Annotated in this window: 59 protein-coding genes, 1 pseudogene and 1 riboswitch (1 of these 61 only partly in view); of the genes and pseudogenes, 24 read left to right on the plus strand and 36 right to left on the minus strand. The window is 74.6% G+C overall.

Translation table 11 applies throughout. The features are described 5' to 3' along the window. Positions 1–54: 54 nt before the first annotated feature. Positions 55–1,509, minus strand: coding sequence for a non-homologous end-joining DNA ligase (gene ligD, locus WCD74_RS26185; RefSeq protein ID WP_337697844.1), 1,455 nt, complete (start codon positions 1,507–1,509; stop codon positions 55–57). A gap of 90 nt (positions 1,510–1,599) precedes the next feature. Between ligD and WCD74_RS26190 the strand changes: the two genes are divergently transcribed. Together WCD74_RS26190 and WCD74_RS26195 are read left to right on the plus strand one after the other, a co-directional pair. Then, complete coding sequence (locus tag WCD74_RS26190; protein WP_337697845.1) at positions 1,600–2,988, plus strand: FAD-binding oxidoreductase; 1,389 nt, start codon at positions 1,600–1,602, stop codon at positions 2,986–2,988. A gap of 8 nt (positions 2,989–2,996) precedes the next feature. Then, positions 2,997–4,247 carry a class I SAM-dependent methyltransferase gene (locus tag WCD74_RS26195; RefSeq protein WP_337697846.1) on the plus strand — a complete coding sequence of 417 codons (1,251 nt, stop codon included), beginning with the start codon at positions 2,997–2,999 and terminating at the stop codon, positions 4,245–4,247. A 350-nt stretch (positions 4,248–4,597) separates the two neighbouring features. On the opposite strand, the pseudogene WCD74_RS26200 reads toward WCD74_RS26195, so the two are convergent. Together WCD74_RS26200 and WCD74_RS26205 are read right to left on the minus strand one after the other, a co-directional pair. Next, a pseudogene (locus WCD74_RS26200) lies at positions 4,598–5,176 on the minus strand (sigma-70 family RNA polymerase sigma factor); the annotation flags it as partial. Further along, positions 5,173–5,748, minus strand: coding sequence for a hypothetical protein (locus WCD74_RS26205; protein ID WP_337697847.1), 576 nt, complete (start codon positions 5,746–5,748; stop codon positions 5,173–5,175). The gene WCD74_RS26205 and the pseudogene WCD74_RS26200, both read right to left, overlap by 4 nt. 526 nt (positions 5,749–6,274) lie before the next feature. Between WCD74_RS26205 and WCD74_RS26210 the strand changes: the two genes are divergently transcribed. Both WCD74_RS26210 and WCD74_RS26215 read left to right on the plus strand, forming a co-directional pair. Further along, positions 6,275–6,715: a hypothetical protein gene (locus WCD74_RS26210; RefSeq protein ID WP_337697848.1), complete on the plus strand. Its 441-nt coding sequence runs from the start codon at positions 6,275–6,277 to the stop codon at positions 6,713–6,715. Then, positions 6,712–7,194 (plus strand): hypothetical protein, encoded by a 483-nt coding sequence (locus WCD74_RS26215; RefSeq protein ID WP_337697849.1) that lies wholly within the window; start codon positions 6,712–6,714, stop codon positions 7,192–7,194. The genes WCD74_RS26210 and WCD74_RS26215 overlap by 4 nt, the downstream gene beginning before the upstream one ends. A gap of 4 nt (positions 7,195–7,198) precedes the next feature. Here the strand turns inward: WCD74_RS26215 and WCD74_RS26220 are convergent, their stop codons facing one another. From WCD74_RS26220 to WCD74_RS26235, 4 genes are all read right to left on the minus strand, one after another. Next, positions 7,199–8,224 carry an aldo/keto reductase gene (locus WCD74_RS26220; RefSeq protein WP_337697850.1) on the minus strand — a complete coding sequence of 342 codons (1,026 nt, stop codon included), beginning with the start codon at positions 8,222–8,224 and terminating at the stop codon, positions 7,199–7,201. A 123-nt stretch (positions 8,225–8,347) separates the two neighbouring features. Continuing rightward, entirely contained in the window at positions 8,348–9,169 is an 822-nt protein-coding gene (locus tag WCD74_RS26225) for a GAF and ANTAR domain-containing protein (RefSeq protein ID WP_337697851.1), read from the minus strand. A 195-nt stretch (positions 9,170–9,364) separates the two neighbouring features. Continuing rightward, complete coding sequence (locus WCD74_RS26230; protein WP_337697852.1) at positions 9,365–10,069, minus strand: GAF and ANTAR domain-containing protein; 705 nt, start codon at positions 10,067–10,069, stop codon at positions 9,365–9,367. Between the two features lie 119 nt (positions 10,070–10,188). After that, positions 10,189–11,061 (minus strand): DUF72 domain-containing protein, encoded by an 873-nt coding sequence (locus WCD74_RS26235; protein ID WP_337697853.1) that lies wholly within the window; start codon positions 11,059–11,061, stop codon positions 10,189–10,191. 43 nt (positions 11,062–11,104) lie between these two features. Between WCD74_RS26235 and WCD74_RS26240 the strand changes: the two genes are divergently transcribed. Then, a complete protein-coding gene (locus WCD74_RS26240) occupies positions 11,105–11,740 on the plus strand; it encodes an MOSC domain-containing protein (RefSeq protein ID WP_337697854.1) in 636 nt (211 codons plus the stop codon). A gap of 5 nt (positions 11,741–11,745) precedes the next feature. On the opposite strand, the gene WCD74_RS26245 is transcribed toward WCD74_RS26240, so the two are convergent. The 7 genes from WCD74_RS26245 to WCD74_RS26275 all read right to left on the minus strand — a co-directional run bounded on the left by WCD74_RS26245 (position 11,746) and on the right by WCD74_RS26275 (position 17,225). Beyond that, a complete protein-coding gene (locus WCD74_RS26245) occupies positions 11,746–12,306 on the minus strand; it encodes a Uma2 family endonuclease (RefSeq protein WP_337697855.1) in 561 nt (186 codons plus the stop codon). A gap of 80 nt (positions 12,307–12,386) precedes the next feature. Beyond that, positions 12,387–13,139 carry an efflux RND transporter periplasmic adaptor subunit gene (locus tag WCD74_RS26250; protein ID WP_337697856.1) on the minus strand — a complete coding sequence of 251 codons (753 nt, stop codon included), beginning with the start codon at positions 13,137–13,139 and terminating at the stop codon, positions 12,387–12,389. After that, entirely contained in the window at positions 13,136–14,632 is a 1,497-nt protein-coding gene (locus WCD74_RS26255) for an efflux RND transporter periplasmic adaptor subunit (protein WP_337697857.1), read from the minus strand. Before WCD74_RS26255 ends, WCD74_RS26250 begins: the two co-directional genes overlap by 4 nt. Positions 14,633–14,710: 78 nt before the next feature. Continuing rightward, complete coding sequence (locus WCD74_RS26260; RefSeq protein WP_337697858.1) at positions 14,711–15,184, minus strand: SRPBCC family protein; 474 nt, start codon at positions 15,182–15,184, stop codon at positions 14,711–14,713. After that, on the minus strand, positions 15,181–16,050 hold the full coding sequence (locus tag WCD74_RS26265) for an acyl-CoA thioesterase (RefSeq protein WP_337697859.1): 870 nt from the start codon (positions 16,048–16,050) through the stop codon (positions 15,181–15,183). Before WCD74_RS26265 ends, WCD74_RS26260 begins: the two co-directional genes overlap by 4 nt. Before the next feature lie 74 nt (positions 16,051–16,124). Further along, the gene (locus tag WCD74_RS26270; RefSeq protein ID WP_337697860.1) at positions 16,125–16,775 is read right to left on the minus strand and encodes a DUF899 family protein; all 651 of its coding nucleotides are present in this window, start codon (positions 16,773–16,775) and stop codon (positions 16,125–16,127) included. A 33-nt stretch (positions 16,776–16,808) separates the two neighbouring features. After that, a complete protein-coding gene (locus WCD74_RS26275; RefSeq protein ID WP_337697861.1) occupies positions 16,809–17,225 on the minus strand; it encodes a hypothetical protein in 417 nt (138 codons plus the stop codon). A 77-nt stretch (positions 17,226–17,302) separates the two neighbouring features. Between WCD74_RS26275 and WCD74_RS26280 the strand changes: the two genes are divergently transcribed. Beyond that, positions 17,303–18,031, plus strand: coding sequence for a VIT1/CCC1 transporter family protein (locus tag WCD74_RS26280; RefSeq protein ID WP_373696138.1), 729 nt, complete (start codon positions 17,303–17,305; stop codon positions 18,029–18,031). Here the strand turns inward: WCD74_RS26280 and WCD74_RS26285 are convergent. After that, a complete protein-coding gene (locus tag WCD74_RS26285; RefSeq protein WP_337697862.1) occupies positions 17,992–18,792 on the minus strand; it encodes a helix-turn-helix domain-containing protein in 801 nt (266 codons plus the stop codon). The two genes, WCD74_RS26280 and WCD74_RS26285, sit on opposite strands and share 40 nt — an antisense overlap. Positions 18,793–18,866: 74 nt before the next feature. Then, entirely contained in the window at positions 18,867–19,157 is a 291-nt protein-coding gene (locus WCD74_RS26290) for a hypothetical protein (protein WP_337697863.1), read from the minus strand. A gap of 184 nt (positions 19,158–19,341) precedes the next feature. Here WCD74_RS26290 and WCD74_RS26295 point away from each other — a divergent pair, with 184 nt between their 5' ends. Then, positions 19,342–19,749: a hypothetical protein gene (locus tag WCD74_RS26295; protein WP_337697864.1), complete on the plus strand. Its 408-nt coding sequence runs from the start codon at positions 19,342–19,344 to the stop codon at positions 19,747–19,749. Between the two features lie 33 nt (positions 19,750–19,782). Further along, positions 19,783–20,499, plus strand: a complete 717-nt coding sequence (locus WCD74_RS26300; protein ID WP_337697865.1) for a hypothetical protein — start codon at positions 19,783–19,785, stop codon at positions 20,497–20,499. A gap of 16 nt (positions 20,500–20,515) precedes the next feature. On the opposite strand, the gene WCD74_RS26305 is transcribed toward WCD74_RS26300, so the two are convergent. Beyond that, positions 20,516–21,277: a YqjF family protein gene (locus WCD74_RS26305; RefSeq protein WP_337697866.1), complete on the minus strand. Its 762-nt coding sequence runs from the start codon at positions 21,275–21,277 to the stop codon at positions 20,516–20,518. Positions 21,278–21,287: 10 nt separating this feature from the next. Between WCD74_RS26305 and WCD74_RS26310 the strand changes: the two genes are divergently transcribed. After that, positions 21,288–21,950 (plus strand): class I SAM-dependent methyltransferase, encoded by a 663-nt coding sequence (locus tag WCD74_RS26310; RefSeq protein WP_337697867.1) that lies wholly within the window; start codon positions 21,288–21,290, stop codon positions 21,948–21,950. 51 nt (positions 21,951–22,001) lie between these two features. Next, a complete protein-coding gene (locus WCD74_RS26315; RefSeq protein WP_337697868.1) occupies positions 22,002–22,850 on the plus strand; it encodes a DUF427 domain-containing protein in 849 nt (282 codons plus the stop codon). On the opposite strand, the gene WCD74_RS26320 is transcribed toward WCD74_RS26315, so the two are convergent. From WCD74_RS26320 to WCD74_RS26335, 4 genes are all read right to left on the minus strand, one after another. After that, complete coding sequence (locus WCD74_RS26320; RefSeq protein WP_337697869.1) at positions 22,765–23,334, minus strand: mycothiol transferase; 570 nt, start codon at positions 23,332–23,334, stop codon at positions 22,765–22,767. The two genes, WCD74_RS26315 and WCD74_RS26320, sit on opposite strands and share 86 nt — an antisense overlap. 147 nt (positions 23,335–23,481) lie before the next feature. Further along, complete coding sequence (locus tag WCD74_RS26325) at positions 23,482–23,967, minus strand: MarR family winged helix-turn-helix transcriptional regulator (RefSeq protein WP_337697870.1); 486 nt, start codon at positions 23,965–23,967, stop codon at positions 23,482–23,484. 106 nt (positions 23,968–24,073) lie between these two features. Next, a complete protein-coding gene (gene coaA, locus WCD74_RS26330) occupies positions 24,074–25,009 on the minus strand; it encodes a type I pantothenate kinase (RefSeq protein WP_337697871.1) in 936 nt (311 codons plus the stop codon). 67 nt (positions 25,010–25,076) lie between these two features. Further along, positions 25,077–25,856, minus strand: coding sequence for an SDR family oxidoreductase (locus tag WCD74_RS26335; protein ID WP_337697872.1), 780 nt, complete (start codon positions 25,854–25,856; stop codon positions 25,077–25,079). A gap of 60 nt (positions 25,857–25,916) precedes the next feature. On the opposite strand from WCD74_RS26335, the gene WCD74_RS26340 reads away from it, so the two are divergent. From WCD74_RS26340 to WCD74_RS26375, 8 genes are all read left to right on the plus strand, one after another. Then, positions 25,917–26,393 carry a PPOX class F420-dependent oxidoreductase gene (locus tag WCD74_RS26340; protein ID WP_337697873.1) on the plus strand — a complete coding sequence of 159 codons (477 nt, stop codon included), beginning with the start codon at positions 25,917–25,919 and terminating at the stop codon, positions 26,391–26,393. Between the two features lie 10 nt (positions 26,394–26,403). Beyond that, positions 26,404–27,762: a hemolysin family protein gene (locus tag WCD74_RS26345; protein ID WP_337697874.1), complete on the plus strand. Its 1,359-nt coding sequence runs from the start codon at positions 26,404–26,406 to the stop codon at positions 27,760–27,762. Positions 27,763–27,790: 28 nt separating this feature from the next. Further along, the gene (locus WCD74_RS26350; protein WP_337697875.1) at positions 27,791–28,936 is read left to right on the plus strand and encodes a hemolysin family protein; all 1,146 of its coding nucleotides are present in this window, start codon (positions 27,791–27,793) and stop codon (positions 28,934–28,936) included. A gap of 48 nt (positions 28,937–28,984) precedes the next feature. Next, complete coding sequence (locus tag WCD74_RS26355) at positions 28,985–29,965, plus strand: NAD(P)/FAD-dependent oxidoreductase (RefSeq protein WP_337697876.1); 981 nt, start codon at positions 28,985–28,987, stop codon at positions 29,963–29,965. Positions 29,966–30,239: 274 nt separating this feature from the next. After that, positions 30,240–31,130, plus strand: a complete 891-nt coding sequence (locus WCD74_RS26360; protein ID WP_337697877.1) for a VldE C-terminal domain-containing protein — start codon at positions 30,240–30,242, stop codon at positions 31,128–31,130. Between the two features lie 52 nt (positions 31,131–31,182). After that, positions 31,183–32,697, plus strand: coding sequence for an APC family permease (locus tag WCD74_RS26365; RefSeq protein WP_337697878.1), 1,515 nt, complete (start codon positions 31,183–31,185; stop codon positions 32,695–32,697). Then, the gene (locus tag WCD74_RS26370; RefSeq protein ID WP_337697879.1) at positions 32,694–33,515 is read left to right on the plus strand and encodes a universal stress protein; all 822 of its coding nucleotides are present in this window, start codon (positions 32,694–32,696) and stop codon (positions 33,513–33,515) included. The genes WCD74_RS26365 and WCD74_RS26370 overlap by 4 nt, the downstream gene beginning before the upstream one ends. A gap of 32 nt (positions 33,516–33,547) precedes the next feature. After that, entirely contained in the window at positions 33,548–34,900 is a 1,353-nt protein-coding gene (locus WCD74_RS26375; RefSeq protein WP_337697880.1) for an MFS transporter, read from the plus strand. A gap of 126 nt (positions 34,901–35,026) precedes the next feature. Here WCD74_RS26375 and gcvP read toward each other — a convergent pair whose 3' ends face one another. The 8 genes from gcvP to WCD74_RS26415 all read right to left on the minus strand — a co-directional run bounded on the left by gcvP (position 35,027) and on the right by WCD74_RS26415 (position 43,115). Continuing rightward, the gene (gene gcvP / locus WCD74_RS26380) at positions 35,027–37,948 is read right to left on the minus strand and encodes an aminomethyl-transferring glycine dehydrogenase (RefSeq protein WP_337697881.1); all 2,922 of its coding nucleotides are present in this window, start codon (positions 37,946–37,948) and stop codon (positions 35,027–35,029) included. Positions 37,949–38,160: 212 nt separating this feature from the next. After that, positions 38,161–38,265: riboswitch (glycine riboswitch) on the minus strand. A 41-nt stretch (positions 38,266–38,306) separates the two neighbouring features. Further along, on the minus strand, positions 38,307–38,924 hold the full coding sequence (locus WCD74_RS26385; RefSeq protein ID WP_373696139.1) for a MerR family transcriptional regulator: 618 nt from the start codon (positions 38,922–38,924) through the stop codon (positions 38,307–38,309). A 157-nt stretch (positions 38,925–39,081) separates the two neighbouring features. Further along, positions 39,082–39,549, minus strand: a complete 468-nt coding sequence (locus WCD74_RS26390; RefSeq protein WP_026204493.1) for a bifunctional nuclease family protein — start codon at positions 39,547–39,549, stop codon at positions 39,082–39,084. A gap of 168 nt (positions 39,550–39,717) precedes the next feature. Next, entirely contained in the window at positions 39,718–40,611 is an 894-nt protein-coding gene (locus WCD74_RS26395) for a MerR family transcriptional regulator (RefSeq protein ID WP_337697882.1), read from the minus strand. 28 nt (positions 40,612–40,639) lie between these two features. After that, entirely contained in the window at positions 40,640–41,101 is a 462-nt protein-coding gene (garA, locus tag WCD74_RS26400; RefSeq protein WP_337697883.1) for a glycogen accumulation regulator GarA, read from the minus strand. A gap of 236 nt (positions 41,102–41,337) precedes the next feature. Continuing rightward, positions 41,338–41,724 (minus strand): glycine cleavage system protein GcvH, encoded by a 387-nt coding sequence (gcvH, locus tag WCD74_RS26405; RefSeq protein WP_337697884.1) that lies wholly within the window; start codon positions 41,722–41,724, stop codon positions 41,338–41,340. 46 nt (positions 41,725–41,770) lie between these two features. Beyond that, a complete protein-coding gene (gene clsA / locus WCD74_RS26410) occupies positions 41,771–42,343 on the minus strand; it encodes a cardiolipin synthase ClsA (RefSeq protein ID WP_337697885.1) in 573 nt (190 codons plus the stop codon). A gap of 13 nt (positions 42,344–42,356) precedes the next feature. Beyond that, complete coding sequence (locus WCD74_RS26415; RefSeq protein WP_337697886.1) at positions 42,357–43,115, minus strand: SDR family oxidoreductase; 759 nt, start codon at positions 43,113–43,115, stop codon at positions 42,357–42,359. Between the two features lie 122 nt (positions 43,116–43,237). On the opposite strand from WCD74_RS26415, the gene WCD74_RS26420 reads away from it, so the two are divergent. After that, a complete protein-coding gene (locus WCD74_RS26420; protein WP_337697887.1) occupies positions 43,238–44,365 on the plus strand; it encodes a glycosyltransferase family 9 protein in 1,128 nt (375 codons plus the stop codon). A gap of 1 nt (position 44,366) precedes the next feature. Here WCD74_RS26420 and selD read toward each other — a convergent pair whose 3' ends face one another. The 3 genes from selD to WCD74_RS26435 form a co-directional block, all read right to left on the minus strand. Further along, a complete protein-coding gene (gene selD / locus WCD74_RS26425; protein WP_337697888.1) occupies positions 44,367–45,371 on the minus strand; it encodes a selenide, water dikinase SelD in 1,005 nt (334 codons plus the stop codon). Between the two features lie 49 nt (positions 45,372–45,420). Further along, positions 45,421–46,146, minus strand: a complete 726-nt coding sequence (locus tag WCD74_RS26430; RefSeq protein WP_337697889.1) for a DUF742 domain-containing protein — start codon at positions 46,144–46,146, stop codon at positions 45,421–45,423. Positions 46,147–46,566: 420 nt separating this feature from the next. Beyond that, positions 46,567–46,767 (minus strand): RNA-binding S4 domain-containing protein, encoded by a 201-nt coding sequence (locus WCD74_RS26435; protein WP_337697890.1) that lies wholly within the window; start codon positions 46,765–46,767, stop codon positions 46,567–46,569. Between the two features lie 88 nt (positions 46,768–46,855). Here WCD74_RS26435 and WCD74_RS26440 point away from each other — a divergent pair, with 88 nt between their 5' ends. Further along, positions 46,856–47,605: a sulfite exporter TauE/SafE family protein gene (locus tag WCD74_RS26440; protein ID WP_337697891.1), complete on the plus strand. Its 750-nt coding sequence runs from the start codon at positions 46,856–46,858 to the stop codon at positions 47,603–47,605. Here WCD74_RS26440 and WCD74_RS26445 read toward each other — a convergent pair. Beyond that, a complete protein-coding gene (locus WCD74_RS26445; protein WP_337697892.1) occupies positions 47,598–48,161 on the minus strand; it encodes a TetR/AcrR family transcriptional regulator in 564 nt (187 codons plus the stop codon). The two genes, WCD74_RS26440 and WCD74_RS26445, sit on opposite strands and share 8 nt — an antisense overlap. 75 nt (positions 48,162–48,236) lie before the next feature. On the opposite strand from WCD74_RS26445, the gene WCD74_RS26450 reads away from it, so the two are divergent. Together WCD74_RS26450 and WCD74_RS26455 are read left to right on the plus strand one after the other, a co-directional pair. Then, positions 48,237–49,397: an FAD-dependent monooxygenase gene (locus WCD74_RS26450; protein ID WP_337697893.1), complete on the plus strand. Its 1,161-nt coding sequence runs from the start codon at positions 48,237–48,239 to the stop codon at positions 49,395–49,397. Continuing rightward, positions 49,397–50,350: an NAD-dependent epimerase/dehydratase family protein gene (locus tag WCD74_RS26455; protein WP_337697894.1), complete on the plus strand. Its 954-nt coding sequence runs from the start codon at positions 49,397–49,399 to the stop codon at positions 50,348–50,350. Before WCD74_RS26450 ends, WCD74_RS26455 begins: the two co-directional genes overlap by 1 nt. Before the next feature lies 1 nt (position 50,351). Here the strand turns inward: WCD74_RS26455 and WCD74_RS26460 are convergent, their stop codons facing one another. Together WCD74_RS26460 and WCD74_RS26465 are read right to left on the minus strand one after the other, a co-directional pair. Further along, the gene (locus WCD74_RS26460; RefSeq protein WP_337697895.1) at positions 50,352–50,978 is read right to left on the minus strand and encodes a response regulator; all 627 of its coding nucleotides are present in this window, start codon (positions 50,976–50,978) and stop codon (positions 50,352–50,354) included. Beyond that, entirely contained in the window at positions 50,975–52,171 is a 1,197-nt protein-coding gene (locus WCD74_RS26465; protein WP_337697896.1) for a sensor histidine kinase, read from the minus strand. The genes WCD74_RS26460 and WCD74_RS26465 overlap by 4 nt, the downstream gene beginning before the upstream one ends. A gap of 109 nt (positions 52,172–52,280) precedes the next feature. Between WCD74_RS26465 and WCD74_RS26470 the strand changes: the two genes are divergently transcribed. Further along, complete coding sequence (locus WCD74_RS26470) at positions 52,281–52,856, plus strand: hypothetical protein (protein ID WP_337697897.1); 576 nt, start codon at positions 52,281–52,283, stop codon at positions 52,854–52,856. On the opposite strand, the gene WCD74_RS26475 is transcribed toward WCD74_RS26470, so the two are convergent. After that, on the minus strand, positions 52,841–53,290 hold the full coding sequence (locus WCD74_RS26475) for a GatB/YqeY domain-containing protein (RefSeq protein WP_337697898.1): 450 nt from the start codon (positions 53,288–53,290) through the stop codon (positions 52,841–52,843). The genes WCD74_RS26470 and WCD74_RS26475 overlap by 16 nt on opposite strands. Positions 53,291–53,383: 93 nt before the next feature. Here WCD74_RS26475 and WCD74_RS26480 point away from each other — a divergent pair, with 93 nt between their 5' ends. Then, positions 53,384–53,628: the start of a helix-turn-helix transcriptional regulator gene (locus WCD74_RS26480; protein WP_337697899.1), read on the plus strand. 598 nt of this gene lie beyond the right edge of the window; only the first 245 of its 843 coding nucleotides appear in the window; its start codon is at positions 53,384–53,386; its stop codon lies beyond the right edge, outside the window.

Below are 53,628 nucleotides of genomic sequence, written 5' to 3' on the forward strand. Positions count from 1 at the left end.
ATCACCACGACAAGGCAGCGGGGGAGCGCCGGTCACCCGCGACAGGGCACTCCGTCAGGGCAGCTCCACGCCCTCCGCGAGGGCCCCAGCGTAGAGATCGCCGTGCTCGGCGATGCGCGCGAGGACGTCCGCGGGGGAGAACACGAGAGTCTCCGGGTCCTCGCACGCCGCCACCTCGGCCCAGGTCAGCGGGGTGGACACGGTCGGTGCGCCGTGAGCGGCCCGCGCCCGCAGCGAGTAGGGCGCCACGGTCGTCTTCGCGATGTTGTTCTGCGACCAGTCGATGAACACCTTGCCCGGCCGGCGGTCCTTCGCCATCACGGCGGTGACCTCGTCCGGGGTCTCGCGGGCCAGCTCCTGGGCGATCGCCCGGGCGTACTCCGAGGTGCGGCCCGGGTCGTCCACCGCCACGGGGGCCGTCATCTGCATGCCCTTGGACCCGCTGGTCTTGACCACCGGCTCCAGCCCGTCGTCGTGCAGGCGGTCCCGTACCCGGAGCGCCACCGCGCAGCACTCGAGCAGACCGGTGCGGGGGCCGGGATCGAGGTCGAACACCAGTTCGTCGGGCGGGAGCCGCACGTCCTCGTCGTCCCCGCCACGGCTCCCGTCGGGAACCCGCCACTGCGGCACGTGCAGCTCGAGCACGGCCAGGTTCGCGAGGTAGACCAGCGTCGCGAGCTCCTCGACGACGACGAACTCCGCGGTCGAGGACCCCTTCGACGACCCGGGGGTCGGGACGACGACCGTCCGCAGCCACGACGGGGCGTTGCGGCCGGCGTTCTTCTCGTAGAACGACTCGGCGTCGATACCGTCCGGGAAGCGGCGCAGGGTCAGCGGCCGGCCCGCGAGGTGGGGGAGGACCGTGTCGGCGACGCGGGCGTAGTAGTCGATCACCGCGTTTTTCGGGGTGCCCGGGTACAGCTCCTTGTCCAGGTTGGACAGCTTCAGCGCCCGCCCGCCGACCGACACCCGCGGCGACTGCACGTCCTTGCGTTCCGACGCCTTCGCCGTGCTCGCAGCCTTCCCGTCGCTGCGCTCGCCCCGGTCGTCGGTCTTCTTCGTGACGAGCCAGTCCTTCGGATCCTCGTTGCGCTTCGGCCGGAAGAACACGAACCGCCCGTCGGCCTTCTCCCCGCGCAGGGTGACCGCGACCTCGTCGTCCTGCCACTTCTCGGTCTCGTAGGTCCCGGAGTCCCAGATCGTCATGCTGCCGCCGCCGTACTCGCCGGCGGGGATCTCGCCGTGGAAGTCGAGGTACTCCACCGGGTGGTCCTCGGTGTGCACCGCGAGCCGCGGAGTCCCGGGGGAGTCCGGGAGCCCCTTGGGCACGGCCCAGCACACCAGGACCCCGCCGCGCTCGAGGCGCACGTCGTAGTGCAGCCGGCGGGCATGGTGCTCCTGGATCACGAACCGCCCGCCCGCGTCGGTGTCGGTCCCGCCGACCTCCCCGAACGGCTCGGGCGTCCGGCCGGGGTCCCGTTTGTCCCGGTACGTCCTCAGCTCGCCCACGGCACCCATCCTGCCTGTGTCCCCGCGGTGAAGGATCCCACTGTCGAGTCCCGTGCCCCGCGCCCGTGACCAGGCATAGTCTCCGGTGCCGTGGCCGAGGCGAGCACTGCGACGGAGATCGGGTCCGCGTCGGCGCACGAGCGGGCGGTGGCCGCGGCCCGGGCGCGACTCGCGGCGCTGCCGGCGGACGCGCCGGTCCGGCTGCACAAGAAGACGTCCAACCTCTTCCGCTTCCGGGACGGCGCCGGCGGGCTCGAGGTCGACGGACTGGACCGGGTCCTGCACGTCGACGCCGAGGCCCGCACGGCCGACGTCGGCGGGATGACGACCTACGAGGACCTGGTCGCGGCGACCCTCCCGCACGGGCTGATGCCGCTGGTGGTCCCGCAGCTGAAGACCATCACCCTCGGCGGCGCCGTCGTCGGGCTCGGCATCGAGGCGACGTCGTTCCGCGACGGGCTGCCCCACGAGTCCGTGCTGGCCGCGGACGTGCTCACCGGGGCCGGGGAGATCGTCCACGCCACCGCGGACAACGAGCACGCCGACCTGCACGCCGGCCTCGCGAACTCCTACGGCACCCTCGGCTACGCCGTGGCGCTGACCATCGAGCTCGCGCCGGTCCGGCCCTTCGTCGCGCTGCGCCACCTCCGCTTCGACGACGCCGCCTCGTTGGCCGAGGCGACCGCCCGCATCACCCGCGAGCGGACCCACGACGGCGAGGCGGTGGACTTCCTCGACGGCACCGTCTTCTCCGCCGGCGAGCAGTACCTGACCCTGGGCCGGTTCGTCGACGAGGCGCCGTACCTGTCGGACTACACCGGGCAAGGCATCTACTACCGCTCGATCCAGCAGCGGAGCACCGACTTCCTCCCGATCGCCGACTACCTCTGGCGCTGGGACACCGACTGGTTCTGGTGCTCGCGCGCGCTCGGGGTGCAGCACCCGTGGGTGCGGCGCGTGTGGCCCTCCCGGTACCGCCGCAGCGACGTCTACCGCCGCCTCGTCGCGCTCGACCGCCGCTACCGCTTCTCGGAGCGGATCCAGACCAGGACGACCGGCGCGACCGGCGTCGAGCCGATCATCCAGGACATCGAGGTGCCGGGGGAGCACCTCGCGGAGTTCCTCGACTTCTTCCACCGCGAGATCGGCATCGCGCCGGTCTGGGTCTGCCCGCTGCAGCTGCGCGGGGACCGCACCTGGCCCCTCTACCCGCTCGAGCCGCACCGGACCTACGTCAACGTCGGCTTCTGGTCCGACGCCCTGCTGCGGCCCGGGATGGCCCGGGACCACCACAACCGGCTCATCGAGCGGAAGCTCATGGAGCTCGACGGCCACAAGTCGCTGTACTCGACGGCGAGCTACACCCGCGAGGAGTTCGACGCGCTCTACGGCGGCGAGGGATACCGCCGCCTCAAGGAGCGCTACGACCCCGCCCACCGTCTGCCGGATCTCTACACCAAATGCGTCGTGAACTCATAGGAGGAGCCATGAAGGGCGCAGCAGTCGCGGACCTCTTCCGTCCGGTGCTCGGGGCCGACGCCCCGATCACGGTCCGCGCCTACGACGGCAGCGTCTCGACCCCGGCCCGCGGCGGTTCCGTCGCGACGGTGGACGTCCGGAGCGAGACCGCCCTCGCCTACCTCGCGCAGTCGCCGAACACCCTCGGCCTCGCCCGGTCCTTCGTGTCGGGCCACCTGGACGTCGACGGCGATCTCTACACCGCCCTCACCGCGATGAGCGAGCTGACCATCTCCGACGTGCCGCCGCGCACCCTCGCCGAGATGGCGCTGCGCCTCGCCCCGGTGCGGCTGCGCCACCGTCACCTCGCGCCGCCGGCCGAGGAGCACCGCCAGACCGGGTTCATGCACTCGAAGTCGCGCGACGCCGACGCGATCGCGCACCACTACGACGTCTCGAACCGCTTCTACGAGCTGGTGCTCGGCCCGTCGATGGCCTACACCTGCGCCGCCTACCCGGAGGAGACCTCCTCGCTCGAGGAGGCCCAGTACACCAAGCACGCCCTGGTCGCGGACAAGCTCGCATTGAAGCCCGGCATGCGCCTGCTCGACGTCGGGTGCGGCTGGGGACAGATGTCGATGCACGCCGCGGAGCACCACGGGGTCCAGGCGCTCGGCGTCACGCTCTCGCGCGACCAGGCCCTGTGGGCCCAGAAGGAGGTCGCCCGGCGCGGGCTGTCCGACCTCGTCGAGATCCGGCACGGCGACTACCGCGACGTCGCCGAGACCGAGTTCGACGCCGTGGCCTCGATCGGCCTGACCGAGCACATCGGACGGGCGCAGCTGCGGAGCTACTTCTCGTTCCTGTACTCGAAGCTGCGCACGGGCGGACGCCTGCTCAACCACTGCATCACCCGGCCCGACGCCCACCACCGCGCGCACGCCGACCCGTTCATCGACCGGTACGTCTTCCCCGACGGCGAGCTCCTCCCGATCGGGCACCTCGTCACGCGGATGAACGGGGCCGGGTTCGAGATCCGGCACGAGGAGAACCTGCGCGAGCACTACTCGAAGACCCTCAAGGCCTGGAGCGCCAACCTCGACGCGCACTGGGACGAGTGCGTCGCCGAGGCGGGGGAGGGCCGGGCCCGGGTGTGGAAGCTCTACATGCCCGCGTGCGCGGTCGGGTTCGACCTGAACAACATCCAGCTCCACCAGGTCCTGGGCGTCAAGCTCGACGACATGGGTCGCTCCGGCTTCCCGCTGCGTCCCGCCTACTGACCCCGGAACCGGCGGGCCGCCTCGGCCATCCGGGCGTCCTCGGCGTCGAGCACGCCCTGCCGGGCCCCGGGGTCGGCGACCCGCATCGGCCCCCCGCCCGCGTCGCCGCCCCGCGCCTCGGACGTCGCCCAGAGCACGTGCGCGTCCGCGGCGTCCAGGAGCCGGTCGAGCACCACGTCGCCGGTGCGCGGTGCGGCGTGCCAGTCGATCCCGTCGGCCGGCGCGCTCGGCCGGGGGACCGGGGGCACCGCCGGCTCGGGCGTCCCGTGTCGACCGGCCGCGCGACGGGGGCCCCGCGACCCGCCCCGGCGCCGCGGCCGGTCGTCCGGCTCCTCGACGGCCGGCGGCCCGTCGCGCTCGACGATCAGCTGGCGCAGCCGCGTCAGCGCCCGGTGCTGGGCGACGCGCACCGCCCCCGCCGTCGAGCCGACCGCCTCGGCCGTCTCCTCCGCGGAGAGCCCGACGACGACGCGCAGCCGCAGCACCTCGCGCTGCTTCTCCGGCAGTTCCGCGAGCAGGGCGGCCATCTCCACGGAGTCGGACAGGTTGACGGCGTGCTGCTCCGGCCCGTCGTGGACGTCCTGTTCCTCGGGCAGCTCGTCGACGGGATCCGAGCGGTCGCGTCCGGCCGACCGGTGCGCGTCGACGACCTTGTGCTGCGCGATGCCGTAGACGAACGCCAGGAAGGGGCGGCCCTGGTCCTGGTAGCTGGGCAGGGCGCGCAGCACCGCCAGGCAGACCTCCTGGGCGACGTCGTCCGGGGACGCGTTCACGCGGTCGTACCCGCCGAGCCGGCTGCGGCAGTAGCGCACCACCAGGGGCCGCAGGATGCGCAGCAGGGTGTCCATGGCCCCGCGCTCGCCGGTCAGGGCCGAGGCGACCAGGCGGTCCAGCTCACGGGGGTCGTCGCCGACCCGGTCGCCGCTCACCGGGCGTCCGCGGCCGCGGTGACCGCCGCCCACTGCCGCACCGCCGCGTCCAGGCACCGGGTGAACTCCTGCGGGGGCAGACCCAGCTCCGGCGCCGCGTCGACGGCGGGGACGTCGAGCCAGCGCAGCACCGCGAGGTCGCGGGCGAGCGGGTCCAGGTGCGCCAGCGCGCGCAGGGGACGCGCCGCGGGGACCGCCAGGAGCCGCCACGGGTCGGGGTGGCGCCACGTCGGGTCGAGGCCGCGCGCGGCGAGCACGGCGCGCGGCGGGGGAGGAGCGGCCGGCCGGGGCCGGTGCGTGCCCGGCGTCGCGTGGCCGCCGACGCTGCGCGCGGTGCGCACGAGCAGGAGGGTGAGCTCCAGCGCGCGCACGTCCTCACCGGCCGTCGCCAGGTGCGGCCACCGGTCGTGCAGGGCCGCCCGGGTCAGGAGGAAGACGTCGTGCGCGCCGGCTCCGTAGGCGTGCCCGAGGATCGCCGCCCGCGGCTGGAGGAGCGCGTCGTGCCGGTCGAGGAAGGGGGCGAGCTCGCGGGCGTCGCGGCCGTGCCCGCGGGACGCGGGTCCGGGCGTCACGGGGTGCTCCAGCGCGCGCCCGGCGCCGCCGCCCCCGCGTCCCGCTGTTCCACTCGCGTGCCCACCCGTGCCCCGAACCCCCCTCGATGATCATCCGGACGACCGGCCGCTGCTGGACCGGCGCCCCCGTCGATCACCCCACGTCGCGAGACGGGCCCCGATCGGTGACCCCGGACCGGTCTCGCCTCCACGCCGTCGTGTGATGACACCGTGACCGATGGCGACGCGCCGACGGAAGGTCCCGTCGGCCGACGGCGCCTCGCGTCGCCTCAGTGGCAGGCCCGGCGACCCGCCGGGGCCCGTGGCGCACCACCACCGGTCGCCCTGCGGCGACGAACGGCACCAGTGGTCGGCCGCGGCAGGACGATCACGGCCCGGACGGACTGATGCACTAGCCCATATGGTCGAGTCGCCTTAGTACCGAAGACGTATCGCATCGGCGTGTCGGTGGTCTGCGTGCCGGGTTTCGCACCCCTCGTGCGGCTCGGGCTGCGCCCGGCGCCGTCGGGCAGGCATGATCATCGCCATGACCCCGGCACGACGACGGCCGTCCGGCCCCGTCACGGTGCTGCTCGCGGTGGGGGGAGTGCTGCTGGTGGCGGCCGTGGTCCTCGGTCTGCTCGACGCGCGTGCGTCCGCCCGGGCCGACGACCGCGCGGACGCGGTCGGCGTCGCCCGCGCGCACCTGGTCGACCTCGGCGCGGCGTCGTCGGACCCGGCGGCGCAGGCACGCGCCGCGGGGTCCGCGACCGGCCCGTGGCGGGACCGGGTCGCGGCCCGCCCGTCGGTGCCGACCTCGACCGTGGTGCGAGCGGTCGGGCTCGAGTCGCTCGAGGACGACGACGCCCGGGTCCTCGCCGTCGGGCTGGTCGCCGGCGGGACGGTGCCGCGGTCGTTCCGGGCCGCGGTCACGCTGACCCGCGTCGACGGACGATGGCTGGTGGCCGACGTGACCGAGGTGCCGTGACCCGCCCGCGCCTCGTCGTCGGGGTCCTCGGCGGGGTCGTGCTCGTGCTCGCCGTCGTCGTCGGCCTGCTCGTGCGCTCGGTGTCGACGGGCGCGCGCACCGAGGACGGCGCCGCGTCGGCGGTGGCCGCGGCGACCACCCTCGCCCCGGTGCTCCTCACCTACGACTGGCGCACGCTGGACGCCGACACCGCCCGCATCGACTCCGCCACCACCGGGCCCTTCGCCGACCAGAACCGGGCGATCGTGGCCAGCCTGGTGGTTCCCGCGGCGACCGAGGGACGGATCGGCTCGACGGCCGCCGTCCAGCGGGTCGCGGTCGTCTCCGCGGTCCCGGACCGCGTTGAGACCCTGGTGTTCTACACCCAGACCACCACACGCGACGGCGGCCCGGGGGAGACCGCCGCCCGCGCGGCGCGGGTGGTGCTGGAGCCCGGTCCCGACGACCGGTGGCTGATCGCCGGGTTCGACGCCCTGTAGCGCCTCACTCGCGGCCGGAGGAGATCCAGTCGTCGGTGGCGAAGGAGAAGTTCCGGCCGCCCTGCACCAGGCCGGCCGCCGCGTCCAGGCGCGCCTTCTGGTCCGGCGAGAGCCGCAGCGACACCGCGCCCGCGTTCTCGACGACGCGGTGCGCGGACCGGGTGCCGGGGATCGGCACCGTCGGCACGCCGTAGGCGGCGCCCTGGGCGTAGACCCAGGCCAGGGCGACCTGCGCCGCCGTCGCGTCCAGCTCGGCCGCCACCTCGCGGACGACGTCGACCACCGTCTGGTTCGCGTCGAAGTGCTCGGCGAACCGCGGCTGCTTGCTCAGCATGGTCTGCGCGACGCGGTCCGCGGTGACCGTGCCGGTGAGGAAGCCGCGGCCCAGCGGGCTGTAGGGCACGAGGCCGACGCCGAGTTCCGCCGCCCTCGGCACCACGTGGGCCTCGATGTCGCGCGACCAGATGCTCCACTCGCTCTGCACCGCGGCGATCGGGTGCACCGCCGCGGCCTCGGCGAGCTCGGTCGCGGTCACCTCGGAGAGCCCGAGGTGGCGGACCTTGCCCTCGGCGACCAGCTCGGCCATCGCCGCGACCGTCTCGGTGATCGGCACGTCGAGCTGGCGGCGGTGCATGTAGTACAGGTCGATGGTGTCGATCCCGAGCCGCCGCAGCGAGTTCTCGCAGGCCTGCCGCACGTAGTCGCGGTCGCCGCGGGTCGGCGTGACCCCGGAGCCGACCTGCCCGGTGATGCCGAACTTCGTGGCCAGCGCGACCTCGTCGCGCCGGTCGGCCAGGACCCGGGCGATCAGTTCCTCGTTGGTGCCGGACGGGCCGGTCGTGCCCTCGCGGGGCGTGCCGTAGACGTCGGCCGTGTCGAGGAAGGTGACGCCGGCGTCGAGGGCCGCGTGCAGCGTCCGGACGCCGTCGTCCGGGTCGGTGGCGCCGTAGACGTCGGAGAGTGCCATCCCGCCGAACCCGAGGGCACTGACGTGGAGGCCGTCGCCGAGCAAGGTCGTCGGAAGGCTCATGGTGAGCACGCTAGGAGTTCGAGCGCGCTCGAACGCAAGTCGCTCGTCGTCCCGTCGATCCGATAATCGACATTATGTCAGATCAAACGAGGAGACCCCGACCTACGCCGAGGCCCCGGTCCCCTACAGCTCCGCGCGCCGGGAGGCGATCGTCGTCGCGACGTCCCGGATCTTGACGTTCAGGTCCTGGCTGGCCCGGCGCAGGATGTCGAACGCGCCGTCGGCGTCGACACCGCGCCGCTCCATGAGGATGCCCTTGGCCTGACCGATGACGTCGCGCGAGTGCAGCGCCTCGGTGAGCTGGACGGTCTCGAGCCGGCTGGCCGCCACGTCCTGCGCGGCCTGCAGCGCCACGGACGCGTGCGCGGCCAGCAGGAGCATGACGTCCTGATCGACGTCGGCGAGGTGGTCGGCGGAGCGGAAGTAGTAGTTCAGGGCGCCCAGGCGCGGCGGTTGCCCCTCGGGGAACATCCCCGCCGCGACGACCGCCGTCAGGCCGAGCCGTGCGACCCGCGGGCCGAAGCGCGGGTACCGGGGGTCGTGCGCGAGGTCGCGCGAGTACGTGATGCCGGAGCTCGACGTCGCCGTGGCCTCCACGCACGGACCCTCGCTGGTGTCGTACTGGATGTGGTCCGCCTCGGTGGCGAGCGGGTCGGTCTCCACCGGGGTGTGGAAGCTCCCGTCCGGCTCCCGCAGCGTCACCGAGACCATGGCCGCGCCCGGGGCGAGCTCGCGGGCCCGCTCGACGACCCGCTCCACGACCCCGAGGACACCGGCTTCGGGGGCCACGGAGAACAGGTCGCGCGCGAGCGTGAAGAACTGGTCGCCGAGCGGCCCCAGCTCATCGGAGACCGCCTCCCCGAGCACCCCCGCTCCTCCCCCGGCACCGTCGACGTCGCGCACGAACCGTTGCCTGGCCGCCTGCCACTCCCGCTCGGTCGCCATGGGGAGATACCTACCCGAACGGCCGGTGCGACGCACGGCTGCGCGGCACCGCACCCGCGTCGCGAATCGTGCGTTAGCCGCCCGGTCGGGTCGGGTACATGGCGCAGGCATCGGTTCGATCGCCCGGGCGGGGAGTCGGTGCAGGTCCTGACGGTGCAGACGTGGCAGCCGCCAGGACCGACCCATGGAACACGGTCAGGACGGACGGGACGGCGTGGAGCCGTCCTGGTCGGTCACGTACCAGCGCGCGATGTCGACGAGCTTGACGTTCATGTCCTGCGAGGCCTCGACCAGCCGGCGGAAGGCCGTCGTGTCGTCGATGCCGTAGCGGTTCATCAGGATGCCCTTGGCCTGGCCGATGACGTCGCGGCTGGAGACGGCGTCGCGCAGCTGCACGATCCGCCGTCCGCCCTCGACCACGATCGCCGCCTGCTGTGCGAACAGCAGGGCCGAGGCGCGGTCGCGGTCGGCGAACGTCGGGATGCCCGGCTGGTACGCCGCGACCGTGCCGGCGGCCGCTCCCCCCACCTCGATCGGGACCGCGAGGACGCTGCAGTAGCCGGCCCGCTCCAGGGCGCCCTCCCACGCGTCGCGGGTCGAGTTCGACAGCCCGTCGTACTCCTGCGGGCTCATCGTCGCCGCCGCCCGCACGGTCGGTCCGCGGCCGACCTTTGCCTCGAGCGCCGCGAGTTCCTGGACGGTCGGGGTGCTCCCGGCGCGGACCGTCCGACCGCGGTCGACGTACAGGGTCACGGCCACCCCGTGGCCGGACAGCAGCCCGGTGGCGGCCCGGACGAGTCCGGCGGCGATCTGGTCGATGGTGGAGGGCTCGTCGTGGATGATCGCGAGCAGCTCTCGGGCCAGACGCGCGGACGAGTCGATGAGATCCCTCGAATGCACCTGGTTTCCTCAGCGGGGACGACACGGCGACGTGCCTGCCTCACGACTGAACCAGGGACGACGACCTTAACCGGTGGCGACTCCCACCTGCTCGACCGGCCCGCGCGACGTGCCGCACGTCATGGATGGCGACGCGCGGACAGTGCGAGGGCGTCGCGCGGGGCGTGGCCGGCGGCATCGTTGTCGAAGAACACCCAGACGTCCCGGCCCCGCCGCGCCGGGTCGTCCGGAGCGACCGTGTGCGGCGAGACCGGGGACTCCCCCGCGGCCCAGGCCCGCACCCGGGTCGCCCAGGTCTCCAGGGCCGGCTCCCCGTAGCCGCTGCGGTAGAGCTCGGTGTCGCCGTGCAGGCGCACGTACACCGGGTCGGCGGTGACGTCGTCGAGCATCGGGAACTCGCCGGCCCCGTCGGACACCACCAGCGACACGTCCTGGTCCCGCAGCAGGCGCACGACGTCGGGATCGCGGAAGCTCGGGTGCCGCACCTCCAGGGCGTGGCGCAGCGGCCGGTCGGCGTCGGCGACGACGCACGGGTCCGGCACCCGCTCCGCGTACGGGGCGGCGAGCGCCGCGGCCCGGCCGGTGCTGCGCGGCAGCGCGGCCAGGAACTCCCCGATCCGCGCGGCGTCCCACCCGAGGTTCGGCGGCAGCTGCCAGAGGATCGGTCCGAGCTTCTCCCCCAGCGCCAGCGGCCCGGAGGCCAGGAACCGCCCGAGGGCCTCTTCGACCCCGCGCAGCTTCTTCATGTGCGTGATGTACCGGCTGCCCTTGACCGCGAAGCGGAAGTCCTCCCCCGTCTCCGCGGCCCACCGGCGGAACGACGACGCCCGCTGCAGCGAGTAGAAGGTGCCGTTGACCTCGGCCGCGTCGAGGCGGGTCGCCAGGTACTCCAGGCGCCGCCGCTTCGCGAGCCCGTCCGGGTAGAACACGCCCTGCCAGTGGTCGTAGGTCCACCCGGAGGTCCCCACGCGCACCCGACCGACGTCCGTCACGACACCGTCTTCCCGACGACGGGTCGCGGCTACCGTCGGGCGGGTGGGTGCGATCGGGTCGGTGAACGTCGGGCGGATACGGGCGATCGAGGCCAAGACAGGCCGGTCCGGGATCGACAAGCGGCCGGTCGACGGGCCGGTCGCGGTCGGGGTGCCCGGCGCGGGCGCCAGCGGCTTCGCCGGCGACCCGATCTCCGACGTCGACCACCACGGCGGACCGGACCAGGCGGTGTACGCCTACGCCCGCGAGGACCTGGACGCCTGGGAGCCGACCCTCGGGCCGCTGCGCGACGGGGTGTTCGGCGAGAACCTCACCACCCGCGGGGTCAACGTGACCGGGGCGCGGATCGGCGAGCGCTGGCGGATCGGGAGCACGCTGGTCCTGCAGGTGACGGTCCCCCGCATCCCGTGCCGGACCTTCGCGGCCTGGCTGGAGCGCGCGGGGTGGGTCAAGGAGTTCACCGCGGCGGCCGTGCCGGGCGCCTACCTGCGGGTCGTGACGCCCGGCGAGGTCCGGGCGGGCGACCCGGTCGTCGTCGAGCGCCCCGACCACGACGTGACGATCGGACTCGCGTTCCGCGCCGTCATGACGGCCCCCGAGCTCCTCCCCGACCTGCTCCCGGCGCTCGGCGCCCTGCCCGACGACGTCCGGGAGCGCGTCCTGCGCCGGATCCGGTGACCGGGTCAGCGTGGCTGGAGGCCCACCAACAGGTCGGCGGGTACGACGGTGACGGGGAACGGGCGACGGACCGCTAGCGGCTCCTCCCCCGCGGCCTCGCCGGCCGGCCGGTACGTCCCGTCGTCGTCGAGCTCCAGCACCTCGATGCGGCCGGGCCCGGTCGGGTCGAGGAGCCAGTACGACGGCACCCCGAGACGCTCGTAGTGGGCGCGCTTCGTGTTGCGGTCGTACAACCGGGTGCTGCGGGACGCCACCTCGGCCGCCAGGACCGGGGCGACGGGGAGGTTCGCGAGGGTCAGGTCTGCGTAGCGGGCGACCAGGACGTCCGGCTCGACGTCGTCGTGCCGGCTCGTCCGCACTCCGAACGGTGCCGCCAGGACCCTCAGGTCGGGCGGGCAGGCCGCCCGGAGCAGCACGTACAGGCTCAGGGCCATCTCCTGGTGCGCCCAGCCCGGAGCAGGGCTCACGTGGAGCATCCCGTCGATGAGCTCACGACGACACCCGTCGTCGGGCATCGCGTCGAGATCGTCGACGGTGTAGGCCTCGCCCGCGACCAGCTCGGTCATACCGGTCATGCTGCTCCTCGGCGACGTCGGACACCAGCGCAGCATGATCGGCCGGGGCGGCCCGTGGGTGCGGTTCGGCGCTACTCCCCCGGCTTGTGAATGTCGACCGTGACGTTCATGCCCGGGATGAGGTCGGCCCCCTGCATGTCGGTGATCCCGACGCGCACCGGGATGACCTGGGTGACCTTCTGGAAGTTCCCGCCGGAGTTCGACTGCGGGAAGGGCGAGAACACCGCGGCCGCCCCGCCCTGGATCTGGTCGACGTAGCCGCGGAAGGTCCGGCCCGGGTAGGCGTCGACGGCGAAGTCGACCGGGCGGCCCACCTGGACGTCGTCGATGTCGGTCTCGTCGACCCTCGCGGTCACGTAGACGTCGGACGGGTCGTAGGCGATCGCCAGCTGGGTGCCCGCGGTGAGGTAGGCGCCCTCCGCGGTGTTCGTGGTGGCGACGGTCGAGTCGGCGGGCGCCCGGATCGGGAGCTGGGGCTGCACGTACGCGCCCTGCAGCTCGACCCGGCCGAGCACCTGGTCCTTGCGCACCACGGAGCCGACCGCGACGTCCCAGCCGGTCAGCGTCCCGCTCGCCGGCGCCACGATCGGGATCTGCGTGCCGTCGACCTGCGCGTTGTCGGTGGAGACGAACCGGCTCGCGTCGAGGAAGTACGAGACGGTGAACCCGATCGCAGCGAGGACTGCCAGCACGACGATCACCGCGAGGGCGATCTTCGTCGACCGCTTGAGCGGCCGGCGACCCTTCTTCGGCTCCTCGGTGCCGGTGGCCGGGGTGGCGGTGTCGTCCGTCGACGTGTCGGCGGTCTCCTGCGGGGTGCTCACGACGGTCCTCCACCGATGACGACCTGCTGGCCCTCGGCGAGCCCGCCGAGGATTTCGGTGCGGTCGGCCCCGGCGAGACCGGTGGTCACCGGCGTCGAGGTCTGGCGACCGTCGGACTCCAGCACGGTCGCGACCGTCCGGCTCCCCTCGCGGCGCAGCGCGGAGTTCGGTACCGACAGCTTGTCCGACGTCGCCGTCACCACCGTCGCCCGGGCCGACTGCCCGTCGCGGATGCGCGGGTCGGTGTCGGTCAGCGCCATCGTCACGTAGTACTCGATGCTCCCGCCGAGCGCCGTGCCGGAGGGCGCGACGGCCAGGACGGTGCCGGCGAAGGAGCGCTCGGGGATCGCGTCGAGCGAGACCACGGTCGACTGCTGCGGGACGATCTTCGCGGCGTCGACCTCCTGGAACGGGGCCACGACCTGGAACTCTGCCACGTTCTGCAGCACCAGGAACTGCGTGCCGCCCGGCCGGGTGGGCGACGCCGCGGCGCCCGCCGCCCCGGCCGCGGCGCCGGCGGCCTGCGCGGCGCCCGGGATCGTCGCGTCCGAGCCGGGGGCCAGCGCCGAGGTGCCGGTGCTCGGCGAGAGGTACTCCCCCTCCGCGCCGTTGAGCGCGGAGACGGTCCCGGCCGCGGGCGCCCGCAGCGTGGTGTTCTCGACGTTGCGCCGGGCGATCTCGACCTGGGTCCGGGCGTTGTCGACGGCGGCCGCCGCGGCGTCGAGGCTGTTCGGGCGCGACGCGCTCGCCGAGTCCAGGCCGTTCTGCGCGCTGACCTGCCCCTGCCGGGCGCTGGCGACCTGCAGCTTGCCCGCGGCGGCGTCGACGTCGCGCTTCTGCTTCGCCTGGACCAGCGCCTGCTGGGCCTGCTGCACTCCCTGCTGGGCCTGGAGCACCGCGTACTGCGCGACGGTGATCGACTGGCAGGGCGCGGCGGGCGCGGCCGCGTAGGGCCCGACGCAGCCGCTCTGGGCCGCCGCGGCCTGGGCCTGGGCCTGCGCCAGGCCCGCCTCCGCCTGCGGCACCGCGGCGCGCGCGGCCGCGATGGCCTGGTCGTCGGCCCGCAGGGTGGCGTCGACCTGGCGCTGGGTGGCGGAGACGACCGAGGCGGCCGCGTTCAGCGAGTCCTGCGCGCCGCCGACCTGGGTGCCGTCCTTGGTCTGGCGGTACTGCGCCTCCTGCCCCGCGAGACCCGCCTGGGCCTGCTTGAGGGCCTGCCGTGCCTGGAAGTCGTCGATGGTCGCCAGGACCTCCCCGGGCTCCACCCGGTCGCCCACCTTCACCCGCACCGACGTGAGCTGACCCGCCGTCGCGAACCCGAGGTTGGTCGCGCCGAGGGCGGAGACCGAGCCGCTCGAGTCGACGCCCGAGGAGACCGAGGCCCGCTCGACGCGGACGGTCTGGGGTGGGGCGTTCTCCCCGGAGCCGCCGCACGCGGCCAGGGAGAGGGCCGCCACCACGGTCAGGGCGGGGAGCACCGTCCGTCGGATCACGAACCGTCAAACGGAGGAGATCGACATGGGATACGACTCCCGCTTCGAGAGTCACCTCACCGTGGCCTCACCATGGCCTCACCGATAGCCGCGGCGCACCACGCGCTCCAGGATGCCCAGCGTGCCCTTCAGCGCCTGCTCGGAGATGACCGGGAAGATCCCGCGCGCCCGCCACTCGTCGGAGATCGCCGACCAGTCGTAGGTGGAGGTCACGACGGTGGCCCCGTCCTCCTGCGGCTCCAGCCGGTAGCCGTACACGTGGCCGATCGGCGGGCGGACCGTCCCCTCGATGGTCCAGGCGATCTCGCGGTCGGGCTCGAGGGCGGCGATCACGACGGTGACGTCGTAGCGACCGAGCGGGACGTCGCCGAGGGCCTCCCGGTCCATGTGCACCACGAACCGGTCGCCGGCCGCGGTCACCCGCTCCCCCGTCGCGTCCATCAGCATCCCGGAGCTGTCGATCGCGACGTGCCCGACCGGGTCGGTGAGCACGGCGAAGATGTCCGCGGCCGGAGCGGGGATCGTGCGAGAGACCTCGATGCGGTCGGTCATGTGCCGATCATGCGCCACGCGTCCAGCGCGTCCGGGCCCAGCTCCCCGCGCGGACCGGTCGCATCAGCGAGCCCCACGCACCGTTCCCCCAGGAACACCCCGAGGCCGTACGTCACCGTGTTCCGGGCCACGGCCAGCACCGCCACACCGATCTCGTACTCGGCCGGGTAGCCGACCTCGGCCACGTACTGCACCCGGTACGACGACGGGGCGATCTCCGGCGGCGGCCCGCCCCACCCCGGCGTGAGGAGCTCGTCGTGCAGGGCGGCCACGCCGTCGGCGTACCAGCCGACCAGCGCCACGTTGTTCACGTGCCGGTTGGTGTCGATGTCGCCGACCCGCGCCCGCAGGCTCGTCGCGAAGGGGTAGGCGGACCGCTCGCGGCGTTCCGGGCCGGGCCGGTAGGAGGGCGAGGCGTCCGGCTCGTCGAGCACGAGCCCGGCGAGGTCGGTACGCAGCGCGTCCGGCAGGTGCGCGGGGCCCGCCTCGGTGGCGAACACGGTGACGGTGTCGCCCAGCGCGACGCACCGGTCCTCGCAGAACACGCCGTACCCGTAGGTGAACGAGGACCCGCCGACGCGCCGGATGCCGACGCCGATGCGGTACTTGCCGTCGAACGGCATCGCGTCGAGCCGCTCGACACCCTGGCTCGCGAGCAGGACGCGGAAGGCGCCGAACTCCCCGTCCTCGACCAGCCGCCGGAACGACGGCAGCTGCATCCCCACCCGGGCGTCCTCGAACCAGCGCACGACACCCGTGGCGGTGATCGCGCCGTCCGGTCCGAGGTCGGAGTACCGCGGGGTCACGTCGCGCAGCACCGGGTAGGCCGCGGGGTGGGTCAGGGCTGCGGGGACCGGTCCGGACATACGACCATCGTGGCCGGGCGGGCCGGATCGGCGCCCCCGGGTCCGGCGTCCGTCACAGCGGGGCCGGTCACACGTCACGCATCGGTGTACTCGCCGTGGCGTCGCCACCAGACGTAGGGCTCGGACTGCGGCCGCCCGGCCGGGGTGTCCTCCCACGTCTCCTGCCGCCCGTAGGGCACCAGGTCGAGGAACGTCCACGTGCTCCCCAGCGCCTCGACCCCCCGTCCCGTGGTGGAGTACGTCCGCAGCACGCGGTCGCCGTCGCGCAGGAGGACGTCCAGCTGGAACCCGTGCACGCCGGTGGCCGCCGCGAACGACCCGGGGTCGGAGTACCACGGGATGCGCTGCCAGCCCATCCGCGCCCGGAAGGCCTCGATCTCGTCGACCGGGGCCCGGGAGGACAGCGCGAACGTCACGCCGCGCGCCTCGAGGTGGTCGAGGTGGCCGACGTTGTCGGTGAACAGGCAGCAGCCCTCGCACGGGTCGTCGTCGGACGGGCGGAGCATGTGGTGGTAGACGATCAGCTGCGGCCGGCCGTCGAAGAGGTCGGCGAGCGTGCACTCCCCTCCCCCGATCGCGGTGAACGGCAGCCGCGGGTCCACCTCGACGGCGGGGAGCCGTCGGCGGGCCGCGGCGAGCGCGTCGCGGGCCCGCATCTCGGCCTTCTCGCGCTCGCGGAACTCCGCGATCGCCAGGTCCCAGCGCTCCGGTGTCACGACGTCCATACCGAGTGATCCTAAAAGCGAACTCTCAAGCGGTCAATCCACCCGGACCACCCCGCCCGAGGCCGCCACGAAGAAGCCGCGGAGGACCACGTCGTGCTCCGCGCATGTCCGGGTCAGGGCGTCGGCCCAGTCGCGGTCGGCCGGGTGGACGGTGGCCGGCCCGAAGCGCTCCAGGACGAGGACCACCGAGCCCGGGCCGGACGCCGTCGCCAACCGGGGCACGAACCCCGCGAGGACGGTGCCGATGCCCTCGACGACGTCGTCGGGCAGGTAGGGCACGTCCTCGACCGGCACCACCAGCGGCGCCTGGCGCCGGTCGCCGTCGACCGGGAGCAGCCAGAGCGTCCGGTCCTGGCGGGCGGAGCCCACGAGGGACTCCACGCGGTCGAGCACGTCGTCGTCGGTGAGCAGCGGCGGGAGGTCCGGCGCCGGGGGCATCAGATCGGTCATGACGACGAGGGTGACCGGCCGCCCGTCGTCGTGGTGGCGCTTCCGCGCAACCGGGTCGGCTGATTCACTGCCCGGTCGTGCCCGACGACGAGACTCCGCTCCCGACCCACGCCGACGAGCCGCACGTCCAGCAGAACGAGAACCGCCTGAACCGGCTGCGCGCGGGCGTGCTCGGCGCGAACGACGGCATCGTGTCGGTCGCCGGCATCGTCGTCGGGGTCGCCGGGGCGACGATCGAGTCCGGCCCGGTCCTGACGGCGGGCGTCGCCGGCCTGGTCGCGGGCGCGGTCTCGATGGCGCTCGGCGAGTACGTGTCCGTGTCCAGCCAGCGGGACGCGGAGCGCTCCATGCTCGCGAAGGAGCGACGGGAGCTCGCCGAGGACCCGCAGGACGAGCTCGAGGAGCTCGCCGCGATCTACGAGGCCAAGGGGCTCCGGCCGGAGACCGCCCGGCAGGTGGCCCGCGAGCTGAGCGAGCACGACGCGTTCGCCGCCCACGTCGAGGCCGAGCTCAAGATCGACCCGGACGACCTCACCAGCCCCACGCAGGCGGCGCTCACCTCCGCGGCCGCCTTCGTCCTCGGCGGCCTGCTCCCCCTGCTCGCGATCGTCCTGCCGCCCACGACGTGGCGGGTGCCGGTCTGCGTCGTCGTCGTGCTCGTCGCGCTCGGGATCGCCGGGTACGTCTCGGCGAACCTGGGTGGGGCGTCGACGCGCAAGGCGGTGGTGCGGGTGGTGATCGGCGGCGGGCTCGGGCTGGCCGTCACCTACGGCATCGGCATGCTGCTCGGGACGACGGTCGGCTGAGTCAGCACCCGCCGGGTGTGCTCGTCGGCCGGCACGAACGACTCGATCGACAGCTCGTCGAGGGTGACGTCGAACGCGGCCCCGAAGTGCGTGATCGTCGAGAAGAACCGCAGGTCGCCGTGGTCGGGGTGCCCGAGGTGCAGCGGGAGCATGAGCTGCGCCGCCCGGTCGTGCACCCGCACCGTCCTGCCGTCGCCGACCCAGGGCCCGACCTCGGAGCGCAGCGCGACCAGCCGCGGGTCGCCGGTGAGGTCGACCAGCCGGTCGAGGCGGTGGAGCAGGTGCGCCGACCACTCGTCGCGGTTGCGGACGTCGAGCACCTCCGGGTGCAGCGCCAAACGGTAGATGTTCAGCGGGGGCGTGAGCCAGGTGTCGTCCACGCCGGCCAGCAGGAGCCGCACCGCGCGGTTGGCGAGGACGACGTCGCCACGGCGGTCCACGACGAGGGCCGGGTAGGGCTCGTGCCCCGCCAACAGGTGCTGCAGCGCCTCCTGCACCCCGGTGAGGTCCTCGAGCGCGGACTCGGCGTAGCTGGGGGCGTACCCGGCGGCGAGCAGCAGCGCGTTGCGTTCGCGCAGCGGGACGTCGAGGCGCGTGGCGAGGTCGAGCAGCAGCGCCCGGCTCGCCTGCGCCTTGCCGGTCTCGACGAAGCTGAGGTGGCGGGTGGAGACGTTCGCCTCCAGCGCGAGGTCCATCTGGCTGCGACGACGGCGGGTCCGCCACCCCTTGAGCATCGCGCCGGCGGTGATCGTGGCCGTCATGGTCGACGACGGTAGGACGACCGCGGGAACGCCCGCCATGACCTCCGAGGTCATGGCGCGGCGCCGCGCGGTTGTCACCGGGTGACGGTCACCGACGGCACGTCGGTCCCCCCGGTGAGGGAGCCGAAGTCCGGCATCATCAGCAGGACCACCGCGATGATCACCAGCGGCACCACGCACGTGGCGAAGACGATCGCGCCGACGAGCACCCGCGAGCTGCCCCGCCCGAGCGGCTGCGGCACCCCGTTGACGGTCAGGACCGGCCCGCCTCCCGGCACCATCGGGTAGGCCATCAGCGTCGGCTGGTGGGGCTGGTACGGGTGCGGCGCGGCGTCGACGGGGCGGCGGTGCTGGTCGTGGGTCACGGTGTCCTCCGGGGATTCGTGCGGCTCCGGTCGGCCGCGGCGGGGACGACGCTAGGGACCCGGCCGCTGCCGGAGAACGGCTTCGGGGCGGGACGAGTAGTGCCCGGTGGAAGAGGAGTAGCCGGTCGGCCATGACCCGGGAGGTCATCGACCCGACGACCTCCCGGCCACCACCGTTCTCCCCATGACGAACACCGTGTCCTCCTCGAACGCCCCGACCGCCACCCGCTCCCAGGCCCCGCTGCGGCGGGTCCTCCTCCTCGACGCCGCCGCCTCCGGCGCCCTCGGCGTCGCCTCCGCCGCGGGCTCGTCCGCCCTCGACGACCTGCTCGGCCTTCCCCCCGGCCTGCTGCTCGGTGTCGGGGTGTTCCTGGTCGTCTACGCGCTCGGGCTGGTGGCACTGGCCCGGCTCGCGACCGTCCCCCGTCCGCTGACCTGGGTCGTCGTGCTCGGCAACACCGCCTGGGTGCTCGCGAGCGTGGCGCTCGTCGTCGGGACCTGGTCCGGGCTCACCGCGCCCGGGGCGGCCGTCGTGCTGGCCCAGGCGGCCGCCGTCGCGGTGTTCGCCGAGCTGCAGTACACCCACCGCTGACCCCGCGGCACCCGCACGGCAGGGTGCACCGCTGTGAGCAGCGTGGAGATGGCCGTCGAGATCGCCGCCGACCCGGGGCGCGTCCGCGCCGAGCTGCCCCGGTCGGTGGCGGTGTGGCTGCGCACGCGCGGGCTGGAGTCCCGGGCGGACGGCGAGATCGCGGTGATCACCGCCGACGAGCCCGTGCAGGTCCTCTCCACCGACGACGACGGCGGATTGGTCACCGCCGTGGACGCGGACGGTGCGACCGTGACCACCACGTGGACCGTGGACGGCCGGGCCGACCGGACCGCCGTGGTCACGAGCGCCTCCGCCGGCGTGGCCGCGCCGGAGGCCTTCACCGAGCGCATGACGACGGTGCTGGTGGCGCTGGCGGCGCACCTGGAGCACTTCCCGGACCCGCCCGGCACCGAGCTGCACGCCTGGGGTCCCTCGCGGGGCCGGTCCGCCGCCTCCACCCACGAGCAGGCCCACGCCCGGTTCCTCAGCCAGGTCGGCGTGATCGCGCCGCGCCAGCGGTTCGAGACCTTCCGCGGCCTGCCCGCCATGGCCGGGACCTGCCTGGAGCGCCGGGGCGGGCACCACCACAGCGCGGCGGCGCTGCTCCTGGACGACCCGATGCCGGGCGTCGCGATCCTCGCCACCTCGGGCACCCCGCCGGTCCACGAGGTCCACGCGCTGCTCTTCGGGGACGACGCCGTCGCCGAGCGCCTGCAGGCCCAGTTGGCGGCCTGGCTCGCCGCGGCGTGAGGACGATCCGGTCGTCCTAATGGCGCGAGGGATCCCCTCGCGCAGGGCGGGGCCGGGTCCCGGGCAGGCCGAAGCGCACCGACACCCCGGGTGAGTAGTGCACGAGGTCGGGACGACGGGCCGCCAACTGCGGGAACCCAGCGGCCGCGACCAGCTCGTCGTCGAACGCCGTGAGCTCCGCCCGCCGCAGCGGCCACGGCCCGTGCACGTTCGGCACGTACAGCGGCACCCCCGCGTGCCGCTCGTGCAGGCCCCACCTCGCCGTCAGGAAGGTGGTCAGCTCGTCGGCGACCGGCTCGCCGGGCCGGACCCGGACGACGCTGCGGTGGCGGCCGACCCGGGTCACGCAGCGGTAGGTCAGCTCGCCGTCGGCGTGGTGGAACGCCATGCGCGCCCACCGGTAGGGCAGGCCGAACGCGGCCTGCGCGCCGAGCACGACCGCCAGCCGGTCGGCGTCCAGCGAGCGGAACACGATGCCCCGCCGTCCCCGCCCGTCGACGGAGTACAGCCGCACGTTCGTCTCGAGGAACGTGCCGAACCACGGCACCGCCGGCCCCCGTGACAGCCCGGCGCCGACCATGCGGAACGGGATCAGCCCGACGTAGGTGACCCCGTCGAGGACGTCCGGCCGCACGCCCGGCGGCAGGAACGGCGCGACCTCGTCCGGGTCGACCGCCCAGTGCAGGAACGCGGCGTCGCGCCAGGACTGCGTCATCATCGTCGGCCCGGCGAAGGCCGGGGCATGGGCGGTGACGGGCTCGACGGGCTCGGGGGTCACATCTCAGGGAGTGCCCACCGACGCGTCCGGGAACATCACCGTCGTGGCCGACACCGCCCGCACGTCCGGGTTCTCCTTCACCGAGCCCGGTTTCTTCGACCGCTCCGATCCCCGCGACGACGCCGTCTTCTACCGGCCGCCGCGGCTCGTGCAGCACATCGACGACGCCGCCGTCGCGGCCGTCGGCGCCTACTACGACGAGGTCGGCGCCGACGGCGACGTCCTCGACCTCATGTCGTCGTGGGTCTCGCACCTCTCCACGCCGCCGCGGCACCTCACGGTGCTGGGCATGAACCACGCCGAGCTGGCGGCCAACACCTGGGCCCACGAGCGCGTGGTGCACGACCTGAACACCGACCCGCGGCTGCCCTTCGCGGACGCGTCGTTCGACACGGTGGTCAGCACCGTCTCGGTCGACTACCTGACGCAGCCCGTCGCGGTCTTCACCGACGTCGCGCGCGTGCTGCGGCCCGGCGGCCGGTTCGCGATCACCTTCTCCAACCGCTGTTTCCCGACGAAGGCCGTGCGCGGCTGGCTCGCCACCGACGACGCCGGCCACGTCCGGATCGTGCAGGACTACCTCGTGGCGTCCGGGGCGTTCGACGAGCCGGTCGCCGAGCAGCGGCCGTCGGCGGGAGACCCGGTGTTCGCGGTGTGCGCTGCGCGCAGGTGAGCACTTCCCCGTGTCCTGGCACGGGAAAGTGCTCACGAGTACGAAGGACACATGTCCCTCACGCGCTTCGGCGGCCCGCTGTCGCGGAAGCTCCCCGAGACCCGCACCTTCACCGTCGAGGGCCCGGCGCACTCGCTGCTCCTGGAGCCGTTCCGGCGGCGGGTGCGGGCGGTGGTGGACGACGTGGTCGTCCTCGACACCGTCGACGGGGCGCTGCTGTTCGAGACCGGCCTGGGCCCACAGCTCTACGTCCCCGAGGGTGACGTCCGCGCCGACCTGCTCTCCCCCAGCGACACCACGACCCACTGCCCGTTCAAGGGCGACGCCACCTACCGGCACCTGACGGTGGGCGACCGGACCGTCCCGGACGCGGTGTGGGCCTACCCGGACCCGAAGCCGGACACCCCGTGGCTCGCGGGCCTCGTCGCGCTGCCGATGGGTGCGGCCGACCGCTGGTTCGACGAGGACGTCGAGGTGCTCGGTCACCTGCCCGACCCCTACCACCGCGTCGACCTGCGCCCGACCGGCCGGCGGGTCACGGTGACCGCCCCGGACGGCTCGGCCGTGGCCTCGTCGTCGTCCGCCGTGCTGCTCGACGAGACCGGGCTCGACGTCCGGTTCTACCTGCCGCGCACCGACGTGCAGGCCGAGCTGACCCGCACCGACACCACCACGGTCTGCCCCTACAAGGGCGTGTCGACCTACTGGACGGTGTCGACGGGCGGGACGAGCGTGGTCGACGGCGCGTGGTCGTACGAGTCGCCGACCGACGAGTCCCGCGGCATCGCCGAGCTGGTGTGCTTCTCGGACGACTTCACCGTGACGGTGGAGGGTCCTCGCCGGCCAGCAGGAACTCCCGCAGGGCCTGCGCCTGGCCGGCGCGGCGGGCGGTCTCGGTGATCAGGTGCAGCAGGATCCAGCGCAGCTCGATGTGGCCGCGCCGGTCGTCGCGCACCGCGTCGTCGAGCGACTCCGCGCCGGCCAGCGCGTCCCGCCCCTTCTCGCAGGTCTCCTGGTAGGCCCCCACCAGGACCTCGGGCTCGTCCAGCTCGCTGAAGCGGAAGGTCGCGTCGGAGTCGTCGACGTAGCTGAACGTGTAGGCGGCCCGCCCGCCGCGCTGTCCCCAGCGCTCCACCAGCCAGGTGCGCTCGAGATCGGTGAGCAGCCGCACGATGCCGACCAGGGAGGCACCCGAGTCCGGGACCCGGCGGCGCAGCGCCCCGTGGGGCAGCCCGTCCATGGCCAGCACGACCTGCGCGCGGAAGTAGTCCAGCCAGCCCTCGAGCGACTCCCGCTCGTCCGCGACCTGCGGCGGGCTGAGGCGACGCACGGGCGCGCGGAAGACGGTGTCGTCGTCCGCGTGCTGGGGCTCGTCGATGCTCACTCTCGTCCCGCCCTCGGCGTGTCGGGCGGCTGCACCGGGGCCACGTCGGCCGGGCGCCGCGCACCGGTGGTGCGTGCCAGGAACTGATCGCGACGGCCCAGCATGCCCGGCCGTGTCCCACGGGACAAGACGGCCCCCGGGTGAGAGCTACGGGGCGGGGATCGTGGCGAGCGCCTCGAGGGCGGGCAGCGCGGCGGCGAGCGCCTCGCGCTGGTCCTCCGGGAGCCGCTCGAGCCGCTCGGCCAGGACGGCGGTGCGCTCGGTCCGCAGGCGCTCGATCATCGCGCGGCCGTCCGCGGAGAGCTCCACCAGCGCCGACCGGGCGTCCTGCGGGTCGGGCGTGCGCACGAGCAGGCCGGCGTCGTCGAGTGCGGCGAGCACCCGGCTCATGGTCGGGGGCGTGACCGCCTCGCGCCGGGCCAGCTCCGAGAGGCGCAGCGGCTCGTGCTCCTCCAGGGTCACCAGCACCGAGGTCTGCAGCGGGGGCAGCACCGCGGCGGAGTCGACGCGGATGCGCCGGTTGAGCCGACCGACGGCCAGCCGCAGGCGCGCGGGGAGCATCGGGTCGTGCGGATCGGTCACCTCCCCCACGCCCATCGGGGAGGCCGCGAGGTCGGACGAGGTCGTTGCCATACCTCAGCATCCCATCCCCCGTGCCCGGTTCCCAGCACCGGGCGCGTGTTTCCTGCCGCTTTCGTCCGATTCCCCGGCGAGCCGCTCGCCCGTTCGGCCGTGCGGCTCAGAGTTTGCGGAGCCGGATCCGTCGCACGGCGTGATCGGGGCCCTTCGTGAGCACGAGACCGGCGCGGGACCGCGTCGGCGCGATGTTCTCCCGCAGGTTCGGCCCGTTGATCTCGTCCCAGAGCTGGGCGGCGCGCTCGCGCGCGGCGGTCTCGTCCATCTCGGCGTAGCGGCGGAAGTACGACGCCGGGTCGCGGAACGCGGTCTCCCGCAGTGCGAGGAACCGCTCGATGTACCAGCGGCGCACGTCCGTGGGGTGCGCGTCGACGTAGATCGAGAAGTCGATGAGGTCGCTGACGGCGAGCGCGCTGGCCCGCTCCCCCGTCTGCGGCGCCGGTTGCAGCACGTTCAGGCCCTCGAGGACGAGGATGTCCGGGCGCGAGACGGAGCGCTGCTCGTCGGTGACGTCGTAGACCAGGTGGGAGTACACCGGCGCCGACACCTCCGGCTTGCCCGCCTTGATGTCGGAGACGAAGCGCAGCAGGGCGCGGCGGTCGTAGGACTCGGGGAAGCCCTTGCGGGTCATGATCCCGCGGCGCTCGAGCTCGGCGTTCGGGTGCAGGAACCCGTCCGTGGTCACCAACGCGACGTTCGGGTGGTCGGACCAGCGGGCGAGCAGCAGGCGCAGCAGCCGGGCCGTGGTCGACTTGCCCACCGACACCGACCCGGCGATCCCGACGACGAAGGGCGTGCGTTCCTCGTCCTGGCGCAGGAACGTGCGGTAGGCCTCGAGCAGCCCGGCGCTCGCGCGGACGTGCAGGTCGAGCAGGCGCGAGAGCGGCAGGTAGACGTCGCGGACCTCGTCGAGGTCCACCGGGTCGCCGAGGGAGCGCAGCTCCTCCAGCTCGGCCGCCGTCAGGGGGAGGTCGCCGGACTCGTCCCGGAGGGCCGCCCAGGAGGCGCGGTCGAAGTCGACGAACGGGGACCCGCTCATGGGCGCCCATTCTGGCCACGATCACCCGTGCGGCCGCCACCGGCTGTCCGCCAGGTCACGGCCTGCATCAATTCCGGTCCCCGCCTGCGTCGCCCCGGACATCTCCCCCGTCGCTCCGCTCGCCCTGGAACCCCAGCTGCCGGATCGACTGCACCGCGTACTCCACGACCACCACGTGCGGCGGGAGCCCCAGGACGTGCACCACCCCGGCGGCGACGTCGGCCGGGTCGAGCCCCTCGTCGTGCATGCGGCCCTCGAAGGCGGCCGCGCCCTCCTGGCCGGCCACCAGGTCGGTCGCGACGAAGCCCGGCGCGACCGTGGTGACCCGCACCCCCCGCGGCCCGACCTCGAGCCGCAGCGTCTCGGCGACCGCGTGCGCGGCGTGCTTGCTCGCGGCGTACACCCCGCCCGCGGCCGAGGCGACCCGCCGTCCGGACATCGAGGAGATCACGACCACGCTGCTCCCCGGCCCGAGGTGGGGTAGCACCGCGCGGGAGGTGGCGAGCAGGCCGGTGACGTTGGCGTCGAGGATCCCGCGCCAGACCTCGGGGTCGGTGTCGGCCACGGACCCCAGCGACATCACCCCGGCGGCGAGCACCACGTCGTCGATCCCGCCGAGCCCACCGGCCGCGGCCTCGACCGCCGCGCCGATCGAGGCGGGGTCGGTGACGTCGCCGGTGGCGACGACCGCGCCGTCCAGCGTGCCGGCGAGCTCGTCGAGGCGGTCACGACGGCGGGCCACCAGGCCGGGGCGGGCACCGGCGGCCGCCGCCGCGGTCGCGATCGCCGCGCCGATGCCGGAGGAGGCGCCGACGACGAGGACGCGGCGCCCGGAGAGGTCGGTCACCGGTCCAGCCTAGTGATCACGCTGCGCAGGCCGTCGGCCCTCGGCCGTAGGATCCCCTCCATGGCCAACATCGCGACCAACGACCGCGTGGACTTCGACGCGCTGGTCGAGTTCCTGCGGACGCGGCACAAGGCGATCGTGGTGACCCGGCGGGAGGACGGCGGGGACCAGACGAGCCCCGTGACGCTGGGGATCGACGCGCAGGGCCGGCTGCTGGTCTCCACGTACCCGCAGCGCTCGAAGGTCGTGAACATCCGCAAGCACCCGCGGATCGCGATGTGCGTGCTGTCGGACGAGTTCGACGACCCCTGGGTGCACGTCGAGGGCACCGCGGAGATCCTCGACATGCCCGAGGCGCTCGACGGCCTCGTCGAGTACTTCCGGTCGATCTCCGGCGAGCACCCGGACTGGGACGAGTACGAGCAGGCGATGGCCGACGGGAACAAGTCGCTGATCCGCCTCACGATCGACCGCTGGGGCCCGATCGCCACGGGCGGGTTCCCTCCCCGCTCGGCCGAGCCCGGCGCGCAGGACTGACCTCGCCGACATGGACGTCCTCCTCTCCGTGCTCGGCCTCGTCGGGGTCGTCGCGGTCACCCTCGGGACCGCGGTGTTCGTCGCGGCCGAGTTCTCCCTCACCACGCTGGAACGCAGCCAGGTCGACCACCACGTCGACGAGGTGGGCGACCGGCGGGCCCAGGCGGTCGCGAAGGCCCACCGCAACCTCTCCTTCGAGCTCTCCGGCGCCCAGCTCGGCATCACGATCACCACGCTGGTCACGGGCTACATGGCCCAGCCGGCGATCGCGACGCTGATCTCGCCGCTCCTGGAGGACGTGGGCATCCCCGCCGGCGCTGCCGTGGGCGCCGCGGCCGTGATCGCCCTGATCCTCGCCACCGCGCTGTCCATGGTGTTCGGCGAGCTGGTGCCGAAGAACCTCGCCATCGCCGCGCCGCTGCGCACCGCGCGGACGGTGGCGGGCGTCCAGGCCGCGTTCTCGAAGGCGCTGTCCTGGTTCATCGGCGGGCTCAACGGCGCCGCGAACTGGATCGTGCGCCGCCTCGGGGTGGAGCCGGCCGAGGAGCTGCGCTCGGCCCGGTCACCGCAGGAGCTCGGCTCCCTGGTGGCCACCAGCGCGGAGCAGGGCACGATCGACGAGGGCACGGCGGCGGTGCTGACCCGCACCCTGCGCGTCGGGGAGCGCACGGCCGACGAGCTGATGACGCCGCGCATGCGGGTGGAGAGCCTGAACACCGACGACACCGTCGACGACCTGCTGGCCGCGACCGCGCGCACCGGGTTCTCCCGGTTCCCCGTGATCGACGGCGACCTCGACGACGTCCGCGGCGTGGTGCACGTCAAGCAGGCCTTCGCCGAGCCCCGGTCGCGGCGCGGGGCACAGTTCCTGCGCAACCTCATGCGCACCCCGACCACGGTGCCCGACTCCCTGGACGGCGACGAGCTGCTCGACCGGTTGCGCGGCACCGGGTTCCAGATGGCGGTGGTGGTCGACGAGTACGGCGGCACCGCGGGCATCGTCACGCTCGAGGACCTCGTCGAGGAGATCGTCGGCGACGTGCGCGACGAGCACGACCGCGGGGAGGCGGCCCGCTTCCGCACCACGGGCGACGACACCTGGATGGTCTCCGGGACCCTGCGGCCGGACGAGCTCGAGGACCTGGTCGGCTGGTCGTTCCCGGACTCCGAGATCTACGAGACGCTGGCGGGCTTCCTGCTCGCCGAGCTGGGCCGCATCCCGTCGGTGGGCGACACCGTGACGCACGAGGGCTGGCGCATGGACGTCGTCCGGATGGACCGGCGGCGCATCGCCGACGTGCGGATCACGCGGCCGCCGGACGCGGAGACCACGCGGGAGCAGCGGGAGACGGCGGGGATGACGCCATGAGCGGGGCGAGCGAAGCGACGGGGGCAGGATGAACGACTACGTCGCCCTGCTGGCCATGGTGGGCCTGCTGCTGGCCAACGCGTTCTTCGTGGGCGCCGAGTTCGCCCTGATCTCCGCGCGGCGCGACCGGCTGGAGACGATGGTCGACGCCGGCACGTCCGGCGCCGCCACCGTCCTGCGCGCCACCGAGCACCTCTCGATGATGATGGCGGCGGCCCAGCTGGGGATCACGATCTGCTCGCTGGCGCTCGGGTCGCTCGGTGAGCCCGCGCTCGCCCACCTGCTGGAGGGGGTCTTCGACCCGCTGGGTGTGCCCGAGGCGTTGCTGCACCCGATCGCCTTCGTGATCTCGCTGCTGATCGTCACGGTGCTGCACATCGTGATCGGCGAGATGGTCCCGAAGAACATCGCGATCGCCGGGCCGGAGCGCACCTCGGTGTGGCTGGTCCCCCCGCTCGTCGCGTTCCTCAAGGTCACCCGGCCGGTCATCGGGTTGCTGAACTGGATCGCGAATCACGTCCTGAAGCTGCTCGGGGTGGAGCCCAAGGACGAGCGCGAGTCGGCGTACACCACCTCGGAGATCGCGGAGATGCTCTCGGAGTCCCGGCGCGAGGGGTTGCTGGACGCGTCGCAGACCCGGCGGCTCACCCAGGCGCTCAACACCGCCGAGCGCACCGTCGCCGACGTCCTCATCCCCCGCGAACGGCTCACCGTCCTCCCGGCGAACCCGACCGTCGGGGCGCTCGAGGAGGCGGTCGCCTCGACCGGGTTCTCCCGCTACCCGGTGCAGACCCCCGAGGCCCCGGACGCCCACCCGCGCCTGGACAGCCACGCGCTCGAGCCTGGCACCGCGCCGGTGCTGCCCGAGCAGACGGGGATGGCACCGAGCGCGGAGCTCGGCGGCTACCTGCACATCAAGGACGTCCTCGACCTCGACGGCGGGGAGGACCGGGTCGTCCCCGCCGAGCGGGTGCGGGCCCTCCCCCGGGTCACCGTCACCGCGCCGGTGGACGAGGCGCTGGCCTCGATGCGCCGGGAGAACGCCCACCTCGCGCGGGCCGTCGACGACGACGGCCGCACGGTCGGGGTGGTCGCGCTCGAGGACCTCATCGAGGAGTACGTCGGGACGGTCCGCGACAGCACGCACGCGGCGCGGTCCGGCTCACGGTCCTGAGGCCCGCCGGCGCGCATGGGTGGGGCGCGGGGCGGGGACCTGACCCCCATGAGCGACAGCGCGCCGCCCCGCACCGACGTCCTGGTCGTCGGCGGGGGCATCAGCGGGGTCGCCTGCGCGCGGGCGCTCACGGAGGCGGGGGTGCCGGTGCGGGTCCTCGAGCGCAGCGGGCGCGTCGGCGGGCGGCTCTCCAGCCCCCCGGTGCACGATCGTCCCGTCGACCTGGGCGCGGCCTACTTCACCGTCTCCGACGAGGAGTTCGGCGCCCGGGTCGCCGACTGGGAGCGTCGCGGCCTCGCCCGTCCGTGGACCGACACCATGCAGGCGTACGCGGGTGACGGCTCGTCCGAGACCAAGACCGGGCCGCAGCGGTGGGCCGCGCCCGGCGGCCTGCGGTCGCTGGTCGCGGACCTGGCCGAGGGGCTGCGCGTCGAGACGCACCGCGAGGTCGCCGACGTCACGCCCGGGCCGGCCGTCGACGGCGAGCCCGCGTGCGCGGTGGTGCTGGCCATGCCCGACCCGCAGGCCGCCCGCCTCGTCCGGACCCCGATGCGCTCGGCGCAGGTGCTGGCCGACCGGCCGTGGGAGCCGGTCATCGCGGTCGCCCTGGGCTACGCGGAGCGCACCTGGAGCGAGCTGCCGGCCGCGTTCGTCAACGACCACCCGGTGCTCTCCCTGATCGCCGACGACGGCTCCCGGCGCGGCGACGACGCCCCGGTCCTCGTCGCGCACACCACCGGCGAGGAGGCGCGCCGCCACCTGGACGACCCGGCCGGCGTGACCGACGGGGTCGCCGCCGCCGTCGGGGAGCTCCTCGGCCTCGACGCCGCGCCGACGTGGACCCACGCGCACCGCTGGACCTTCGCGAGCCCCGCCGAGCCGCACGAGACCCCGCAGGACGCGCCGTTCCACCTCGACGACGACCTCGTCGCCGTCGTCGGCGACGGCTGGGGCCCGCCGAAGGTGGAGACGGCGTGGCGGTCGGGGACGCTGCTCGGCCGCACCCTCGCGGCCCGCGTCACCTGCTGACCACACCTGCCTGAGAGCGAGCCTGAGAAAGCGGGCCCGCTCGACGCCCGGGTACGCCCGGCTGCCGTCGATCCCTTCCCGACGAGGCAGCTGGGCCTACCTTGGGTCGCGGAGACGTCACGGAACGGTCACGACACCGGCTCCCCACCACCGTCGTGAGCAGTCCTTCCACTCCTCCCGCGGCCGACCCCGACGGCTGCGGGAGAGGACGCCTCCGCGCACGAAGCAGCTCCCCGACCCGGAAGGTCCCTGCGTGTCCCGGCACCGCTCCCCAGTGCCGACGCGTCGCCCCGCCCCGAGCTCCCCCGTGGAGCCCGGGCGGGTCGCGACCGTCGACCCCCCGACCACTGTGCTCGACCTCGCCGCGCTCGTGACCGACCGGCACGCCCGCGCGGGCTTCACCCCGGACCCCGCGGGCCGGCCCGCGCGCCGCCGCGGCCGGCACGCCACCCCGGCCCGGGACGCCCGCCGCCACGGCCTCGCCGCCGCCGGTGTCGCGACCGTCGCGCTGGCCGCGGTCGCCCCGGCGGCGCTGCAGCTGCCCACCGACGACGCGACGCTGGCGCTGTCCTCGGAGAGCACGCGCCTGGAACCGGCGGCAGCGCCGGCCCCGGCCGTCGCACCCGTCGTCGTCAGCGGCGCCGGGGACCCCGCCACCGCGGACCTGTTCAAGGCCGGCGACCGGGTGCGGCGCCAGGCCGAGCAGGCGCAGCAGGCGGCCGCCGCCGAGCAGGCGCAGGCCGCCGAGGCGCAGCGGGCGAAGGCCGAGACCGACCGGACCGCGCGCATCACCGACTGCGGCGCCGACTCGAGCTACGGCGGCGTCGCCGACTCGGTGCAGACCGTCGGCAACGCGATGGAGTGCGTCTTCCCCGGCCACGACGTGCTCGGGGTCGGCAGCCGCGGCAACGCCTCGGACCACCCGGGCGGCTACGCGCTGGACTTCATGACGACCGACGGCGACGCGATCGCGGACTGCGTCATGGAGAACAAGGACGCGCTCGGCGTCTCCTACGCGATCTGGGACCAGCGGATCAACACCGGCTCCGGGTGGGAGGGCATGGAGGACCGCGGCGGCGCGACCGCGAACCACGAGGACCACGTGCACATCTCGTTCGAGCGCGGCGCGGACCCCGACGTCTCGGCGCTGCGCTCCTGCGGCTGACGCCTGCGCTCCTGCGGCTGACCCGGTCGGCACCCCGTTAGGGTGCCGAAGCATGTCGATCGTCCCGCCCGGCGGCGCCTGGCTGCGCCGGAAGCCGGTCACGACCATGGCGGCCGAGACCGGTGCCGACACCTCGGGCGGCGGCGAGCTCGAGCGCAGCATCGGGCTGTTCCAGCTCACCGCGTTCGGGGTCGGCGCGACCGTCGGCACCGGCATCTTCTTCGTGCTCTCCGAGGCCACCCCGGAGGCCGGACCCGCCGTCGTGATCAGCTTCGTGGTCGCGGCGGTCACGGCCGGGCTCACGGCGCTCTGCTACGCCGAGCTGGCCTCCGCGGTCCCGGTGAGCGGCTCGAGCTACTCCTACGCCTACGCGACCCTGGGCGAGGCGCCCGCCATGGCGGTCGCGGCCTGCCTGCTGCTGGAGTACATGGTCTCCTCGGCCGCCGTCGCGGTCGGCTGGTCGGAGTACCTCAACGCGCTGCTGGCCGACACGATCGGCGTGCGCATCCCCGACCTGCTCTCCGGCGCCCCGGGTGCGGGCGGCGTGATCAACCTGCCCGCGATGGTGCTCGTCGTGCTGTGTGCGCTGCTGCTGGTGCGCGGGGTCAGCGAGTCGGCCACCGCGAACGCGGTCATGGTCGTCATCAAGCTCGCGGTGCTGGTGATGTTCGCCGTGATCGCGGCGAGCGCGTTCTCCCGCGACCGCTTCGCGGACTTCGCCCCGTTCGGGACGGCGGGGGTCGGCGCGGCCGCGGGCACCGTGTTCTTCTCGTTCATCGGCCTGGACGCGGTCTCGACGGCGGGTGAGGAGGCCAAGGACCCCCGCCGCACGCTGCCGCGGGCCCTGGTGCTGGCCCTGGTGATCGTCACCGTGATCTACCTGCTCGTGGCGGTGACCGCGATCGGCGCGCAGGACTGGCCGCGGTTCGAGGGCCAGGAGGCGGGGCTCGCCGCGATCCTGGCCGAGGTCACGGGCTCGTCGTGGCCCTCGATCGTCCTCGCGGCGGGCGCGGTCATCTCGATCTTCTCGATCACGCTGGTGACGATGTACGGGCAGACCCGCATCCTGTTCACGATGAGCCGCGACGGGATGCTCCCGCCCCTGTTCTCCCGCGTCGACCCGCGCACGCTGACACCGGTGCGCAACACCGTCGTGGTGGCCGTCGCGGTGGGCCTGCTCGCCGGGTTCGTCCCGCTCGACGTCCTCGCCGACCTGGTCTCGATCGGCACGCTGGTCGCGTTCACCGTGGTGTCGGTGGGCGTCATCGTGCTGCGTCGCACAGCGCCCGGCCTGCCCCGGGCGTTCCGCGTCCCCGGCTATCCGGTCACCCCGGTGCTGTCGATCCTCGCGTGCCTCTACCTGATCTCCGGGCTCTCCTGGGTGACGATCATCGTGTTCGTCGTCTGGTTGGTGGCGGCGCTGGTGTTCTGGGTGGTGTACGGGTCGAGGCGGTCGGCGCTGATCACGCACGGGGGAGACGGAGCGGAGCGGAGCTCGACCATGACGGACGGGGGAGACGGAGCGGAGCGGAGCTCGACCATGACGGACGGGGAGGACGGTCGATGACGCTGCTGGTGGGCCTCTCGCCGGAGGCCCGGGACGACGCCGGGGGCGCCATCGGGCTGGCGGCGCGCCTGGCGGGTGCGTGGGGCGAGGACCTGGCCGTGGCGGTCGTGGTCACCCCGGGCACCGCACCCGACGACGGGGAGCCCGAGGCACCCGCCGTCGCGCAGGCCGCGGTGGACGGGGTCCTCGCCGGCACCGGGGTGGCCGCCCGGTGGACCGCCGTCCGCGGCCGGTCCGTGGCCGAGGCGCTGCTCGAGGCCGCGGGGGCGGACGGGATCTCCGCGGTCGTGCTCGGGACGGACCCCGACCGGTCCGGGCGGATCGCGGTGCGGGTCGCCCGCAGCTCCCCCGTGCCGGTGGTCCTCGCCCGCGGCACCGGCTCGTCGCCGGGGCTGCCCGTGACCCGCGTGACCTGCGCGTTCGACGGGACCACGGCATCGGCCGGCGTCCTGGCGGCGGCCGCCGAGATCGCCCGGCGCTCGTCGGCGACGCTGCGGGTGGCCTCGTTCGCGGTGCGGCGCCCGGCCGCGATCCCGCCGGAGGTCGGACTGGACGCGGAGGAGCCGGTCATCGCGGAGTGGTCCGCACAGATCGCCGAGACCCAGCGGGCGGCGCTGGCCGAGCAGGGTCTCGAGGCCGAGACCGGCGTGCACGCGGGAGCCTCGTGGGACGACGCGGTGCACGTCGCCGGGTGGACCGCGGGCGACCTGCTCGTGGTCGGCGGCACCCCGGGCGCGGCGACCCGCTTCTTCCTCGGCGACCGGGTCGGCGCCATCCTGGCGGCCGCGCCGGTGCCAGCGGTGATCGTCAGGTCTTGACGCCCGGCTCACGGCAGTATCGGGTGGCGGTCATGTCGACGACGACGCCGGACACCGAGGTCGGGAGGCGGACCCTGCGGCGGGTCGCCGTCCGGCTGCTGCCGCTGCTGGTCCTGCTCTACTTCGTCAACTACCTGGACCGGGTCAACATCGGGTTCGCGGGCCCGAACGGCATGAACGCCGAGCTCGGGCTCACCGCGACGATGTTCGGGCTGGCGTCGGGCATCTTCTTCATCGGCTACCTGGTGCTCGAGGTCCCGTCGAACCTGGCGCTGCACCGCTTCGGCGCCCGGATCTGGATCACCCGCATCCTGGTCTCGTGGGGGATCATCGCCACGGTCATGGCGTTCGTCCCGAACGCCACCACGCTGATCGTGCTGCGCTTCCTGCTCGGTGTCGCGGAGGCCGGCTTCTTCCCCGGGATCATCCTGTACCTGACCTACTGGTTCCCGGCCGAGCAGCGGGCCCGCGCGGTCGCCCTCTTCATGACCGCGGTGCCCGTGTCGGTCGCGGTGGGCTCCGTGGTCTCCAGCCTGCTGATCCGGGCCGGGGACGGACTGCTGGGGGCGTCCGGCTGGCGGATCATGTTCTTCGCCGAGGGCGTCCCCGCCATCCTGCTCGGCGTGGTGACGTTCTTCGCGCTCACCGACCGCCCGGGCGACGCCCGCTGGCTGCGCGAGGACGAGCGGGCATGGCTGACCGAGAAGCTCGAGGCCGAGGCGCGGGCCACCGAGCGCACCGCGCACTGGCCGCTGCGCCGGGCGCTGACCCACCCCCGGATCCTGGCGCTGGCCTTCGTCTACTTCGGCATCACCTACGGCCTGTACGCGCTGAGCTTCTTCCTCCCGACGATCGTCGCCGGGTTCGAGCAGCAGTTCGGCACGAGGCTCGACGTCCTGGAGCGGGGCTTCGTCACGGCGATCCCCTACGTGGTCGCCGCGGTGGCCATGGTGCTCTGGGGGCGGCGGGCCGACGCGGCCCGCTCGATGCGGGGCCGCGCCTGGTTCGTCGCCGCGCCCGCGCTGCTCGGGGGCGTCGCGATCCCGATCGCGCTCTACCTCGCGAACCCGTGGCTGGCGATGGCGGCCGTGACGGTGTGCGCCGTCGGCGTGTGCGGCGCGCTGGCCCCGTTCTGGGCGCTCCCCTCGCAGTTCCTCACCGGCGCCGCGGCCGCGGGCGGGATCGCCCTGATCAACTCCCTGGGCAACCTCAGCGGCTTCACCGCGCCGTACATCACCGGCGCCCTCGCGGACGTCAGCGGCTCGCAGCGCGCTGGCCTGTGGGTGGTCGGGGCGTGCATGGTGGCCGCGGCCGTGGTGGCGGTGCTCGTCGGGACGCGGATCGCCCGCGAGCGCGGCGAGGCCGCCCCCGCGCCCCCGGACTGAGCGAAGGGCACCTTCGGTCGACTAGACGGGCCGTGGGCGCCCACCGCCAGTCCGGCCCCGGACGAGCGAAGGGCACCTCCGGTCGGTCTACCCGACTGAAGGTGCCCTTCGCTCGACGGTGTGGGACTACGCCTCCGCCAGCTCCTCCAGCGGCGGGCAGGAGCAGACGAGGTTCCGGTCGCCGTGCGCGGAGTCGATGCGCCGGACCGGGACCCAGATCTTCTCGGCCCGACCCGCCGCCGGGAACGCCGCCTCCTCACGGGTGAACGGGTGCGTCCACTCGCCGACGAGCACCGAGCGGGCCGTGAAGGGGGCGTGCACGAGCGGGTTGTCGTCGGCCGGCCACTCCCCCGACTCGACGCGCGCCGCTTCGGCCCGGATCGCGATCATGGCCTCGCAGAACCGGTCGATTTCGGCGAGGTCCTCGGACTCCGTGGGCTCCACCATGAGCGTGCCCGCGACCGGGAACGACATCGTCGGCGCGTGGAAGCCGTAGTCGGCCAGACGCTTGGCGACGTCGTCGACGGTGACGCCCGAGGACTTCGTCAGGGGCCGCAGGTCGAGGATGCACTCGTGGGCGACGAAGCCGCCCGGGCCGGTGTAGAGCACCGGGAACGAGTCGCGCAGCCGGGCCGCCACGTAGTTCGCGGCGGCCACCGCGGTCAGCGTCGCGCGCCGCAGCCCGTCGACCCCCATCAGGCGGACGTAGGCCCACGAGATCGGCAGGATCGACGCCGAGCCCCACGGCGCGCCGGCCACGGGCCCGACCCCGGTCTCCGGGCCCGCGGAGGGCTGGGCCGGGTGGTTGGGCAGGAACGGGGCGAGGTGCTCGGCCACGCCGATCGGCCCGACGCCGGGTCCGCCGCCCCCGTGCGGGATGCAGAAGGTCTTGTGCAGGTTCAGGTGGCTGACGTCCGCACCGAAGCGGCCCGGCCGGGCGAGCCCGACCAGCGCGTTGAGGTTCGCGCCGTCCACGTAGACCTGGCCGCCGGCGTCGTGCACCGCGGCCAGCACCTTGCGCACGTGCGGCTCGTAGACGCCGTGCGTCGACGGGTAGGTGATCATGATCGCGGACAGCGCGTCCCCGACCTCGCCGATCACGCGGTGCAGGTCCTCGACGTCGACGTCGCCGCGCTCCGTGGTCCTCACGACCTTGACCCGCATGCCCGCCGAGATCGCCGACGCGGCGTTCGTGCCGTGCGCGGAGGCGGGGATGACGCAGACGTCGCGGTGGGTGTCGCCGCGGGAGTGGTGGTAGGCGCGGATCGCCAGCAGGCCCGCGAGCTCGCCCTGCGAGCCGGCGTTGGGCTGCAGCGACACCGCGTGGTAGCCGGTGAGGTGCACCAGCCACGCCTCGAGGTCGCGGATGACCTTCATCATCCCGGGCGCGTCCGACTCCGGCGCGAACGGGTGCAGGTTCCCGAAGCCGGGGTAGGTGATCGGCTCCATCTCCGCGGTCGCGTTGAGCTTCATCGTGCACGACCCCAGCGGGATCATGCTCCGGTCCAGCGCCACGTCCTTGTCCGAGAGCGTGCGCAGGTAGCGCAGCAGCGCGGTCTCGCTGCGGTGCCGGTGGAACACCGGGTTGGTCAGGTAGCGCGAGGTGCGGACGAGCGCGGCCGGCACGGCGTCCTTGGTCGCGGCGTCCAGGTCGGCGACCTCGAGCTCGCCCACCCCGAAGGCCCGCCAGGTCGCGGCCAGGTGCTCGCGGGTGGTCACCTCGGAGCAGGAGACGCCGACGTGGTCGGCGTCGATCTCGCGGACGAGCAGCCCCTCGGCACGGCAGGCCCCGGTCACCTCCGCGGCCCGCCCGGGCACGCGGGCGAGCACGGTGTCGAAGAAGTCCCGGTGGACCACCTCGACGCCGCCCTTCACCAGCCCGGCGGCCAGCACCGCGGTCATCCGGTGGGTCCGGCGCGCGATGCCCGCGAGCCCGGACGGCCCGTGGTGCACCGCGTACATCGAGGCGATCACGGCGAGCAGCACCTGGGCGGTGCAGATGTTGCTGGTGGCCTTGTCGCGGCGGATGTGCTGCTCGCGGGTCTGGAGCGCGAGCCGGTGCGCGGGCTGCCCGTCGGCGTCGATCGAGGTCCCGACGAGGCGGCCGGGCAGCTGGCGGGCGAGCTGCTGGCGGACCGCGAGGAATCCGGCGTGCGGGCCGCCGAAGCCCAGCGGCACGCCGAAGCGCTGCGACGAGCCGACGGCCACGTCGGCGCCCTGCTCGCCGGGCGGGGTGACCAGGGTCGCCGCGAGCAGGTCGCAGGCGACGACGACCTGGGCGCCGCGCTCGTGGGCGGCGGCGATGACGTCGGTGTGGTCGCGCAGGGCGCCGGACGCCCCGGGGGCGGCCAGGAGGAGTCCGAAGAAGTCGCCCTCCGGGAGCTCCGAGGTCGCGTCGACCAGCTCGATCGCGATGCCGAGCGAATCCGCCCGGGTGCGCAGCACGGCGACCGTCTGCGGCAGCGTGTCGGCGTCGACGAGGAACCGGTCGCCCCGGTTCTTCACGACGCGACGCAGCAGCATCATCGCCTCGACGGCCGCGGTGGACTCGTCCAGCATCGACGCGCCGGCGACGTCGAGGCCGGTGAGGTCGCAGACGACGGTCTGGAAGTTCAGCAGCGCCTCGAGTCGGCCCTGGCTGATCTCGGGCTGGTACGGCGTGTAGGCGGTGTACCAGGCCGGGTCCTCGAGGACGTTGCGGCGGATCACCGGCGGGGTGATCGTGCCGTGGTAGCCCAGCCCGAGCATCGGCACCAGCATGGTGTTCGAGCCGGCGAGGGCGCGCAGCTCGTCGAGCACCTCGGCCTCGGTCGCCGCGGGCGGCGGTGCGCTGTCGACACTGCCGGGCGTCCGCTCCCCCTCCCAGTCGGCGGGGTCGCTGCGGATCGAGGTGGGCATCGCGGCGTCTGCGAGCTCCTCCAGCGACCCGACACCGATGGTCTCCAGCATCCGGGCGAGCTCGCCGGCGTCGGGGCCGATGTGGCGCTCGGAGAACGGCCGGCCGTGTTCGAGGGCGGCGAGGGACAGACGGTCACTGCTGGGGCTCACGCGGGGCCTCCCGGCATGCTGCGGTCAGGGTCCTCCCGGAGCGCGCCTCGGCGGGCGCACCGGGATCCCTCCCCCTCTGCCACTGCCCGCTTCATCGTGCGCGGGCGCCTGAGAGCTTCACCGGACCTCTCCCGACGTCGTCGGGCCGGCTTGCACCATCGGCGGGCGGACTCCGTCATCCCTGGCGGGGTCCACCGCTTTCCAGAGGTGGTCTGACCCGTGCGGTACCGGATGCCTGAGAGATTCCGGGGAGGAGTTGCTCCTTCGGCGCCTGCGTCCAGAGGCTTCTGACTGCAGGTCTCTCCCGCGCGGGGTGGACGACCAACGTCGGGAACCCTACCGCGATGCCCCGGGTGTGTCAGCCCGCCGAGCGCGCGCCGCGGTTGCGGCGGGAGGCCAGCTCGTCCTCCGGCGTGTGGTCGACGACGGCCGCGCCGGCCCCCGCCCGCTCGGCCGGGAAGTGGGCGATCGAGCCGGACAGCTCCCGCATCGCCCCGCCGACGGCGATCCCGAAGACGCCCTGACCGCCCTGCAGCAGGTCGACGACCTCCTCGGGCGAGGTGCACTCGTACACGGTGACCCCGTCGGAGAACAGCGTGATGCGCGCGAGGTCCCGCACGCCGTGGCGGCGCAGCTGCTCGACGGCGGTGCGGATGTTGTTCAGCGAGACGCCGGTGTCCAGGAGGTTCTTGACCACCTTGAGCACCGCGAGGTCCTTGAACGAGTACAGCCGCTGCGACCCGGAACCGGTCGCGGTGCGGATGCTGGGCACGACGAGCTTGGTGCGGGCCCAGTAGTCGAGCTGCCGGTAGGTGATCCCGACGATCTGGCACGCGGCCGGGCCGCGGTACCCCAGGACGTCGTCGTTCGGGCCCTCACCGAAGAGCTCGTCGGGGAACAGGGAGCCCTGCTCCCCCGCGGGACCCAGCGGCTGCAACGAGGCACCCTGCTCGGGCCGCTCTCCGGCTCCCGCCACACTTGCCTCCTCGACCCCGTCGACCGGCTGTCCGGCCCTGGTCAGACGACCGTACGAGGGGCGTCCACGGGGGTCAACGCGACGCGCGGCCAACTCTGGACCTGAACTTCACGGTGAGACGAACGGCGCGTCGTCCCCGACGCGCCGTCGGCCACGATCAGGTCCCGGCGAAGTCCTCCGGCGAGACCGTGTCGAGGAACTCGCGGAACTTCTCGACCTCGTCCTCCTGCTCGTCGGGGATGACGAGCCCCGCCTCCGAGAGCACGCCCTCCTCGGCGTGGATCGGGACGCCGACCCGCAGTGCGAGCGCGACCGAGTCGCTCGGGCGGGCGGACACGCGGACGTCGCCGTCGAAGACCAGCTCCGCGTAGAACGTGCCCTCCTGCAGGTCGGTGATCCGGACCTGCTCGAGGCGCCGGTCCAGCGCGCCCAGGACGTCCTTCAGCAGGTCGTGCGTCAGCGGGCGCGCGGGCTTCACACCCTGCTGCTCGAGGGCGATCGCGGTGGCCTCCACCGACCCGATCCAGATCGGCAGGTAGCGGTCCCCGTCGGACTCCCGCAGGAGGAGGATCGGCTGGTTCGCAGGCAGTTCGACCCTGACGCCCACGACACGCATCTCACTCATGCGTCTCGCCTCCCGTTCGGCCGTGGCACGTGAAGACGCACCGTGAACTCCGAAGATCGAATGAGGCGCACCGGGTAGCAGTGCGACCCCGTCGACGGGGAGGAACGCTACACGCTCCGGGGCCTCCCGGGGCGGTGGCGAGACGGCGCTGCCGAGGACCGGTGACGATCAGCGACGCAGGCCGTGGCGCAGGCCGGAACCGACCAGCAGGGCGTGCAGCCGCCCGGAGAGGGTCGCCAGCTCGCCGGAGAGGTCGTGGGCGCGCCGCGCGGCCTCGGGAGCGCGGCTGCGGGCGACCGGCGTGACGAGCTGGGTGAGCAGGCCGACCTCGCGGTCCGCGCCCGCCCGCAGGCCGCGCAGCAGCCGCGGCTCCACCCCGAGGGCCGAGAGCGCCGCGGCGGTCCGGGCGATCACCGGGGCCTCCGGCTCGTAGCGCCCGGACACGTCGGGACGCAGGATCCCGTGGTGCTCCAGCGAGGTCAGCAACGCCTCGTCGACGCCGTCCTCGGCCAGCACGGTCTCCCGGTCGACGCCGTCGCCCGGGGTGGCGCCGCCGAGCGCCCGGTCGGGGTCGTCGTCGGACGGCAGGAGCGACCCCGCCGACCCGACCGCGCTCAGCGAGCGTGGCCGCGGCACGGTGCCCAGCCGGCGGCCGTCGTCGGACCCCCCGCCGGAGCCACCGCCGGATCCCCCGCTCCCGCCGGGACCGCCGGGCTGCGGGCCCGCGAGGTCGGCCGGGCCGGCCACGTCGGGCGGGGCGGTGAGCAGCGGCCCGTCCGGCGTCGGCGAGGCGTCGAACTCCTCGAGCTTCGCCCGGATGACCTTGAGCGGGAGGTAGTGGTCGCGCTGCGCGGAGAGCACGAACCGCAGCCGGCGGATGTCGGCGTGCGCGAACTGGCGGTACCCGCTCGGGGTGCGGGCGGGCGAGATCAGGCCCTCGGACTCGAGGAACCGGATCTTGGAGATCGTGATCTCGGGGAAGTCGCCCCGCAGAGCGTCGAGGACCGCCCCGATCGACAGCGTGCCCCGGGAGTCGCCCTGGGGCAGCCCTGCCGCCGTCATCTCACCCCCGTCGCTGCGCTCGCCACGATCACGAGTGCTCGGCGCCCTGTCCGGCCGAGCCGGCGTCCCGCGGCCCGGTGAGGAAGACGAGACGGAACTTGCCGATCTGCACCTCGTCGCCGTTGGCGAGCACGGCCGTGTCGACCGGCTCCCGGTTGACGTAGGTGCCGTTCAGGCTGCCGACGTCGACGACGACGAACTCGGCGCCGTCGCGGCGGAACTCCGCGTGACGCCGGGAGACCGTGACGTCGTCGAGGAAGATGTCGCTGTCGGGGTGCCGCCCGGCGCTGGTGGTGTCGCGGTCGAGCAGGAAGCGCGACCCGGCGTTGGGACCGCGCTTGACGACCAGCAGGGCGGAGCCGGCGGGCAGCGAGTCGACGCCGGAGACGCCGCCGCGGGGCTCCTCGCCGGGCTCGGCGAGGAAATCGGCCCGGAAGACCGACGTCGTCTCACCCTGACGCTCGGGGGGGACCGGACCGCCTGTGCTCACCGTGCTCCTCCGTCGATGCTCGCCTGCCGCTGGTCGTACCAGTCCCCTGGGGGACCCTCACTCGGGTGCGTCACCCGGCCGAGCCCCCCTCGCGGGCCCCGGTCGGGGCCGTGAGGACGAGGCCGTGGTCACGGTACCGTGCGTCACCATCACGCCGTGGGTCGGTCCCGCTTCGCCGGTCACTACTGATGTCAACGCGCCGTGACCGGATCGGTCACGCTCGGTCTCCGGTCCGCTCAGGACCCGTCGATGACCGCCTGGTAGCCCTCGGCGTCCAGCAGCTCGGAGCGCTCCCCGGCGTCCGAGAGGCGCAGCTCGAACATCCAGCCGGACCCGTACGGGTCCGAGTTGACCTGCTCCGGGGCGTCGGCCAGGCCCTCGTTGACCGCGGTGATCTCCCCCGCCAGCGGGGCGTAGATCTCCGAGACCGACTTCGTGGACTCGACCTCGGCGATCGAGTCCCCGGACGAGACCGTGTCGCCGACCCCGGGCAGCTGGACGAACACGACGTCGCCGAGCTGTTCCTGGGCGTAGTCGGTGATCCCCACCCGCACGACGCCGTCGTCCCCGGCCGGGGCGATCCACTCGTGCTCCGCCGTGTACTGCAGACCCTCCGGGACCACGTCGACTCCCTGCTGATGATGATCAGTTGCTCCGGGCCGTGGCACCCTAGCGTGCGGGCGTCCGGGCCAGCTGGACCACGTAGAGCGCCCCGGAGTACAGGTGCAGCGCGATCCCCCAGGCCGTGAACGCGTAGGCGAACGGGCGGGCGGCGTCGGCGCCGGGCCAGTCCATCTGCGCGAGCAGCAGCAGCGGGAAGGCGTAGAGCAGGCACAGCGTGGCCGCCTTGCCGAGGTAGAGCACCGGGAACGCCAGGTAGCCCTTGCGGCGCAGCAGCGGCAGCGCCGCGGAGACCACGACGTCCCGGCCCACGATGAGCAGCACCACCCACCACGGCACGATGTCGCGGATCACGAAGGCGACCAGCGCCGCGAGGGTGTAGAGCCGGTCGGCCAGCGGGTCGAGGGCCTCGCCGAGCTTGGAGTACTGGTCCAACCAGCGGGCGAGCTTGCCGTCGAGCCAGTCGGTGACCCCCGAGATCACGAGGACGACCAACGCCCAGCCGTCGGCCTGCGGCCCGAGCAGCAGCCACAGGAACACCGGCACGCCGGCCAGGCGGATCACCGACAGCAGGTTCGGCACCGTCAGCCAGCGTTCGGCCGCGATCTCCCGGAGCGTCACGGGGGCCAGTCTGTCAGCGCGCGGTCCATCCCATGTCCATCGTCACCGGCACGCCGGTGAACGTGGCGCCCGCCGGCGTGGTGAGGAACGCGACGACGTCGGCGACCTCGCTCGGCTCGATCAGCCGCTTGACCGCGTGCGGGGTGAGGATGACCTCCTCGATGACGCGGTCCTCGCTGATGCCGTGCGCCTTGGCCTGGTCGGCGATCTGCTTCTCGACGAGCGGGGTGCGCACGTAGCCCGGGCAGACGGCCGCGGCGGTGACGCCCTGCGCGGCCCCCTCCAGCGCCAGCGTCTTCACCAGGCCCAGCACGCCGTGCTTCGCCGAGACGTAGCCCGCCTTGTACGGGCTCGCGGCCAGCGCGTGCGCCGAGGCGATCGGGACGAAGCGTCCGCCGCGCGGGGCCTCGACGAGCGATGGCCACGCGTACTTGGCCAGCAGGAACGGGCTGGTGAGCAGGATCTGGAGCAGGGCGTCCCAGCGGTCCTCGGGGAAGTCGGCGACCGGCGACACGTGCTGGAAGCCGGCGTTGGGGACGACCAGGTCGATGCGCCCGAACGCCTCCAGCGCGGTGTCGACGGCCGCCCGGTTGCCCTCCCGGGTGGTCAGGTCGGCGCCCAGGGTCTCCGCGCCCTTCAGGTCGTCGGCCGCCTCCAGGTCGACGCCCAGGACCTGCCAGCCGTCCGCGACGAGGCGCTCGACCACGGCGCGGCCGATGCCGCTGGCCGATCCGGTGACGACGGCGGCCCGGTCCTCTGCAGGTGTGCTCACGCGCCCGACGGTAGGTGGCGGCCGCCACCCGCGGTAGGTGATCTCGCACCGGTCGGCGCGCCGGAGCAGCCACCGGGCGTCCGGACGGGTGCCGGTGGCCGCGACGCGGGCACCACCGCGGCGTGAGTGCCGTGGTGACCTCCCCCGTCGCGGGTCCGGCCCTGGGTGTGCCCGCCGACCCCGCCCCGCTCGTGCCGGACGTGCGCCGGCTCGCGATCCTGCGCGCCAACGGTCTGGGCGACCTGGTCGTCGCCGAGCCGGCCCTCGCGGCGGTGCGCGCCGCCTACCCCGACGCCGAGATCACGCTGCTGGGCCAGCCGCACCACGAGGCGCTGCTCGCCGGGCGCCCCTCCCCCGTCGACCGGGTCGTGACGGTGCCGCCGGTCCCCGGGGTGCGCGTGGGCCCGGGCCCGGACGCGCCCGCGGAGGTGGTCGAGGCCTGGGCGGCCCGGCAGCGGGCCCACGGCTACGACCTCGCGATCCAGATGCACGGCGGGGGCGGCAACTCCAACCCGCTGGTGGCGCGCCTCGGGGCCCGCGTGACGGCGGGGACGGCCGCGCCGGGCGCGCCCCGGCTCGACCGGTGGGTGCCCTACACCCCGTACCAGCACGACACGCTGCGCTGGAACGAGCTGGCGGCGGCGGTCGGGGCGCGGACCCCCCGGATCGAGCCGCGGATCGCGGTGACCGAGGCCGACCTGGCGGCCTCGCGGGCCGTCGTGCCCGAGACCGACGACCCGCTGGTCGTCGTGCACCCCGGGGCGACCGACGCCCGCCGCTGCTACCCGGAGGAGCGGTTGGGCGCCGTCGCGGCCGGACTCGAGGGGGCGCGGGTGGTCGTGGTCGGCGGCGCGTCCGAGAGCGACCGCGTCGCCGCGGTGGCGCGCGGCTACGCGGCCGTCCGGGGCCACGAGCCGGAGACCACGGTCGGCGGGCTCGGCCTGCCCGGTCTGGTGGGGCTGCTCGCCCGGTCACGCCTGATGATCGGCAACGACTCCGGCCCCCGCCACGTCGCGGGCGCCGTCGGCACCCCGACCGTCGCGGTCTTCACCTACGCGAACCTCGCCGACGTCGCGCCGCTCACCCGGGTCTGGCACCGCGTGCTCGTGTCGTGGCACGGCGGCTGCCGGGTGTGCGGGCGGCGGGTGCTCGAGGGCTGGTGCGGCCACCAGGAGTCGGCCACCCACGACGTGCCGGTCGCCGACGTGCACGAGGCCGCGCAGGACCTGTGGGAGCAGACCTCCCCGTAGGTCAGCGCACCCGCAGGCGCACCCCGTCGTCGGGAACCAGCTCCCCGATCACCGGGTGGCCCGGGATCTCGCCGACCAGCAGCAGGCCGCCCGAGGTCTGCGCGTCCGCGAGCAGGATGCGGTCGGCCTCGGACGCGGCGTCCAGGTCGGACTCGGGCGCGACCCAGTCCAGGTTGCGCCGGGACCCGCCGGGGACGAAGCCGTCCCGCACCGCCTCGCGGGCCCCGTCCAGGTAGGGCACGGCCGCGGCGTCGATCACCGCGGTCACCCCGGAGGCACGGGCCAGCTTGTAGGCGTGGCCGAGCAGGCCGAAGCCGGTGACGTCCGTGCCGGCGACGATCCCCGCGTCCACCGCGGCGCGGGAGGCGGCGGCGTTGAGCGTGGTCATGGCCGCGACGGCGGCCGCGTCCACCTCGCCGGTGACCTTGTGCCGGTTGTTGAGCACGCCCAGCCCCAGCGGCTTGGTGAGCGTGAGCGGCAGCCCGGCCCGCCCGGCGTCGTTGCGGATCAGGCGGGCGGGGTCGGCGGTGCCGGTGACGGCCATGCCGTACTTCGGCTCCGGGTCGTCCACGGAGTGCCCGCCGGCCACGTGGCAGCCCGCCTCGTCGGCCACCGCCAGTCCCCCGCGCAGCACCTCGGCCGCCATCTCGTAGGGCAGCACGTCGCGGGGCCAGCACAGCAGGTTCAGCGCGACGACGGGCCGCCCGCCCATCGCGTACACGTCCGAGAGCGCGTTGGCGGCGGCGATGCGGCCCCAGTCGTACGGGTCGTCGACGACGGGGGTGAAGAAGTCCGTCGTCGCGATCAGCGCGAGCCCGTCGCGGATCGTCACCGCGGCGGCGTCGTCACCGTCCTCGAGCCCGACGACGAGCTCGCCGACGCGCTCGGCGGTCGGGGCCGGCGCGAGGGTGCGGACGAACGACTCCAGCTCGCCCGGCGGGATCTTGCAGGCGCAGCCGCCGCCGTGGGCGTATCCGGTCAGTCGCGTGCCCGACACCGTCGTCATGGGCCCAGTGTCGTCCAGACCCGGCCGATCGGCACGGATGGACGGTGTCCTAGAGGCGGTGCAGACCCTGCAGGACCCGCGCCATCACGGCGCGGTCGGGGCCCGGTCCCGACGACGAGCTCGCGGCGGTCGGGTGGATGGTGACCGACCCCTGGTCGGCCATGTCGCCGATGAGCACCCGCGCCACGCCGAGCGGGACCCGCAGCAGGGCCGCGACCTCGGCGACCGAGCGGGGCGCGCCGTCGCACAGGTCCCCGATGGCGACGTGCTCGGGGTCGTCCAGCGCCGGGCGGGGGCTGGGCAGCGAGACGAGGGTCTCGACGCGCAGGTCCGCCCGGGCGCGGGTGCGGCCGCGCGTGCGGACGTAGGGGCGCACCGACACCCGCGACTCGTAGCCCTCCACCCGGTTCCGGAGCTCGGCCAGGTGCAGCGGGGCGGTGGCCGAGTCGTCGGGACGGGGGGCCGAGGGGTCGGAGGGGTCGGAGGGGTCGGCCCGCGGCCGTGGCGGGGCCTGGACCGGGACGACGGCGTCCTCGGCGGCCCGGAGGTCGTTCTCCCGGCGGGTGCGGCGGGCGTGCGACCCGAAGCGGGCGCCCGTCCGGCCGATCATCGGGTCGCCGGGCTCGGTGGGCGCCGGGACGGCCGGCGACTCCGGGGCCCGGTCCGGCTCCTCCGGGGCGGCCTGCGGGGCGCGGGGGAACCGGGCGCCGGTCCGGCCGACCCGCGGACTCCGGCGGGGCCGGGACCGCCGCCCCGTGTCCTCGTCGTCGGTCACGGTGCGCACCCACTCCCGCTACTCGTCGTGACTCGTCGGGACCGCCCCGAACACCCGCTCACCCTAAGGTACGGCGCAGGGTGGCGGTCGGTGACCGCGTGCCGATCGTGTTGGCGACAGATGACCGACGACGGCGCAGACGGACTAACGCGTTAGGCCTACGCACGACCGAGGCTTCCTCCGATCGAGGGGGTTCGGCCGTTCCGGTGGTCCGAGCCGGACCTCGTCACCCCTCCGGCCGGAGGGGCACTAAGCTGGGCGACGGCCCTGCCTTCGACCTCTCGGCAGGGCTCATCTCGGCGGAATCCGGGGGTCGTCGTCGTTCCACCCGGTTCGCCGGGACGTCGGCTCCCGGGTTCCGTTGCACCCAACCGGACCGTCGCGGAAACCCCACCGTCCGGAGAGGTCCGGACGGAGCAGTCAGACCTCCGGCATCGTCACCCGGGCCCGTGCGCCCGCGAACGCCACGACGTCCCCGCCCGCGAGCTGACGGCCCCGTCGCGTCTCCGCCCGGCCGTTCACGACGACCTCGCCGGACGCGACCACGTCCTTGGCGTCCGCACCATGCTCCACCAGGCCCGCGAGCTTGAGGAACTGGCCCAGCCGGATCGTCCCGGTCACCTCGACGTCCCGGATCGGCGCAGCGTCTCCCACCCGCCCGGTCGAGCTCCGCTCCGCTGCGTCTCCCACCCCGTGATCTGATCACACGGTGACCACCGCCGCCCTGCTCGTGCTGGCCGGGGTCGCCGCCGGGCTCTCCGGGTCGATGGCCGGGCTCGCCTCGCTCTTCTCCTACCCGGCCCTGCTGGCCGCCGGCCTGCCACCCGTCGTCGCGAACCAGACCAACACGATCGCGCTGGCGGTCTCGAGCGCCGGGTCGATCGCTTCGTCGCGGCCCGAGCTGCGAGGTCAGCGCGACCGGGTGCTCCGCCTGATCCCGCTCACGGTGCTCGGCGGCGTCGTCGGCGGCGCGCTGGTCCTGGTCACCCCGTCGGAGACGTTCGCGCTGATCGTGCCGTTCCTGGTCGCGTTCGCCTCCGTCGTGCTGCTGCGCCCGCCGCGGGCGGCACCGCCGGGCGAGGGGCGGCGCGACGGGCGGCCCGGGCCGCTCACGGTCGTCGGCACCATCCTGATCGGCGTCTACTCCGGGTACTTCGGCGCCGCCGCGGGCGTGCTCATGCTGGCGCTGCTCTCCCACCTGCTCGCCGACAGCCTCGTGCGGGTGAACGCGGTGAAGAACGTGCTGCTCGGCGCCTCCAACGCGGTCGCGGCGATCGGCTTCATCGTGTTCGGCACCGTCGTCTGGAGCGCCGCGGTGCCGTTGCTGATCGGGTTGTTCGTGGGGAACTACGCCGGTCCGGCGATCGCCCGCCGGCTGCCGCCCGCGGTCCTGCGGGTCGGGATCGCCGTGGCCGGCCTCGTGCTCGCGGTGGTGCTGTTCGTGCAGGCGGTCAGCTGACGGTCGCGAAGGCGGCCACCACCGCCGCCACCGCCCGACGGCGGCCGTCGGCGTCGCGCGCCGCCCGGCCCGCGCCCGCGACCTGGTCGAACGCCAGCCCGTCGAGGCAGGCCACGAGATCGGCCGCGGCACGGTCCGGGTCGGCCACGCCCAGCGCCGCGAGCCCGGCCGCCACCGCGCTGCGGACCCGCGCGCCCGCCGCCACCAGGGCCGCCTCGAGTTCCGGACGGCGGGTCGACTCCAGGGAGAGCTCCAGGCGGGCCACGAGCCGGTGGCGGTCCGGGCCGAGGACCCGCTCCAGGTGGGCGCAGGCCGCGTCGACCAGGGCGTCCACCCCCGCGGCCGGCCCGCCCGTGCGGGCCGTGCGGGTCACGGAGTCCGTCGCCAGCCGGTCCACGCAGGCCTGCAGCAGGGCGGCACGGGTGCGGAAGTAGTACGAGCTCGTCCCCTCGGCGAGACCGGCCGTCGCGTCGACCGCACGGTGCGTCAGCCCGCGGGTCCCCGCCGTCGCGAGGACCTCGATGGCGGCCTCGGCGAGCACGTCCCGTCGTTCCATCTCCCACCCCTTCCCCACGCCCCTCTACAGCCGTAGAGTACCGACCTACTACAGATGTAGAGGAGGCGCGGGGTCATGGCACGGGCGATCGTCGTGGGAGCGGGACTGGGCGGGTCGGCGACGGCCGTCGCCCTGGCCCGGCAGGGGTGGGACGTGACGGTGCTGGAGCGCCGGGAGCGGGCCGGGGAGGTGGGCGCCGGGATCGCACTGTGGCCGAACGGGCTGCGTGCCCTCGACCGGCTCGGCCTCGGTGACGCCGTGCGCGCGGCCGGCACCGTCGAGGGGGACGGCGGGATCCGCGACGCGCGGGGACGCTGGCTCGCCCGGACCGACGCGGCGGCGCTGCGGAGACGGCAGGGCGACGGCATCGTCGTCCTCGACCGCCCGGTGCTCCACGACCTGCTGCGGGCCGCCGGTCCCGTGGTCGAGACCGACACCGGTGTCCTCGCCGTCGAGCACGGATCGGCGTCCGAGCCGGCGGTCGTGCACGACGCCCGGGGCCGCGCCCTGCCCGCGGACCTGGTGGTCGCCGCCGACGGCCTGCGCAGCACCGTGCGCACCGCGGCCTGGCCCGCGGCCGTCCCCCGCCCGACCGGGCACACGGCGTTCCGGCTGGTGGCCCACCACCGTCTCGCGACCGGGGGCGAGAGCTGGGGCCGCGGCGACTACCTCGGCCTCGCGCCCCTGCCCGGCGGGCGCACCTACCTCTACGCCGTGGTCCGCACCGCGGAGATCCCGGACCGGGCCCTCACCGATCCCCTCGCCTGGCTGCCGCACCGCTTCGCGGGGTGGCACGACCCGGTCCCCCGGATCCTCACCGGAGCGCGGACCGCCGCGGGCACCGTCGCGGTGCACGAGCTCGCCGACCTCCGCCCGCCGCCGTCGTGGCACCGCGGCCGGGTCGCGCTGCTCGGCGACGCCGCCCACGCGATGACCCCGAACCTGGGGCAGGGCGCGAGCCAGGCGTTCCTGGACGCCGTCGTGCTCGCCGACGAGGCCCGCCCCGACGGCACCGGCCTGGACCGGTACGAGCACCGTCGCGCCCGCACCGCCCGCGCCCTGGCCCGCCGCTCGCGGAGCGCGGGACGGGTGGCGGGCCTGCGGTCGCCCCTGGCCGTCGCCGCCCGGGACGCGCTCGTCGCGGCCCTGCCCGACGAGGCCGCTCCGGCCGCCCTCGAGCGGCTCCTCGACGCCGGGCGGACGCCCGCGGAACGCACCCCGGCGGGAGCCCGGTGATGGGCCGCCACGTCGTCGTGGGGGCCTCCGGCGGCATCGGCCGCGCGGTGTGCGCCGAGCTCGTCCGCCGCGGGCTGCCGGTGCGGGCCGTCTCGCGCCGCGCCCCCGGGATCGCCGACGCGGAGAACGTCGCCGCGGACGCGACGGACGCCGCGGCGATGACGCGGGCGTGCGCCGGCGCCACCGCGGTGTACCACTGCGTCAACCCGCCCTTCGCGTCCTGGCGTGCGGCGTTCCCGGAGGCGACGCGCGCCCTGCTCGCCGCCGCGGGGGCCGCAGGGGCGCGCCTGGTGTTCGCGGACGACACGTGGATGTACGGGCGCGTGGACGGCCCGATGCGCGAGGACACCCCCGTCCGGCCGGTCTCGGAGAAGGGCGTGCTCCGGGCCTGGCTCGCGGAGATGGTGCTGGCCGCGCACGCGCGCGGACAGGTGCAGGTCGTGATCGGCCGGGCGCCGGAGCTGTGGGGACCGGGCGTGGAGTCGCTGCTCGGCGCCGGCCTGTTCGCCGCCGCCCTGCGCGGGGGCACCGCCCGCTGGCCGGGCGACCCGGACCTCCCGATGACCGCGGGCTACGCCCCGGACGTCGGCGCCGCCCTGGTCGACCTCGCCCTCGCCCCCACCGGCGCCACCGGACGCGTCTGGCACACCCCGGTGCCGCCGGCGAGCACCGGCCGCGAGTTCGTCGCCCGGCTCGCCGCGCACGCCGGACACCCGGTGCGGCTCGGGCGGATCACCCCGGCGATGGTCGCGGCGCTGCGGCTGGTCTCCCCCGTGGCGCGGGAGGGCGCGCAGCTGCTCTACCAGTTCAGCCAGCCGTTCCTCGTCGACGACGCCGCCTTCCGGGCGACCTTCCCGACGACGCCGACCCCCTGGGACGACGGGATCGCCGCGACCCTCGCCTGGTACCGCGCCGAGCCGGACCGGACCCGCCGTCGGCTGGTCCCCGTCTGACCTACAGCCGGGCCGCGCGGACCGCCGCCTGGGTGCGCGAGCGCAGGTCGAGCTTGGTCAGCACGCGGGAGACGTGGGTCTTCACCGTCGCCTCGGAGAGGTGCAGCCGGGCGCCGATCCCGGCGTTCGACAGCCCCTCACCCAGCAGGCCGAACACCTCGCGCTCCCGCTCGGTCAGGTCGTCCAGTCCCGGCGGTCGGTCCGCGGGGGCGCCCGCGGCGACCGCGTCGATCACCCGCCGGGTGACGCCGGGAGCGAGGGCCCCGTCGCCGGCGGCCACTCCGCGGACCGCGTCGACCAGGGCGTCCGCGTCCGCCGACTTCAGCAGGAACCCCGCGGCGCCCGCCCGCAGCGCCGCGAACAGGTACTCGTCGAGGTCGAACGTCGTCAGCACGAGGACGCGGCAGACCCGGTCGCCGACCAGCTCGGCGGTGGCGGAGATCCCGTCCGTCCCCGGCATCCGCACGTCCATGAGCACGACGTCGGGGCGCAGCTCCCGCGCCCGCCGCACCGCGGCCGCGCCGTCCGCGGCCTCGCCGACCACCTCGATCCCGTCCGCGGCGTCGAGGATCATCACCAGCCCGGTCCGGACGGCGTCGTGGTCGTCGGCCACCAGCACCCGGATCACGGTGCTCCCCCGTCGAGCGGGAGGCGGGCCGCCACCCGCCACCGGTCGTCGTGTCGGCCGGCCTCCAGCTCCCCGCCGACCGCTGCGGCGCGCACGCGCATGCCCTCCACCCCGCTCCCGGCGCCCACGTGCTCGCGGGCCCCGGCCGCGCCGTCCGCCAGCGAGTTGATCACCTCGAGGAGCAGCACCGTGCCGCCCTCGCGGCCCACCGCAACCCGGACCGACGCGCCCGGCGCGTGCACCGAGACGTTCGTGAGGGCCTCCTGCACGATCCGGTACGCGGTGAGGTCGACCGGTCCGGGGACGTCGTCCACCGGCACCCCGTCGACCTCCACCTCGAGCCCGCCGGCCCGGGCGGACTCGACGAGGGCCGGCAGGTCGGCGAGCCGTGGAGCGGTCGACGCCGGCTCCCCCGTCTCCCCGCCCGGGCCGGTCCGCAGCACCCCGATCAGCGCGCGCATCTCCTCGAGTGCGCGCACGCTGTTCTCCCGCACCGACCCCAGCACCCGCTCCCGGGCGGCAGGCGCGGGGGTGCGCAGCGCGGCCTGCGACTGCAGCGCGATCGCGGCGAGGTGCCCGGCGACGGAGTCGTGCAGCTCGCGGGCGATCCGGGCGCGCTCGTCGGCCACCGCCGCCCGCCGGTCGAGCGCGGCGATCCGCGCCGCCTGCTCGGCCGCCTCCCGCTGCGCGAGCGCCTCCCGCGTGGGCCGTCGGACCTCCGCGGCCCACCACACCGGCAGGAGCAGCAGACCCGCCCCGGTGAACGCGGACGCGACCAGGAGCGCCGTCGACGCCCCGGAGAGAGCCAGTCCGGCGAGCGCGAGGGCGTACAGCGCCGGACCGGCGCGCTGCGTCCGGCGGCTGACGGCGGCCGAGCCGTGCAGGACCGCGCAGTAGAGCAGGTCCCACAGCGCCAGCGCCGACGCCGGGGAGAACCCGGCGGCGATGTCCGCGGCGGCGAGCGGGACCACGAGCACCAGCGCGAGCCCGGGGCGCCGGGTGCGCAGGAGCTGCGGCGCCGCCACCGCCGCGACCAGCGCGAGCCGGACCCACGGCGCCGCCGGCGGCACGTCGACCGCGAACCGGACCGGGACGAGGGACATCGACGCGATGCCCACGGCCACCGTGAGCAGCGCGATCCCGGCGTCCCACCACCACGGGCGGGGCAGGACGTCCCGGACGGTCCGGATCATGCGGCCATCGGACCACGATCCGGACCGCGCCGGCATCGGTCGAAGGGACCACGTCGGACGCGACCTCGGGCCGACGCGCCCGGCTCCCCCGCCGACGCACGCTCGACCCATGACGACGGACCTGCTGACCTCACCGGCCACCCTCGCCATCGTGGCGGGCGAGGTCGCGTTCTGGGTGTTCCTGGTCGGCGGCCTCGCCGTCCGCTACCTGCTGCGCGCCCCGCGCCTCGGGATGGCCCTGCTCGGATGCACCGTCCTGGTGGACCTGGCCATCCTGACGACGGCCGTGGTCGACGTCCGCGCGGGCGGTGCGGCGACCTTCGTGCACGGGCTGGCCGCGGTGTACGTCGGGTTCTCGGTCGCGTTCGGGCACTCGGTCATCCGGTGGGCCGACGGGCACGCAGCACACCGCTGGGCGGGTGCGCCGCGCCCGGAGAAGGTCCCGCGGCACGGTCGCGAGCGCGCGGTCCACGAGTGGCGCACCTTCGCCCGGTGGCTGCTCGCGGGCGCGATCGCCGCCGCCGGGATCGGCCTGGTGATCCTCCTGGCGGGACCGGGCGCCCAGGTCGCGGCGCTGACCGACTGGTTCCCCCGGCTCGGCCTGATCACCGGCATCTGGTTCCTCACCGGGCCGGTGTGGCACCTCGGCGAGCTCGCACCGGCCCGCCGTCAGGAAGAGAGCTGACGCTTCACCTCGGTCGAGACCCGCTTGCCGTCCGCCCGCGACCCGACCTGGGGCTGGACGACCTTCATCACCTGGCCCATCGCCCGCATCGAGTCCGCGCCGGTCTCGGTGATCGCGGCCGCGACGAGCGCGGCGAGCTCGTCGTCGGTGATCGGCTGCGGCAGGTACCCGGCGAGGACCTGCTCCTCGGCGCGCTCGCGCTCGGCCAGCTCCGACCGTCCGGCGCCGTCGAACGCCTCGGCGGACTCGCGGCGCTTCTTGGTCTCGCGCACGAGGACGTCCATGACCTCGTCGTCGGACAGGTCGCGGTGCTCCGTGCCGGCGGTCTCGGCGTTCGCGACCGCGGTCAGCGCCATCCGCAGGGTCGCGACCCGCGTCTGGTCGCGGGCCTTCATGGCCGTCGTCAGGTCGCTGCGTAGCCTCTCCTTGAGCACCCGTCCAGCTTAGGCGCCGCGGTCCACCCGGAATCGGTGGTGGGACCACCAGGACCAGGACAGTGCCACCCGCCGACGCGCATCCTGGGCGCCATGACCTCGGAGTTCGGGCGCACGCTGCGCCGCTGGCGCGATCGGCTGGAGCCCGCGACGGCGGGTCTGCCGGCCGGGCAGCGGCGACGGGCCGCCGGGCTGCGCCGCGAGGAGCTCGCCGGGATCGCGGGTATCTCGGCCGACTACCTGACCCGGCTCGAGCAGGGCCGGGCGACCTCGCCGTCGGCCCAGGTCGTGGAGGCGTTGGCGCGGGCGCTGCGACTGTCCGACGCGGAGCGCGACCT

Source organism: Actinomycetospora aurantiaca, from assembly GCF_037401875.1.
Lineage (GTDB): Bacteria > Actinomycetota > Actinomycetes > Mycobacteriales > Pseudonocardiaceae > Actinomycetospora > Actinomycetospora aurantiaca.

What these genes read in the sequence shown, in the direction of transcription:
- WCD74_RS26395 (WP_337697882.1), bottom strand. Translation starts at nt 40,611, where the DNA reads ATGACGGCGGCAGGGCTGCCCCAGGGCGACTCCCGGGGCACGCTGTCG.
- WCD74_RS26340 (WP_337697873.1), top strand. Translation starts at nt 25,917, where the DNA reads ATGGCCAACATCGCGACCAACGACCGCGTGGACTTCGACGCGCTGGTC.
- WCD74_RS26350 (WP_337697875.1), top strand. Translation starts at nt 27,791, where the DNA reads ATGAACGACTACGTCGCCCTGCTGGCCATGGTGGGCCTGCTGCTGGCC.
- WCD74_RS26455 (WP_337697894.1), top strand. Translation starts at nt 49,397, where the DNA reads ATGGGCCGCCACGTCGTCGTGGGGGCCTCCGGCGGCATCGGCCGCGCG.
- coaA (WP_337697871.1), bottom strand. Translation starts at nt 25,009, where the DNA reads ATGAGCGGGTCCCCGTTCGTCGACTTCGACCGCGCCTCCTGGGCGGCC.
- WCD74_RS26470 (WP_337697897.1), top strand. Translation starts at nt 52,281, where the DNA reads ATGACGACGGACCTGCTGACCTCACCGGCCACCCTCGCCATCGTGGCG.
- WCD74_RS26345 (WP_337697874.1), top strand. Translation starts at nt 26,404, where the DNA reads ATGGACGTCCTCCTCTCCGTGCTCGGCCTCGTCGGGGTCGTCGCGGTC.
- WCD74_RS26450 (WP_337697893.1), top strand. Translation starts at nt 48,237, where the DNA reads ATGGCACGGGCGATCGTCGTGGGAGCGGGACTGGGCGGGTCGGCGACG.
- WCD74_RS26210 (WP_337697848.1), top strand. Translation starts at nt 6,275, where the DNA reads ATGACCCCGGCACGACGACGGCCGTCCGGCCCCGTCACGGTGCTGCTC.
- WCD74_RS26390 (WP_026204493.1), bottom strand. Translation starts at nt 39,549, where the DNA reads ATGAGTGAGATGCGTGTCGTGGGCGTCAGGGTCGAACTGCCTGCGAAC.
- WCD74_RS26260 (WP_337697858.1), bottom strand. Translation starts at nt 15,184, where the DNA reads ATGACCGACCGCATCGAGGTCTCTCGCACGATCCCCGCTCCGGCCGCG.
- WCD74_RS26245 (WP_337697855.1), bottom strand. Translation starts at nt 12,306, where the DNA reads ATGACCGAGCTGGTCGCGGGCGAGGCCTACACCGTCGACGATCTCGAC.
- WCD74_RS26265 (WP_337697859.1), bottom strand. Translation starts at nt 16,050, where the DNA reads ATGTCCGGACCGGTCCCCGCAGCCCTGACCCACCCCGCGGCCTACCCG.
- WCD74_RS26365 (WP_337697878.1), top strand. Translation starts at nt 31,183, where the DNA reads ATGTCGATCGTCCCGCCCGGCGGCGCCTGGCTGCGCCGGAAGCCGGTC.
- WCD74_RS26325 (WP_337697870.1), bottom strand. Translation starts at nt 23,967, where the DNA reads ATGGCAACGACCTCGTCCGACCTCGCGGCCTCCCCGATGGGCGTGGGG.
- WCD74_RS26270 (WP_337697860.1), bottom strand. Translation starts at nt 16,775, where the DNA reads ATGGACGTCGTGACACCGGAGCGCTGGGACCTGGCGATCGCGGAGTTC.
- WCD74_RS26355 (WP_337697876.1), top strand. Translation starts at nt 28,985, where the DNA reads ATGAGCGACAGCGCGCCGCCCCGCACCGACGTCCTGGTCGTCGGCGGG.
- WCD74_RS26220 (WP_337697850.1), bottom strand. Translation starts at nt 8,224, where the DNA reads ATGAGCCTTCCGACGACCTTGCTCGGCGACGGCCTCCACGTCAGTGCC.
- WCD74_RS26445 (WP_337697892.1), bottom strand. Translation starts at nt 48,161, where the DNA reads ATGGAACGACGGGACGTGCTCGCCGAGGCCGCCATCGAGGTCCTCGCG.
- WCD74_RS26295 (WP_337697864.1), top strand. Translation starts at nt 19,342, where the DNA reads ATGACGAACACCGTGTCCTCCTCGAACGCCCCGACCGCCACCCGCTCC.
- WCD74_RS26375 (WP_337697880.1), top strand. Translation starts at nt 33,548, where the DNA reads ATGTCGACGACGACGCCGGACACCGAGGTCGGGAGGCGGACCCTGCGG.
- WCD74_RS26465 (WP_337697896.1), bottom strand. Translation starts at nt 52,171, where the DNA reads ATGATCCGGACCGTCCGGGACGTCCTGCCCCGCCCGTGGTGGTGGGAC.
- WCD74_RS26195 (WP_337697846.1), top strand. Translation starts at nt 2,997, where the DNA reads ATGAAGGGCGCAGCAGTCGCGGACCTCTTCCGTCCGGTGCTCGGGGCC.
- WCD74_RS26285 (WP_337697862.1), bottom strand. Translation starts at nt 18,792, where the DNA reads ATGACGGCCACGATCACCGCCGGCGCGATGCTCAAGGGGTGGCGGACC.
- WCD74_RS26275 (WP_337697861.1), bottom strand. Translation starts at nt 17,225, where the DNA reads ATGACCGATCTGATGCCCCCGGCGCCGGACCTCCCGCCGCTGCTCACC.
- WCD74_RS26315 (WP_337697868.1), top strand. Translation starts at nt 22,002, where the DNA reads ATGTCCCTCACGCGCTTCGGCGGCCCGCTGTCGCGGAAGCTCCCCGAG.
- WCD74_RS26225 (WP_337697851.1), bottom strand. Translation starts at nt 9,169, where the DNA reads ATGGCGACCGAGCGGGAGTGGCAGGCGGCCAGGCAACGGTTCGTGCGC.
- WCD74_RS26370 (WP_337697879.1), top strand. Translation starts at nt 32,694, where the DNA reads ATGACGCTGCTGGTGGGCCTCTCGCCGGAGGCCCGGGACGACGCCGGG.
- selD (WP_337697888.1), bottom strand. Translation starts at nt 45,371, where the DNA reads ATGACGACGGTGTCGGGCACGCGACTGACCGGATACGCCCACGGCGGC.